This window comes from Deinococcus radiotolerans, from assembly GCF_014647435.1.
GTDB lineage: Bacteria > Deinococcota > Deinococci > Deinococcales > Deinococcaceae > Deinococcus > Deinococcus radiotolerans.
The window spans coordinates 337,669-393,329 of the sequence record NZ_BMPE01000001.1; the positions used below are offsets into that span (position 1 = coordinate 337,669).

At 68.9% G+C, this 55,661-nt stretch carries 57 protein-coding genes (2 of these 57 only partly in view); 24 read left to right on the forward strand and 33 right to left on the reverse strand.

All coding sequences use genetic code 11. The annotated features are described in order from the left end of the window. The 3 genes from IEY63_RS01635 to IEY63_RS01645 all read right to left on the reverse strand — a co-directional run. Positions 1–217, reverse strand: partial view of a pyridoxamine 5'-phosphate oxidase family protein gene (locus tag IEY63_RS01635; protein WP_189067219.1) — the beginning only. 275 nt of this gene lie to the left of the window's left edge; only the first 217 of its 492 coding nucleotides appear in the window; it begins with the start codon at positions 215–217; the stop codon falls past the left edge of the window. 280 nt (positions 218–497) lie between these two features. Beyond that, positions 498–1,178, reverse strand: coding sequence for a hypothetical protein (locus IEY63_RS01640; protein ID WP_189067220.1), 681 nt, complete (start codon positions 1,176–1,178; stop codon positions 498–500). 13 nt (positions 1,179–1,191) lie between these two features. Beyond that, the gene (locus IEY63_RS01645) at positions 1,192–2,838 is read right to left on the reverse strand and encodes a chloride channel protein (protein ID WP_189067221.1); all 1,647 of its coding nucleotides are present in this window, start codon (positions 2,836–2,838) and stop codon (positions 1,192–1,194) included. 293 nt (positions 2,839–3,131) lie between these two features. Between IEY63_RS01645 and sodA the strand changes: the two genes are divergently transcribed. Continuing rightward, positions 3,132–3,755, forward strand: a complete 624-nt coding sequence (sodA, locus tag IEY63_RS01650) for a superoxide dismutase [Mn] (RefSeq protein ID WP_189067222.1) — start codon at positions 3,132–3,134, stop codon at positions 3,753–3,755. Between the two features lie 53 nt (positions 3,756–3,808). Here sodA and asnS read toward each other — a convergent pair whose 3' ends face one another. Then, complete coding sequence (gene asnS / locus IEY63_RS01655) at positions 3,809–5,152, reverse strand: asparagine--tRNA ligase (protein WP_189067223.1); 1,344 nt, start codon at positions 5,150–5,152, stop codon at positions 3,809–3,811. A gap of 74 nt (positions 5,153–5,226) precedes the next feature. On the opposite strand from asnS, the gene IEY63_RS01660 reads away from it, so the two are divergent. Further along, a complete protein-coding gene (locus IEY63_RS01660) occupies positions 5,227–6,507 on the forward strand; it encodes a hemolysin family protein (RefSeq protein ID WP_189067224.1) in 1,281 nt (426 codons plus the stop codon). 209 nt (positions 6,508–6,716) lie between these two features. Here the strand turns inward: IEY63_RS01660 and tpiA are convergent, their stop codons facing one another. The 5 genes from tpiA to IEY63_RS01685 form a co-directional block, all read right to left on the reverse strand. Next, positions 6,717–7,448: a triose-phosphate isomerase gene (gene tpiA / locus IEY63_RS01665; protein WP_189067225.1), complete on the reverse strand. Its 732-nt coding sequence runs from the start codon at positions 7,446–7,448 to the stop codon at positions 6,717–6,719. Further along, the gene (locus tag IEY63_RS01670; RefSeq protein ID WP_189067226.1) at positions 7,445–8,482 is read right to left on the reverse strand and encodes a GNAT family N-acetyltransferase; all 1,038 of its coding nucleotides are present in this window, start codon (positions 8,480–8,482) and stop codon (positions 7,445–7,447) included. Before IEY63_RS01670 ends, tpiA begins: the two co-directional genes overlap by 4 nt. An 81-nt stretch (positions 8,483–8,563) precedes the next feature. After that, positions 8,564–9,736 (reverse strand): phosphoglycerate kinase, encoded by a 1,173-nt coding sequence (locus IEY63_RS01675; RefSeq protein ID WP_189067227.1) that lies wholly within the window; start codon positions 9,734–9,736, stop codon positions 8,564–8,566. A 79-nt stretch (positions 9,737–9,815) separates the two neighbouring features. Continuing rightward, complete coding sequence (gap, locus tag IEY63_RS01680; RefSeq protein WP_110829930.1) at positions 9,816–10,808, reverse strand: type I glyceraldehyde-3-phosphate dehydrogenase; 993 nt, start codon at positions 10,806–10,808, stop codon at positions 9,816–9,818. 179 nt (positions 10,809–10,987) lie between these two features. Beyond that, the gene (locus tag IEY63_RS01685) at positions 10,988–11,530 is read right to left on the reverse strand and encodes a YceI family protein (protein ID WP_189067228.1); all 543 of its coding nucleotides are present in this window, start codon (positions 11,528–11,530) and stop codon (positions 10,988–10,990) included. A gap of 172 nt (positions 11,531–11,702) precedes the next feature. Between IEY63_RS01685 and IEY63_RS01690 the strand changes: the two genes are divergently transcribed. Next, positions 11,703–12,011, forward strand: a complete 309-nt coding sequence (locus IEY63_RS01690) for a hypothetical protein (protein ID WP_189067229.1) — start codon at positions 11,703–11,705, stop codon at positions 12,009–12,011. A gap of 89 nt (positions 12,012–12,100) precedes the next feature. Next, a complete protein-coding gene (locus IEY63_RS01695; protein ID WP_189067230.1) occupies positions 12,101–13,507 on the forward strand; it encodes an aspartate kinase in 1,407 nt (468 codons plus the stop codon). Between the two features lie 10 nt (positions 13,508–13,517). Here the strand turns inward: IEY63_RS01695 and IEY63_RS01700 are convergent, their stop codons facing one another. Continuing rightward, the gene (locus IEY63_RS01700; RefSeq protein WP_189067231.1) at positions 13,518–14,225 is read right to left on the reverse strand and encodes a phosphatase PAP2 family protein; all 708 of its coding nucleotides are present in this window, start codon (positions 14,223–14,225) and stop codon (positions 13,518–13,520) included. 203 nt (positions 14,226–14,428) lie between these two features. Here IEY63_RS01700 and IEY63_RS01705 point away from each other — a divergent pair, with 203 nt between their 5' ends. Beyond that, entirely contained in the window at positions 14,429–14,578 is a 150-nt protein-coding gene (locus IEY63_RS01705) for a hypothetical protein (protein ID WP_189067232.1), read from the forward strand. 59 nt (positions 14,579–14,637) lie between these two features. Here IEY63_RS01705 and uvrC read toward each other — a convergent pair whose 3' ends face one another. Beyond that, positions 14,638–16,491 carry an excinuclease ABC subunit UvrC gene (uvrC, locus tag IEY63_RS01710; RefSeq protein ID WP_189068012.1) on the reverse strand — a complete coding sequence of 618 codons (1,854 nt, stop codon included), beginning with the start codon at positions 16,489–16,491 and terminating at the stop codon, positions 14,638–14,640. 268 nt (positions 16,492–16,759) lie between these two features. On the opposite strand from uvrC, the gene IEY63_RS01715 reads away from it, so the two are divergent. Then, complete coding sequence (locus tag IEY63_RS01715) at positions 16,760–17,503, forward strand: alpha/beta fold hydrolase (RefSeq protein WP_229784416.1); 744 nt, start codon at positions 16,760–16,762, stop codon at positions 17,501–17,503. A gap of 23 nt (positions 17,504–17,526) precedes the next feature. After that, positions 17,527–18,246 carry an alpha/beta fold hydrolase gene (locus tag IEY63_RS01720; RefSeq protein ID WP_189067234.1) on the forward strand — a complete coding sequence of 240 codons (720 nt, stop codon included), beginning with the start codon at positions 17,527–17,529 and terminating at the stop codon, positions 18,244–18,246. Between the two features lie 114 nt (positions 18,247–18,360). Here the strand turns inward: IEY63_RS01720 and aspS are convergent, their stop codons facing one another. The 3 genes from aspS to IEY63_RS01735 all read right to left on the reverse strand — a co-directional run bounded on the left by aspS (position 18,361) and on the right by IEY63_RS01735 (position 21,897). Then, on the reverse strand, positions 18,361–20,097 hold the full coding sequence (aspS, locus tag IEY63_RS01725; protein ID WP_189067235.1) for an aspartate--tRNA ligase: 1,737 nt from the start codon (positions 20,095–20,097) through the stop codon (positions 18,361–18,363). Next, positions 20,094–21,389: a histidine--tRNA ligase gene (hisS, locus tag IEY63_RS01730; RefSeq protein WP_189067236.1), complete on the reverse strand. Its 1,296-nt coding sequence runs from the start codon at positions 21,387–21,389 to the stop codon at positions 20,094–20,096. Before hisS ends, aspS begins: the two co-directional genes overlap by 4 nt. Positions 21,390–21,525: 136 nt before the next feature. Beyond that, positions 21,526–21,897: an IPT/TIG domain-containing protein gene (locus tag IEY63_RS01735; protein WP_189067237.1), complete on the reverse strand. Its 372-nt coding sequence runs from the start codon at positions 21,895–21,897 to the stop codon at positions 21,526–21,528. Positions 21,898–21,932: 35 nt separating this feature from the next. Between IEY63_RS01735 and IEY63_RS01740 the strand changes: the two genes are divergently transcribed. Then, positions 21,933–22,883 (forward strand): diacylglycerol/lipid kinase family protein, encoded by a 951-nt coding sequence (locus IEY63_RS01740; RefSeq protein WP_189067238.1) that lies wholly within the window; start codon positions 21,933–21,935, stop codon positions 22,881–22,883. A 142-nt stretch (positions 22,884–23,025) separates the two neighbouring features. Here the strand turns inward: IEY63_RS01740 and IEY63_RS01745 are convergent, their stop codons facing one another. Both IEY63_RS01745 and lnt read right to left on the reverse strand, forming a co-directional pair. Next, a complete protein-coding gene (locus IEY63_RS01745; protein WP_189067239.1) occupies positions 23,026–23,988 on the reverse strand; it encodes a tyrosine-type recombinase/integrase in 963 nt (320 codons plus the stop codon). Positions 23,989–24,059: 71 nt separating this feature from the next. Further along, on the reverse strand, positions 24,060–25,577 hold the full coding sequence (gene lnt / locus IEY63_RS01750; RefSeq protein ID WP_189067240.1) for an apolipoprotein N-acyltransferase: 1,518 nt from the start codon (positions 25,575–25,577) through the stop codon (positions 24,060–24,062). 76 nt (positions 25,578–25,653) lie between these two features. Here lnt and IEY63_RS01755 point away from each other — a divergent pair, with 76 nt between their 5' ends. Continuing rightward, a complete protein-coding gene (locus tag IEY63_RS01755) occupies positions 25,654–26,358 on the forward strand; it encodes a metallophosphoesterase family protein (protein WP_189067241.1) in 705 nt (234 codons plus the stop codon). Positions 26,359–26,437: 79 nt separating this feature from the next. Here the strand turns inward: IEY63_RS01755 and IEY63_RS01760 are convergent, their stop codons facing one another. Further along, positions 26,438–27,598, reverse strand: coding sequence for an alanine--glyoxylate aminotransferase family protein (locus IEY63_RS01760; RefSeq protein WP_189067242.1), 1,161 nt, complete (start codon positions 27,596–27,598; stop codon positions 26,438–26,440). A gap of 206 nt (positions 27,599–27,804) precedes the next feature. Between IEY63_RS01760 and IEY63_RS01765 the strand changes: the two genes are divergently transcribed. Both IEY63_RS01765 and IEY63_RS01770 read left to right on the forward strand, forming a co-directional pair. Further along, complete coding sequence (locus IEY63_RS01765) at positions 27,805–28,494, forward strand: HAD family hydrolase (protein ID WP_189067243.1); 690 nt, start codon at positions 27,805–27,807, stop codon at positions 28,492–28,494. Next, positions 28,488–29,474 (forward strand): dipeptidase, encoded by a 987-nt coding sequence (locus tag IEY63_RS01770; protein ID WP_189067244.1) that lies wholly within the window; start codon positions 28,488–28,490, stop codon positions 29,472–29,474. Before IEY63_RS01765 ends, IEY63_RS01770 begins: the two co-directional genes overlap by 7 nt. A gap of 3 nt (positions 29,475–29,477) precedes the next feature. On the opposite strand, the gene IEY63_RS01775 is transcribed toward IEY63_RS01770, so the two are convergent. Next, positions 29,478–30,659, reverse strand: coding sequence for a sugar ABC transporter substrate-binding protein (locus tag IEY63_RS01775; protein ID WP_189067245.1), 1,182 nt, complete (start codon positions 30,657–30,659; stop codon positions 29,478–29,480). Positions 30,660–30,880: 221 nt separating this feature from the next. Here IEY63_RS01775 and IEY63_RS01780 point away from each other — a divergent pair, with 221 nt between their 5' ends. From IEY63_RS01780 to IEY63_RS01790, 3 genes are read left to right on the forward strand one after another with little or no spacing between them, the layout of a single operon-like run. Continuing rightward, entirely contained in the window at positions 30,881–31,747 is an 867-nt protein-coding gene (locus tag IEY63_RS01780) for a C40 family peptidase (protein WP_189067246.1), read from the forward strand. Beyond that, positions 31,744–32,784, forward strand: coding sequence for a dipeptide epimerase (locus IEY63_RS01785; protein ID WP_189067247.1), 1,041 nt, complete (start codon positions 31,744–31,746; stop codon positions 32,782–32,784). The genes IEY63_RS01780 and IEY63_RS01785 overlap by 4 nt, the downstream gene beginning before the upstream one ends. Further along, on the forward strand, positions 32,781–33,986 hold the full coding sequence (locus IEY63_RS01790) for a Gfo/Idh/MocA family protein (protein WP_189067248.1): 1,206 nt from the start codon (positions 32,781–32,783) through the stop codon (positions 33,984–33,986). Before IEY63_RS01785 ends, IEY63_RS01790 begins: the two co-directional genes overlap by 4 nt. A 105-nt stretch (positions 33,987–34,091) precedes the next feature. Here IEY63_RS01790 and IEY63_RS01795 read toward each other — a convergent pair whose 3' ends face one another. The 6 genes from IEY63_RS01795 to sucC form a co-directional block, all read right to left on the reverse strand. Further along, positions 34,092–34,664 carry a histidine phosphatase family protein gene (locus tag IEY63_RS01795; protein ID WP_189067249.1) on the reverse strand — a complete coding sequence of 191 codons (573 nt, stop codon included), beginning with the start codon at positions 34,662–34,664 and terminating at the stop codon, positions 34,092–34,094. Positions 34,665–34,708: 44 nt separating this feature from the next. Continuing rightward, the gene (locus IEY63_RS01800; protein ID WP_189067250.1) at positions 34,709–35,572 is read right to left on the reverse strand and encodes an SDR family oxidoreductase; all 864 of its coding nucleotides are present in this window, start codon (positions 35,570–35,572) and stop codon (positions 34,709–34,711) included. Positions 35,573–35,642: 70 nt separating this feature from the next. Further along, positions 35,643–36,056 (reverse strand): Rrf2 family transcriptional regulator, encoded by a 414-nt coding sequence (locus tag IEY63_RS01805; RefSeq protein ID WP_189067251.1) that lies wholly within the window; start codon positions 36,054–36,056, stop codon positions 35,643–35,645. A gap of 83 nt (positions 36,057–36,139) precedes the next feature. Then, positions 36,140–36,712 (reverse strand): hypothetical protein, encoded by a 573-nt coding sequence (locus IEY63_RS01810; protein WP_189067252.1) that lies wholly within the window; start codon positions 36,710–36,712, stop codon positions 36,140–36,142. A gap of 178 nt (positions 36,713–36,890) precedes the next feature. Continuing rightward, on the reverse strand, positions 36,891–37,796 hold the full coding sequence (gene sucD / locus IEY63_RS01815) for a succinate--CoA ligase subunit alpha (RefSeq protein ID WP_189067253.1): 906 nt from the start codon (positions 37,794–37,796) through the stop codon (positions 36,891–36,893). Next, the gene (sucC, locus tag IEY63_RS01820) at positions 37,796–38,941 is read right to left on the reverse strand and encodes an ADP-forming succinate--CoA ligase subunit beta (protein ID WP_189067254.1); all 1,146 of its coding nucleotides are present in this window, start codon (positions 38,939–38,941) and stop codon (positions 37,796–37,798) included. The genes sucD and sucC overlap by 1 nt, the downstream gene beginning before the upstream one ends. A 194-nt stretch (positions 38,942–39,135) precedes the next feature. On the opposite strand from sucC, the gene IEY63_RS01825 reads away from it, so the two are divergent. From IEY63_RS01825 to IEY63_RS01835, 3 genes are all read left to right on the forward strand, one after another. Continuing rightward, the gene (locus IEY63_RS01825; RefSeq protein WP_189067255.1) at positions 39,136–40,185 is read left to right on the forward strand and encodes a M24 family metallopeptidase; all 1,050 of its coding nucleotides are present in this window, start codon (positions 39,136–39,138) and stop codon (positions 40,183–40,185) included. Then, positions 40,182–40,700: a septal ring lytic transglycosylase RlpA family protein gene (locus tag IEY63_RS01830; protein ID WP_189067256.1), complete on the forward strand. Its 519-nt coding sequence runs from the start codon at positions 40,182–40,184 to the stop codon at positions 40,698–40,700. The genes IEY63_RS01825 and IEY63_RS01830 overlap by 4 nt, the downstream gene beginning before the upstream one ends. A gap of 94 nt (positions 40,701–40,794) precedes the next feature. Beyond that, a complete protein-coding gene (locus IEY63_RS01835; RefSeq protein WP_189067257.1) occupies positions 40,795–41,256 on the forward strand; it encodes a type III secretion system chaperone family protein in 462 nt (153 codons plus the stop codon). Positions 41,257–41,423: 167 nt separating this feature from the next. On the opposite strand, the gene pepF is transcribed toward IEY63_RS01835, so the two are convergent. After that, complete coding sequence (gene pepF / locus IEY63_RS01840) at positions 41,424–43,235, reverse strand: oligoendopeptidase F (RefSeq protein ID WP_189067258.1); 1,812 nt, start codon at positions 43,233–43,235, stop codon at positions 41,424–41,426. 64 nt (positions 43,236–43,299) lie between these two features. Between pepF and IEY63_RS01845 the strand changes: the two genes are divergently transcribed. Then, positions 43,300–44,520 (forward strand): sugar efflux transporter, encoded by a 1,221-nt coding sequence (locus IEY63_RS01845; protein WP_189067259.1) that lies wholly within the window; start codon positions 43,300–43,302, stop codon positions 44,518–44,520. Between the two features lie 57 nt (positions 44,521–44,577). Here the strand turns inward: IEY63_RS01845 and trpA are convergent, their stop codons facing one another. The 6 genes from trpA to IEY63_RS01875 all read right to left on the reverse strand — a co-directional run bounded on the left by trpA (position 44,578) and on the right by IEY63_RS01875 (position 48,976). Then, positions 44,578–45,390 (reverse strand): tryptophan synthase subunit alpha, encoded by an 813-nt coding sequence (gene trpA, locus IEY63_RS01850; protein WP_189067260.1) that lies wholly within the window; start codon positions 45,388–45,390, stop codon positions 44,578–44,580. Continuing rightward, a complete protein-coding gene (trpB, locus tag IEY63_RS01855) occupies positions 45,387–46,655 on the reverse strand; it encodes a tryptophan synthase subunit beta (RefSeq protein ID WP_189067261.1) in 1,269 nt (422 codons plus the stop codon). The genes trpA and trpB overlap by 4 nt, the downstream gene beginning before the upstream one ends. A 71-nt stretch (positions 46,656–46,726) precedes the next feature. After that, positions 46,727–47,623, reverse strand: a complete 897-nt coding sequence (gene gluQRS, locus IEY63_RS01860; protein WP_268239628.1) for a tRNA glutamyl-Q(34) synthetase GluQRS — start codon at positions 47,621–47,623, stop codon at positions 46,727–46,729. Then, complete coding sequence (locus IEY63_RS01865) at positions 47,620–48,126, reverse strand: hypothetical protein (RefSeq protein WP_189067262.1); 507 nt, start codon at positions 48,124–48,126, stop codon at positions 47,620–47,622. The genes gluQRS and IEY63_RS01865 overlap by 4 nt, the downstream gene beginning before the upstream one ends. Further along, positions 48,123–48,365 carry a hypothetical protein gene (locus IEY63_RS01870; protein WP_189067263.1) on the reverse strand — a complete coding sequence of 81 codons (243 nt, stop codon included), beginning with the start codon at positions 48,363–48,365 and terminating at the stop codon, positions 48,123–48,125. Before IEY63_RS01870 ends, IEY63_RS01865 begins: the two co-directional genes overlap by 4 nt. Positions 48,366–48,367: 2 nt before the next feature. After that, positions 48,368–48,976, reverse strand: a complete 609-nt coding sequence (locus IEY63_RS01875) for a nucleotide-binding protein (protein ID WP_189067264.1) — start codon at positions 48,974–48,976, stop codon at positions 48,368–48,370. 91 nt (positions 48,977–49,067) lie between these two features. On the opposite strand from IEY63_RS01875, the gene IEY63_RS01880 reads away from it, so the two are divergent. Together IEY63_RS01880 and IEY63_RS01885 are read left to right on the forward strand one after the other, a co-directional pair. Then, positions 49,068–49,289 carry a hypothetical protein gene (locus IEY63_RS01880; protein WP_189067265.1) on the forward strand — a complete coding sequence of 74 codons (222 nt, stop codon included), beginning with the start codon at positions 49,068–49,070 and terminating at the stop codon, positions 49,287–49,289. 267 nt (positions 49,290–49,556) lie between these two features. Further along, positions 49,557–50,375, forward strand: coding sequence for a PIG-L deacetylase family protein (locus tag IEY63_RS01885; RefSeq protein ID WP_189067266.1), 819 nt, complete (start codon positions 49,557–49,559; stop codon positions 50,373–50,375). Between the two features lie 125 nt (positions 50,376–50,500). Here the strand turns inward: IEY63_RS01885 and IEY63_RS01890 are convergent, their stop codons facing one another. Beyond that, complete coding sequence (locus IEY63_RS01890) at positions 50,501–50,905, reverse strand: S1 RNA-binding domain-containing protein (protein ID WP_046842406.1); 405 nt, start codon at positions 50,903–50,905, stop codon at positions 50,501–50,503. A 101-nt stretch (positions 50,906–51,006) separates the two neighbouring features. Here IEY63_RS01890 and IEY63_RS01895 point away from each other — a divergent pair, with 101 nt between their 5' ends. After that, positions 51,007–51,624: a septum site-determining protein MinC gene (locus IEY63_RS01895; RefSeq protein ID WP_189067267.1), complete on the forward strand. Its 618-nt coding sequence runs from the start codon at positions 51,007–51,009 to the stop codon at positions 51,622–51,624. A 37-nt stretch (positions 51,625–51,661) separates the two neighbouring features. Here the strand turns inward: IEY63_RS01895 and IEY63_RS01900 are convergent, their stop codons facing one another. After that, complete coding sequence (locus IEY63_RS01900; RefSeq protein WP_189067268.1) at positions 51,662–53,074, reverse strand: amidase family protein; 1,413 nt, start codon at positions 53,072–53,074, stop codon at positions 51,662–51,664. Positions 53,075–53,143: 69 nt separating this feature from the next. Here IEY63_RS01900 and IEY63_RS01905 point away from each other — a divergent pair, with 69 nt between their 5' ends. From IEY63_RS01905 to IEY63_RS01915, 3 genes are all read left to right on the forward strand, one after another. After that, positions 53,144–54,013: a prephenate dehydratase gene (locus tag IEY63_RS01905; RefSeq protein ID WP_189067269.1), complete on the forward strand. Its 870-nt coding sequence runs from the start codon at positions 53,144–53,146 to the stop codon at positions 54,011–54,013. Between the two features lie 87 nt (positions 54,014–54,100). Further along, entirely contained in the window at positions 54,101–54,946 is an 846-nt protein-coding gene (locus tag IEY63_RS01910; RefSeq protein WP_189067270.1) for an SDR family NAD(P)-dependent oxidoreductase, read from the forward strand. Next, positions 54,943–55,661: the 5' portion of a class I adenylate-forming enzyme family protein gene (locus IEY63_RS01915; RefSeq protein WP_189067271.1), read on the forward strand. The gene runs 649 nt beyond the window's last position; 719 of the gene's 1,368 nt are visible here — the first part of the coding sequence; it begins with the start codon at positions 54,943–54,945; the stop codon falls past the right edge of the window. Before IEY63_RS01910 ends, IEY63_RS01915 begins: the two co-directional genes overlap by 4 nt.

Here is a 55,661-nt window from a genome sequence, read left to right on the forward strand (position 1 = left end):
AACTGACGTTCACCTGCGGGTGGCTGTGCATGGCCTTCACCTGTGCGGTGTCCTTGCCACCAATGAACCAGATGTCCCCGTCGAATTCGACGTCCTGCGTGGTCATCGGGTGCGAGTGAAGGTGGCCTTCCGCAGTCTGGACGGTCAGCATGGCGAATTTCACGCCGTGGATCAGTTTCGCCAGTTCCTTGATGCCTTCGCTGCTGTTCTGCGTCATGCCCGGAGGGTTGCACAGCCCTGGTAAAGGGAATTGAGTCGGTCCGCACTGAATGAAGGCTCCAACAACTCAGCCTAAACAGACCGAACTGTCCGCTTTGATGTGATTTCCCCTCACGCCCAGCCTTGAAGGAGCGGTTGTAGGATGCCGTCACCTGATGTGGTCGTTTCAATATGGTGATAGCAGTCCATGCCATGAGTTCCCGCACGCACCTGCCCGTGCGGCGAGCGATGGTCTGACAGTCCACCTGCGCCGATGACCCATCTGGACGAATGGGAGGTCAGGGGGCAGGAACGGGAGGGTCCATCAGGCGGTGCATGAGCCGGTCGGAGGCGCCCGCGAACAGGAACGTGTTGGTCGGCACGCTCAGGGTGCCGGACGGCAGGTACGCGCCCCACCGTGCGTCGAGCGGGACGGCGTCCGGCAGACCCACGGCGCGCTGCAGGGCATTCTGGTAGGTGCCGCAGTCGAACGCGTTCAGTGTGCCGTTCAGCAGGTACGGCGCGGCCCAGAGCCGCTGCACTTCGCGGCGCAGGGCCGGGATCTGCTCCGGGCGGACGCCGGTCGTCACGACCAGCGCCAGATCACGCCGGAGCAGGCTGGTCAGGGGACGTTCCGTTGCGCCGCGCCCGAACCAGCCGGGCTCCTCGGCCACGGTGTCTTCGCTGATCTTGCGGGTCAGGTGGCGGCAGGGGCCCCAGAGGGCCGCGGCAAACTCGCACGCGACCAACACACTGCCGACGGGTGCCTGCCGCAGCGCCTCGGCAAGAGGTCGCACGCGGCTGGCAGGGAGTTCGGAGCGGTCCAGCAGATCCTGCGTGGACCAGCCCTGTTCGGGTACTAAGCGCAGAGAGGTGAGGGACGGCCCTGACGGGGCGGGCAGGCAGGAGCTGAGCAGTGTGATGAGGACCGCGCCCAGCAGCGGCCCCTTCAGTCGCGCGGTCAGCTGCGTGGCAGACACGAGGCGCTTCACGTCAGGCGCCGGGGAGGCGGAGCACGCCTTCGAGCGCCTGGTACGCTTCGGGGCGGGCCAGAAAGACCAGTTCGTCGGAGCTGGTGAGCCGGAATTCCGGGCGGGGCAGTCGGACGGACCCGTCCCGCACGACGCCCACCACCTCAACCCCGGGCGGCAGGGTGACCACGCCCAGGCGGGCGCCGCGCCAGCTCGCCGGGACGACCCGGCGGTACAGTTCCCGGTCGCTGGATGGTGGGGGCAGCAGCTCCGCCTCCTGCGGGGCGACGGGGCCGGTCGCGTCGTACGGCACGGCGGGCACCTCGGGCGCGCGGCGCGGAATGTACCGCACCGTGTCCGGCAGCCACGCGGGGGTGCTGGAATGCACGCCACTTTCACGCCGGGCGTTCACCTGACTGTCCATCAGGCCGCGCGCGCCGCTCAGCAGGTGCGCGAGCCCACTGGCGGCGAGGGTCACGGGCAGCAGCGCCTCGCCGCCCCACGTGACGGTCAGCAGGGTCGCGGCCAGCGGAACGTTCATCGTGACGGTCAGGAAGGACGCCGCGCCCACCATGGCGGCCACGGCCGGGTCGACGCCCAGCAGGTTCGCGAGGCCCACCCCCAGCAGTCCACCCACCCCGACGGAGGGCAGTACGCCGCCGCCCAGCGCCACGTGAAGACCCAGGGCGATCAGCACCCAGCGCCACGCGGCCTGCGCGCCGCCCTCCGCACTCAGGAAGCTCCCAGCCCCGAGCTGTAACCAGCCGGCGCCGTCGCCCAGCACGGCGGGTGTCAGCAGGGCCGCGACGCCCGCCGTGATCAGGCCGACAAGGGCGGCGTACGCGGGTCGGCGCCAGCCGCGCAGCGCCTCTGTGGGCAACGCGGAGCAGCTGAGCAGGGCCAGCCAGCCCATCAGGGTCGCGCCCAGCGCCACCAGCAGGAACGCCGGCAGCTGCCCCGCGGCCGGCACCTGCACATCCGGAAAGTTCAGCAGGGGCGTGAAGCCGAACGCCAGGCCGTACACGGCGGTGCCGGCCACGGCAGCCAGGAGGCAGGGCATGACGACCTCGAATTCGAATTCGAAGCGGCGGTACAGCACCTCCGCGATCAGGACCGCTGCGGCCAGGGGTGCGTGCAGCACGGTTCCGAGGCCCGCCGCTGCGCCGGCCAGCGTGAGGGTGCGGAATTCCACGGCGTCGAGGCGGGTGACGCGCTGCATCAATCGGGCGCCGAGCATGCCGGTCATCGTGAAGGGCGCGTCCCGGCCCACCAGGAGGCCCGAGGCGTGACCCGCGAGCGTGGCGGCCAGGGTCCGCAGTTGCAGGGGCAGCGGCGCCCACTGTCCGCGCTGGTGGTAGCCGCGCACCAGTTGCGTCAGGGGGTCTCCCAGGCCCGCCGGAATGAGCGTGGCGTACGCCGCGGCCACGATGGGCAGCGTGATCAGGCCCCAGTGCGTGACGGTCCCGAAGGCCATCATCAGGCCGCCCTCGCCGGTGGTGCCGGGCGGCGCGTAATCGGTCAGGTGAACGGCGAGGTTGATCAGGACGTCGAGGGTCAGGCGCAGCACGATGCACAGCCCGCCGACCAGGGCGCCCAGCAGCACGCTCAGGACCACCAGCCTTCCGGTTTCCAGGCGGTGCAGGACGGCGCGGGGCAACGGGGAACGCATTGCCGCCCATGCTAGAGCAGTTCCGCCCTGAGTGCCATACGCGCCAGTGGCCCACAGCGCAGGATTTTTGGTCCTGCTCGCCCGTGCAGGCGGCTCGTTGCGCGTCCCGCGTGGATCCGGCGCTTGCCCCGGCCGCGCGCTGCTGTGAACCCTGACCACACATGAAGGGCATTTAAAGTTCCGGGCGCTCTTCACAATCTGCGTGTGGCGCGTAAGATACGGGGCGGTTACCCGGAGTGGGGTCGCGGCGTGGTGCCGCGCGCACCCACTTCCATCCAGAAAGGAGCTTCACCATGGCCTACGAACTGCCCCAGCTGCCCTACGCCTACGACGCCCTCGAGCCTCACATTGACGCCCGCACCATGGAAATTCACCACACCAAGCACCACCAGACCTACGTGGACAACGCCAACAAGGCCCTGGAAGGCACCGAGTTCGCGGATATGCCCGTCGAGGACCTGATCCAGAAACTCGATCAGGTGCCCGCGGACAAGAAGAACGCGCTGCGCAACAACGCGGGCGGGCACGCCAACCACAGCCTGTTCTGGCAGGTCATGGGTCCCCAGGGCAGCGGGCAGCCCAGCGGTGAACTGGCCGACGCGATCAACGCGGCGTTCGGGTCCTTCGACGCGTTCAAGGAGAAGTTCGAGGACGCCGCCAAGACCCGCTTCGGCAGCGGCTGGGCGTGGCTGGTCGTGAAGGACGGTCAGCTGGCCGTCGTGAGCACCGCCAACCAGGACAACCCCCTGATGGGCGAGGGCGTGGCGGGCGTGAGCGGCACGCCGATCCTGGGCGTGGACGTGTGGGAGCACGCGTACTACCTGAACTACCAGAACAAGCGTCCCGATTACCTCAAGGCGTTCTGGAACGTCGTGAACTGGGGCGAGGTCGCGCGCCGCTACGCCGCCGCGAAGTAAACGTCTCAAACGAAGCGCGCCCCATCACCGGGGCGCGCTTCACTGTCGGTCGCTCAGGGGCGCATGCGCGTCAGCATGCGCGGGAACGGAATCGCCTCGCGGATGTGATCAATCCCCGTGATCCACGCCACGACTCGTTCCAGGCCCATCCCGAAGCCCGCGTGCGGCATGCTGCCCGTCTTGCGCAGGTCCAGGTACCACTCGAAGGCCTCCAGCGGCAGACCCTCATGCTCGATGCGGGACTTCAGCAGGTCGTAGTCGTGGATGCGTTCGCTGCCGCCGATGATCTCGCCGTACCCTTCGGGCGCGATCATGTCATCACACAGCGCCACGCGGGGGTCCTGCGGATCAGGCTGCATGTAGAACGCCTTGATGGCCGCCGGGTACCGCTCAATGATCACCGGGCGGTCAAAGTGATGCCCGAGGATCGTCTCGTGCGGGGCGCCCAGGTCGTCGCCCCACTCGACGGGTTGCACGTCCTCCTGCACGTTGGCGGGTAGGTCGCGGTCCTCGATGTGCTGGCGGATGATGTCCAGCGCGTCGGTGTACGTCACACGCGGGTAGTTGCCTTCGGCCGCGCCCACCAGTTTGCTCTGGTCGCGGCCCAGGATCTTCAGTTCCTCCTGGCATTCCTCTAGCACGCGGTGCACGAGGAAGCTCACGAAACGCTCCTGCAGCGCCATGTTCTCCACGTGGTTGCTGGGCACCACTTCAGGTTCGATCATCCAGAATTCCAGCAGGTGCCGGCGGGTCTTGCTCTTCTCCGCGCGGAAGGTCGGCCCGAAGGTGTACACCTTGCCGAACGCGAACGCGCCCGCCTCGGCGTGCAGCTGCCCCGTCTGGGACAGGTACGCCTTGTCCTCGCCGAACAGGTCGATCTCGAACAGTTCGGTGGTGCCCTCGGCGGCGTTCGGGGTGAAGAACGGCGCGTCGAAGCGGATGAATCCCTCGCCGTGGAAGAAGTCCACGACGGCGCGCTGCACGCTGTCCCGCACGCGCATAATCGCCCAGGGGCGGCGGTGGCGCAGCCACACGTGCCGGTGATCCATCAGGAACTCGATGCCGTGCTCCTTGGGCGTGATGGGGTACTCACCGTGGTTCTCGCTGATCACGGTCAGGTCCCGCAGGCTGAGTTCCACGCCGCCCGGGGCGCGCTCATCGGCGCGGACCTCGCCGGTCACGGTGACGGCCTGCTCCTGCGTGAGGCGCTTGGCTCCGTCGAACACCTCCTCGGACACGTCGGCCTTGAAGACGGTGGCCTGCACGAAGCCGCTCCCATCGCGGAGTTTCAGGAACTGAATCTTGCCCTTGCCGCTCTTGTCCTGCAGCCAGGCGTGGACGGTGACGGTCTGACCCACATGGTTCGGCAGGTCGTGAATGCTGGAGTGAACGCTCATCGCGGCTCAGTATAGGCAGCGCGGGCGCCGGAGGTCAGGACGGACGCAGCCCGGCGGTCCCGTACACTGGCCCGGTGGGTCAACCGCTTCTGGAATTCGGCATCCTTGTGGCACTGCTGATCGTCAATGGATTTTTCTCCGGCTCTGAACTGGGGGTGGTGTCGGCCCGCCGCTCCCGGCTTCAGGCGCAGGCGAATGCCGGGAACCGCGGCGCGCGGCGCGCCGTGGAACTCTCCGAGAACCCGGGCGCCTTCCTGGCCACCGTGCAGATCGGCATCACCTTGATCGGTACCGTCAGCGCCGTGTTCGCCGGCGGCAGCCTCACCCGGTACCTGGAAGCGGCCCTGCGGCCACTGCTGGGCGAGCTGGCGGGCAGCGCCGCCTCGGTGGGCGTGGTACTAATGGTGACGTTCCTGTCCCTGGTGCTGGGTGAACTGGCGCCGAAGAACATCGCGCTGCGCAATCCGGAAGCGCTGGCTATGCGGGTCGCGCCGTTCTTCGCGGGCCTGGCCCGCGTGGCCAAACCCATCGTGTGGCTGCTGGAAGTCACCACGCGCGGTCTGCTGCGCCTGCTGGGCATGCGGGGCGAGGTGCAGGAGCAGATCACCGAGGAGGACGTCAAGGCGCTGGTCCTTCAGGCCTCGGAGAGCGGCAGCCTGGAAGCTGGGGAACGTGAGCGAATTGATCATGTGCTGCGCTTCAATGACCGCCGCGCACGCGACCTGATGACGCCCCGCGCGGACGCGGTGACGCTGCGCGCCGACCTGCCGCTCCCGGACCTGATCGAGTGCGTGCTCGCCAACCCCCACGACCGGTACCCGGTGACGGACGCGACCGGCGAGGTGATCGGGCAGCTGGGCGTCGTGGATGTCCTGCGCGCCTCACATGAACAGGGGAGCCTGCGGGATGAGGTGCAGCCGGTCGTGTTTGTGCCGGAAACCGCGTGGGCGGAGGACGTCTTGGCCCGACTGGCCGGAGAGGCCGGACAGCGGCTGGCGATCGTCGTGGATGAGTACGGGGTGTTCACCGGCCTGCTCACGACGTCGGATCTGCTGACGGAACTGGCCGGTATGAACACCGCGCCTGATGAGGAGCAGCTGGTGGTCCGGGCTGACGGGAGTTTCCTCGCGGACGGTGGGATGCCCATGCATGACCTGCGCGTGCACCTGCCGCTGCCCCTGCTGCCGCGTGAGGATTTCAGCACGCTGGCCGGGTACGTCCTTGAGGCGATGGGTGAGTTCCCGGCCGTGGGTTCGCGCCTGACAGTGCAGGGCTGGGAGATTGAGGTGCTGGATCTGGACGGCCCGCGCATCGACCGCGTGTTGATCGTTCCCCCGAATGCTTCTGGTGAATAGCGACAGAGTCCACACCACCTGCTGATCGGGAAGTGTGCAGACCGTGGCCCGATCAGCAGGTGGGGAGGAACGCCGCCCGGGCCGAGCCCAAGCCGAATAAGAGCAAATTGAGTAGAGAGGACAATAAAATCACGAACTGCTAAAATCGTGAAACTATTCACTTGTATATGTGGAAGGATGGCCCTCCGTCATGAAGGGCCAGGGGCTACTTACTTCAGAGCGTCATTCATGCCCAGCACGTCCGCGACCTTCAGGCTCGCGCCGCCCACCAGAGCACCGTTCACATTCGGTTTTGCGCAGATGCTGGCAATGTTGTCCGGCTTCACGCTGCCGCCGTACAGCACGCGGATGTCCGCCGCAGCGCTCCCGTACCGTTCCTCCAGCGCACCGCGGATCGCGGCGGCCAGCTCCTCAGCGTCCTCGGCTGTGGCGGTCTTGCCCGTGCCGATCGCCCAGACCGGCTCGTAGGCGATAACCACGTCCGTGCCCACGCCTTCTAGGCTGCCCGCCAGCTGCGCCAGCGTGAACGGCACGTGCTCATCGGCCTCGCGCACGTCGAGCTTCTCGCCCACGCACACGATGGGGGTCAGGCCGTTCGCCTGCGCCTGGCGGGCCTTGGCGGCCACGACCGCGTCCGTCTCGGCGTGGTAGTCGCGGCGTTCGCTGTGGCCCACGACGGCGTACGTCGCGCCGACGTCCTTGAGCATCGCGGCGCTGATCTCGCCGGTGTACGCGCCGGATTCGTGCGCGGACACGTCCTGCCCGCCGAAGCCCACGCCGGCCGGGAGGTTCGCGGCCAGCGCGCTGAGCGTCACAGCGGGGGCCATGACGGCCAGTTCCGCCTCGCCTGCCGTGAGTTTCTCCCCGAGTTCCTGCGCCCAGGCGCGGGCCTCGGTGGGGGTCTTGTTCATCTTCCAGTTCAGTGCCAGCAGGTTCTTCATGTCAGTTCCTTTTGCAGTTGCTTCAGCACCTCGGTCGTGTCGCCCTGCCAGATGGTGGACGCCATGAACGGGCGGAAGCCGAGTTCCGTGTTGATTTTCAGCATGGGGCCGTTGCTGTCCGCGTTCTGCGTGCGGATCTCGCGGGCGTGGGGATTCAGGCGCTGCGTGGCCTGCACGTTCGCGGCCTTTAGCCAGCGGCCCAGGCTGTGGCCCCGGTGTTCCGGCCGCACGCCCGTATTGCCCTGCGCGACGATGCGCGGCTGCGCGGGCCGCCACGACACGTCCGTCAGGCCGACCAGCGTGCCGTCCGGGGCGCGCACCACCGCGACCACTGACGTGCGGCCCCCGGCGCGGGCCAGGGTCTCCATGGAGCGCACCTCTTCCGGCGTGGTGCGGTGGTCCTCGACGTCCAGGTCGTCACGCGGGGCGCTGTTCATGACGTTCAGCAGCTCCGCGTAGGCGTCCAGGTCGGCGTCCGGCACGCCGTCCGTCCAGACCTCCAGGGTGTACCCGTCGTCCGGGCGGGTCGTCCAGGCGTCCAGCAGGCCCTCGGGCACGTCGGACAGCAGCAGGCGGTTCACGTGGTTGCTCAGGCCCGGCTGAAACCCGGCGCGGCGTGCAAATACGTCCCCGGCGGGGACGCGGTCGTTCGTCTGTGCCATCAGCAGCGTCCGCCCGCGCACCTGCATGGCCTGCGCCGCGTGCCCCAGCAGCGTCCGGCCAAGCCCGCGCCCACGCGCGGCAGGGGAGACCATGAGCTCCAGCTCGGCCAGATGCTGGTTGTCCCCGACCGTGAACAGCTGCGTGCGGGCGTGCGCCACGATCTGCCCGTCCTCCTCCACCGTCCAGAAGTCCAGTTCCAGGATGGGCGGGAGGTGCTGCATCTGCCCCCAGATGTTCGCCGGGTCGGCGGGCGGATCGTCCGGGTGAGACTCGGCTCGCAGGCGGTTCAGGTGCGCCACCAGGGCGTGCGCGAACTCCTCGGTCAGGGCGGTGTGGTCCCGGTGCTGGACGGCGACGGAAGTTGTGGTCATGGTGCCTCCCAGCATGTCACGGGCGGGTGCGGCGGCGCGGCGAAGGTGAGCAGGGGGGCGTGGGGCCTCCCCGGTGCGGGTTTACTTCATCGCCTCGACGCCGGGCAGCGCCTTGCCTTCGAGCAGTTCCAGGCTGGCGCCGCCGCCGGTGCTGATGTGGTCGATCTGGTCGGCCTTGCCGCTCTTGTTGATCGCGCTGACGGAATCCCCGCCGCCCACGACGGTGTACGCCTGGTTCTTCAGGCTGCCCACGGCGGCCGCGACGGCGTTCGTGCCGCCCGCGAACTTCTCGAACTCGAACACACCCAGCGGGCCGTTCCAGAACACGGTCTTCGCGTCTTTCAGGGCCTCGCTGTACAGCTTGACCGTCTCGGGGCCCGCGTCGAGGCCCTGCCAGCCGTCGGGGATGGCATTGCTGGCGACCACCTGGGTGTTCGCGTCCGCGCTGAAGGCGTCCGCGGCGATCACGTCGACGGGCAGCATGATCTTGTCGCCGTACTCGCGCAGCAGCCGCGCGGCGAGGTCGAGCTGGTCGTCCTCGTGGATGCTCTCGCCGATCTTCCCGCCCTGCGACTTGATGAACGTGTACGCCATGCCGCCGCCGATCAGTAGTTTGTCCACGCGGGGCAGCAGGTTCTCGATGACCTTGATCTTGTCGCTGACCTTCGCGCCGCCGATGATCACCACGTAGGGCCGTTCGGCGCCGCTGAGCAGCTTGCCCAGCGCGTCCACCTCAGTCTGGAGCAGCGTGCCCGCCGCGTGGGGCAGCTGCGCCGCCACGCCGCTCACGCTGCTGTGCGCGCGGTGGGCACTGCCGAAGGCGTCCAGCACGAACGCGTCGCCCAGGCGGGCCAGCCTGCCGTTCAGGCCACTGTCGTTCTTCTCCTCACCGGCGCTGAAGCGTACGTTCTCCAGCAGCGCCACCGCACCCTCGGGCAGTGCCTGCACGGCGGTCAGGGTCTCGTCGCTGTCGGCGGTCCCGGCGATGAACGTCACGGGGCGGCCCAGCACCTTCTCCAGCACGGGCGCCACCGGCTTCAGCGAGTACTTCTCCTCGGGGCCATTTTTCGGGCGGCCGAAGTGGCTCATCAGGATCACGTTGCGCGCGCCCGCGTCCAGCAGCGCGTTCACGGTGGGGAGGCTGGCGGTGACGCGCGTGTCGTCCTGCACCACGCCGTCCTTGACGGGAACGTTGTAATCCACGCGCACCAGCACGCGCTTACCCTGCACATCCAGCTGACTGAGGTTCTGCATGTCGTCTCTCCGGGGAAAAAGGTGATGGTTGACAGAGGATGGACGGGCCACCGCTCTATCAACCATCAGGATGGAACGGTCAGCCTTTCTGCTGAACCAGCTGCACGAGGTCGGCGATGCGGTTGCTGTAGCCCCACTCGTTGTCGTACCAGCTGAAGAACTTCACGAGGCTGCCCATCGCCATGGTCAGGCCGCCGTCGATGATGGCGCTGTGGGGATCGCCCACGATGTCCGAGAGCACGATGGGATCTTCGGTGTACGCGATGATGCCCTTGTGGCTGCCCTCGGCGGCCTTGCGGAACACATCGTTGACTTCCTCGACGGTCACGTCACGCTTGAGGATCACGACGACGTCGCTGATGCTGCCCGTGGGGGTGGGCACGCGCAGGCTGGTGCCGTCGAACTTGCCCTTCAGCGCGGGGTACACCTGCGACACGGCCTTGGCGGCGCCGGTGCTGGTGGGGATGATGTTCACGGCGGCGGCGCGGGCGCGGCGCAGGTCGCTGTGCGGCAGGTCCAGCACGCGCTGGTCGTTCGTGTAGGAGTGAACGGTGGTCATGATGGCCTTCTCGATGCCGAAGGCCTCATCGATGAGCTTCATGGGCGCGCCGAGGCTGTTGGTGGTGCAGCTGGCGTTGCTGATGATGTTGTGCTGCGCGGGGTCGTAGTCCTGCTCGTTGACGCCCAGCACGACGCTGATGTCCTCGCCCTTGGCGGGCGCGGTGATGATGACCTTTTTCGCGCCGCCCTGGATGTGCTTGCCCGCGCCGTCACGGCTGGTGAAGATGCCGGTGGATTCGATGACGATGTCCACGCCCATCTCGCCCCACTTGATGTTGGCGGGGTCGCGTTCGGCCAGCGCGTGGATCTTCTTGCCGTTCACGGTGAGGCTGGTGTCGTCGTACTCGACGGTGCCGTCGAACTTGCCGGCGGTGCTGTCGTACTTCAGGAGGGTGGCGAGCGTCTTGTTGTCGGTCAGGTCATTGATGGCGACCACTTCAACGCCGCGAGCTTCCAGAACACGGAACACCAGACGGCCGATGCGGCCGAAGCCGTTAATCCCTACTTTCATGCTGTGCCTCCAGTCGTGAGGGCCGCCCCCTGTGCTGGGGCGGGTGACCTCGCATGTCGCAGTGTAACCCGGGTCTCAGGTGTGGCGGTTCGTGTCACCTGTACACCAAGCGCTTGATGGACCGGGTTCAAGAAATCCGGGTGATGGGAGGAGCGCTCCAGAAGGGCCTCCCCAGCCGATCAGGACCCGGCCAGCACGAACGCCACGTCCACCGTCACGGAATCGCTACTGCCCGGGTAACGCACGTCGAAATCAAACGGATTGAACTTGAACTGCGCGCTCACGTTCACCTTCCCGCCCTGCAACGTCGCCTTGACGGGCACGCTGATGCTCTTCGCGGTGCCCTTCACGGTCAGGGTCCCGGACGCCGTGGTGGACAGCGTCTGACCCTCGACCAGCTTCCCGCCCGTCAGTTTCTCCAGCTTGAAGGTCGCATTCGGGAATTTCGCGGTGTTTAGCGCCTCCGCGCCCTTGGCATGCGTGTCGCGCAGACCGATCCCGGTCTTCAGGTTCACCACCGGAACGGTGACGCTGCCCGTCGTGGCCGCCAGGTTCGCCGGATCCAAATCCACGCTGGCGGTTACGCCCGAGATGCTGCCTCGCACCGGGATGAAGCGCACCGTGTGCGTGAAGGTCGCCGAGCCGTCCGTGGACCGGTACGGCGCGGCCCCGGCCAGCCCAGCCAAGCTCAGAAGTCCCGCTGCGAACGCTGCTCGTGTCATACCCAGATGGTGACCTGCCCAGGTGAAGCGCACGTGAACCTGCCCGCGCCGCCACACCCGGCGTCCAGCACAGCCTCTTCACGTGACCCTCCTGCAAGAAAAACGTGCCTCGCCCGGTCCTACCCTGACCGGATAGTCCCCGCACCGCCGGGAGCGCCACCGGAGGCCCACCATGCGCCGTATCCTCTGCCTGCTCGCCCTGTCCGCACCCTGCTCGGGCCTCGCCACGCCTGTCACCATGCAGTTCCGCCTTACGGTCCGGCCCGCCTGCGAACGTTGGACCGCCACCGCCGACACCCTCACCCTGCGCTGCACCCGGGACTACCATCCCGCGGACCCGCGCGCCCTGCCGGAACTTCAGGGTCAGCTGCCGCCGGGCGAGTGGACCCTGCGGGACTCCAGCGCGGCCCCCACCGGCGGCACGCTGAACACCTATGTCCTTACCCCGGGCAGTGGCGCGGCCCCCACCGACTTCTACTGAACGCCGGACACCCGGTTCCGTTGCGCGGCCCTCACCGCTGATCAGACGCCCCGGGAAGCGCGCCGGGTATCCGCGTCATACTGCTCGGCATGAATGACGACCTTCTCGTGATGAAGTTCGGCGGGACGAACATGCAGGACTCGCGCGCCATCCGCCACAGCGCCTCCCTGGCCGCCCGGTCCATCCGCGAGGGCGTGAAGGTGGTCGTCGTGGTGTCCGCCATGGCCGGCATCACGAACCAGCTGCTGAAACTCGCGGACGCCGCCCAGTCCGGCGATATCGCCGCTGCCAACGACGAGATCGCGCTGATGCGCACGCGGCACTTCACGGCCGCGCAGGAACTCGGCGCGGCGCCCGACAGCGGCACCGTCCGCGAGATCCGCGAGATGCACGAGACGCTCCGGCAGGCGGTGTACGGCGTGTACCTGCTGCGCGAACTCACGCCCCGCAGCCGCGACCTGATCGTGGCGTTTGGTGAACGCCTCAGCGCGCCCCTTATGAGCCTGGCGCTCGAACAGGACGGTCTGCGCGCCCACCACCTCTCGGGCGGCGAGGCCGGCATCCTCACCGACAGTCACTTCGGGAACGCCAAGCCCATGCCGAACACCTACGAGCGCGTCAAGGACCGCCTCAGCGGTCTGCTGTCTGCCGGGGTCACGCCAGTCGTGGCGGGCTTCATGGGCGAGACGGAGAAGGGCGCCATCACGACCCTGGGACGCGGCGGCACGGACTTCAGCGCGACGATCATCGGCAAGGCCCTCGGCGCAGACGAGGTGTGGGCGTGGAAGGACGTGGACGGCGTCATGAGTGCCGACCCGCGGGTCGTGAAGGACGCCCGCAACATCGAGGTCCTGTCGTACGGGGAGGTGATGGAACTCGCGTACTTCGGCGCGAAGGTCCTCCACCCCCTGGCCGTCACGCCCTTACAGGAGAGCGGCATTCCCCTGCGCGTGAAGAGCGCGGCCGATCCGGACTTCCCCGGGACACTCGTGCAGGCCCAGCCGCGCGATGAGGCCGGGCACCCCGTGAAGGCCGTGACCGCCATCCGCAACGTCAGCATCATCAATGTGAGCGGCGCGGGCGTGCTGGGTATCCCCGAAGTGATCGCCAGCGTGTTCGACGCAATCGCCCGCGAGAACGTCACGCTGCTGATGGTCTCGCAGTCGTCCAGCATGAGCAACGTGTCACTGGCCGTGCAGACGGTGGACGCGGAACGTACCGTGAACGCCCTGCGCGCCGGCGTGAGCTTGGAACTGCGGGTCGAGGAACAGCCGGGCGTGGCGGTCCTGGCCATCGTGGGCAGCGGCATGCGCGGCCAGCGGGGCGTGTCCGCGCGGATGTTCACCGCGCTGGCTGATCAGGACGTGAACGTGCTGATGATCTCCCAGGGCAGCAGCGAACTGAACGTCTCCGTGGCCGTTGAGGGCACGCACGTGGACGCCGCCACGCTGGCCGTGCACCGCGCCTTCGACCTGGGCACCCCCACGCCGGCCTGACCCGGGCGCCTCAGGTGGCGGTGGGGCGCGTGTCCCGCTCGCCACCTGGACTTTTTTTCAGCTGCGGCCAGCGCCGGGTCATGATCAGGTGCGCGCCGCCCACCCACGCCACACTGGCCATGAAGCCCGCCAGGACGTCCGACGGGTAGTGCACGCCCAGGTAGTTGCGGCTCGCGCCGATCGCCACGGCCCACAGCACCCCGAATACCGCGACCGGCCACGCTGCCCGGGACCGCCAGAAGATCAGCGCCAGCGCGAACCCGAACGCGGCGTTCGCCATGGCGTGCCCACTGGGAAAACTGAAGCCCGGTTCGGTCAGGACGGCCATCAGTTGGTCCGGGCGGGGCCGCTGGAAGATGATCTTCGCCACGAGGTTCAGCAGGGTCGCGCCCGCCACGGCGGTCACCAGGAACCAGCCGTGCGCTTTGCCCTGCGCCTGCCCCAGCAGCCACGCGATGGCCAGCACCACGAACGGCAGCACGACCGCGCCGCCCAGCTGCGCCAGAATCTCGCACAGCTGCGTGAGACCGGGCGTGCGGCGCGCCGCGTACCAGTTCAGGACTGCCTGATCCCAAGCGAAGCCGCCCTCGCGGAACACTTCGTGCGTCAGGTGCGCGAACAGCCCCAGCGGGACCATCACGCTGAGCAGGAGGGTCAGCAGGGCCCGCCAGTGCTGCTGGATGAACGGAATGAACTCGTGGCGGGAGCGGGGGAACATCCTCACATTACAGCCGTCCGGTTCTGCGGGCGTGCCCGTGCCCGCTTGCGCCTTGCTTAACGCTTCTGCGCCCTTTGGCGTAGCGCGCCCTGCGCCACCCGGTGCATGCGCCCGTACCCCCCTGCGGCGCACCATGTGATCAGAAGGAACGCGCCCAGCACGGGCCGCCAGCGGGGCGGCGGCGCACCCTCAGGAGTTCACAGATGCAACACGACTTCGGTCAGCTTCACGCGCAGGATCTCCTGCAAGAAGCCCAGCACGCCCGCTTGGTCCGCCAGGCTCAGGCCGCCCAGCGCGGCAAACGCAAGCCCGGCGCCCTGCGCGCCCTCCTGCATCGGCTGCGGCTCGCGTGACCCGTCCCACCCAGGCGCCGCTCCCTTCCCCGTGAAGAGGCGCGGCGCTCTTTTTGGCCTCAGCTGCTGATCGGTGCGGCCCGGGTGTCGCGCTCGGCGAGGAACGCCTTGACGCTCTGCGCGGCGCGCGTCGTCATGCCGGGCACAGCGGCGATCTGCTCGATGGGAGCGCTCGCCAGGTCCTCCAGGCTGGTGAAGTGCTCCAGCAGCGCGTCACGCCGTTTCTGCCCGATGCCCGGCAGGTCGTCAAACACGCTGCGCAGCATCGCCTCGCCGCGCAACTTGCGGTGGTACGTGACGGCGTAGTTGTGCACCTCGTCCCGCACGCCGATCAGCATCCGCAGCGCCGGGTGCGTGTGCGGCAGCAGCAACTCGCGCTCCACACCCACCTCCGTGCCAGTCTCCAGCCACCACTGCGCGCCGTACCGGCCGGGCAGGATCAGGCGCTCCTCGCGCTTGGCGAGGCCCACGACGGGAATGTGCAGGTTCGCTTCCTTCAAGGCGTCCAGCGCGGCGTTCACCTGCCCGCGCCCCCCGTCGATCAGCAGCAGGTCCGGCAGGGGCAACTTATCCGAGAGGCTGCCCGTGAAGCGCCGCGTGATGGTCTGACGCATGCTGGTGTAATCGTCCGGGTGATCCAGGCCCTTCACCTTGAAACGCCGGTGCTCGCCGCGCCGCGAACGGCCACCCTCGAACACGACCATACCGGACACGATGTTCGTGCCGAAGAGGTTGCTGTTGTCATACCCCTCAATGCGCCAGGGCCGGTCGGGCAGGGCCAGCACCTCGCGCAGCGCGTCCAGGCCAGGGTGATCCCCGCGCCGCTCCAGCAGCGCCATCTCGCTGTCCAGGCCGTTCTGCGCGTTGCGCTGCGCCATGTCGATCAGATCCACCTTGTCGCCGCGCTTGGGCGTGCGCATCTCGACCTTCCGCCCGGCCTTCTCGGACAGGAAGTCACTCCAGGTGGGCGCATCCTCGAAATCTGCGGGCAGCAGGATCAGTGGCGGCACGTGTGTCGCCTGCGTGTAGTAATCCTGCACGAACGCCTCGACGATCTCACCCAGCGGGGCGTCCTCCGTACCGGTCAGGAAGCGTTTATCACGGCCCACGACCCGCCCGCCCCGCATGCGGAACAGCTGCACCATCGCGTACTCCCCGGCCTGCGCCGCGCCCAGAAAGTCCAGGTCCGTCTCCTCACTCACGAAGGCGTGCTGCTCGGTGCCGAACAGCTTCTCGACGGCCTGCACGCGGTCGCGGACGCGCGCCGCCTGCTCGAAATCCTGCCCTTTCGCGGCGACCTTCATGTCCTCCCGGAGCCGGGCAATCACGGGCGCAGCGCGGCCCTCCAGCAGCGAGGTCACGTCCTCCACGACCCGCGCGTACTCGCCCGGCTCGGCGCGGTCCACGCAGGGGCCCAGGCAGCGGCCCATGTGGAAATTCAGGCAGGGGCGCGGCTTGTGCTGCATGGGCAGCCCGCTGTTTTTCCGCAGGGGGAACATCGTGTCAATCAGGTTCTTCACGCGCCGCACCGCCGATGAATCCGGGTACGGCCCGTAGTACCGGCCGCCGTCCTTCAGGACACGCCGCGTGACGATCAGCATGGGGAAGGGCTCGTTGGTCAGTTTCAGGAACGGGTAGTGTTTGTCGTCCTTCAGCGTGACGTTGTAATGCGGGCGGTGCTGCTTGATGAGGTTCGCTTCGAGAACGAGCGCCTCGACTTCATTCCGGGCCGTGATGAACTCCAGCGTGTCGGCAAGTGCGGTGAATTTCCCGCTCTTCCCGCCCGCCTTGAAGTGCTGGTTGACGCGGGAGCGGAGATTCTTGGCCTTGCCGATGTAGATGGGAGTTCCGCCCTTACGGAAGATGTACACGCCGGGCGTGATGGGCAGCACGGGCAGGTCGTCGAGATGCACAAGTCTCAGCATAGTGGAGAGGGTGGCAGCATTCCGTGACCAGAAGCGCGAAAATAAAAAATTAGGACTCACATATCACCGAACAATACTTTCACGACTTGAATTAATCGTGAAAGTAGTCACTAGTTGATGATACTTGTTATGGACCATAAAACTTCTATTCATTGTCAGGTGTCAGACCGCATCCTGCTCACTCGTCTGACAGCCCGGGCAGGTCATAAGTTTCTCTACAGATACCCGTCACGGCTCAGCCTCTATGCTGCGTGGCGTGTCCACCGAGTCCTTCACGCACGACGGCGCGCACCTGAGCGTTCGGCGCACCGGGGTGGGCCCACCCGTCGTCCTCGTGCACGGCCTGAGCGGCTCCACCCGCTGGTGGCGCTTCAACGTTCCCGCCCTGAAACAGGAGCACACGGTGTACAGCCTGGACCTCAGCGGGTACGGCCTGTCCCGCGGCCGTCCCTCACGCACCGTGCGTGAAGCCGCCGACCTGATCTGCGCCTGGCTGGACACCCATGACCTGCGGGCCGTGACGCTGGTCGGACATTCCATGGGCGGACAGATCAGCCTGCACGTGGCTGCCCAGCGGCCTGAACGGGTGCAGAATCTCGTGCTGGTGTGTGCCAGCGGGCTGCTCAGAGCGAACGCGGCCCGCACGGCGCTCCACCTGCCGCGCGCCGCGTGGCTGGGTGAACGGCGGTTCATCGGGCGCATCGTGCTGGACGGCCTGCGCGCCGGCCCAGTGAACCTGTGGCGGAACGCGACGGACCTCCTGCGGGACACCGTGCAGGACGCGCTGCCCTTCATTCACGCGCGGACGCTGATCGTCTGGGGTGAGCGGGACATCCTGGTGCCCATTGCGCTGGGTCAGCTGCTCCACGAGGCTCTGCCCGGCTCCCGCTTCGAGGTCATTCCCCGCGCGGGTCACGTGGCGATGGTGGACCGACCTGCGGCCTTCAATGCAATCTTGCTCGATTTCCTCGGCAGGGGAGAGGCCGGGACTTCCGCTTGAAGGCGCAGTCGGTTTTCCTCACCGTGAACGGTCTGCGCACCCACGCCTGGAAGGTCGGTCGGGGCGCGCCAGTCGTGATCGTGCCTGGATTGGGGTGTGCGTCCTGGATGTACCTCCGCCTCGCCCGTCAGCTCGCCCGCGAGCGGACGGTGTTCGTGTACGATCCACCCGGCCACGGCGACAGCGAGGGGCGCAGGGACTTCCCGGTGTGCATCGAGCACCTCACGGATCATCTGGCGGCGTGGCTGCGTGAGGCTGGGCTGGAAGGCACACCCGTCTTCGGGCATTCGCTGGGGGGTGAGGTGATGTTTGACCTGGCGGCCCGCTACCCGCACTGTGCGCCGGCCCTGATCGCCTGTGCGCCCACGGGTATTCCGGAGAACCCCAGTGTGAGGTTGCAGCTCCTGCGCCTGCTGCGGGATCTGCCGAGGGAGCGGCTGGGTCTCCTGATTCCTGGCCTGCGGGCGTACCGGAGGTGTGGGGCGCGGCGCATGCTGCTGCTGGCCCGGGATCAGGAGGCGCACATGACGGGGCCGCTCCTGCCGCGCGTGCAGGTCCCGACCCTCCTGATTGACGGCCAGAGTGATCCGGTGATTCAGACCTGGACGGTGGACTGCATCTGCGCGGATATCCCGGAAGCGATCGTGTGTCAGATCCCGCGCGCGCCGCACGGCTTGACGGATACGCACCCGCGGGCAGTGGCGCAGTTAACTCTGGAGTTTCTGCGAGGAGAAGGTCTATAGAAGGCGGTGATCAGGCGTAGAGAACTAAAATTTCACGACAGGTTTAATCGTGAATATTTTCACTTACTACCTGTAATTTGTGGGGAGGCAACACTCCCCACTTCTTCCTACTTATTAACTGTTATCCAGCGCCACGCTGAGGCCGACGTCGGCCAGCTGGCCGGGCTCGACGGGGGAGGGCGCCAGGGCCATCAGGTCCACGCCGCGGTTGTTCTTGGGGAAGGCGATGACTTCTCGGATGCTGGTTGCTCCGCTCATGACCATGATCAGGCGGTCGAAGCCCCAGGCGATGCCGCCGTGGGGGGGTGTGCCGTATTCGAGGGCGTCCATGAAGAACCCGAATTTGTCGCGGGCCTGTTCGGCGCTGAAGCCGATGGCCTGGAACATCTTGGCCTGCACGGCGGGGTCGTGGATGCGGATGCTGCCCCCGCCGACCTCGAAGCCGTTCAGGACGAGATCGTACGCCTGCGCGCGGATTTCACCCTGGCGGTCGGTGCCGAAGAGGTCCAGGTCGTCGGGGTGAGGGGCGGTGAAGGGGTGATGCATGTACGTCCAGGTGCCGCTCTCGTCGTCGAATTCCAGCTGGGGGAACTCGGTGACCCAGGAGACGTGGAACTGCGGCCCGCCAGCGGCGAGGTCGAACAGGTCCCGCAGGGCGAGGCGCACCGCGCCCAGCGCGCCGACAGCTTTCTTCCATTCGCCAGCGGTGAACAGGAGGGTGCCGCCCTGCGCGACGCCGGTGCGGGCGATCAGTTCGGCGGCCTGCGCGGTGACGAACTTGCTGATGCCGCCGGTGAAGCCATCGCCGTCACGTTTGAGCCAGGCGAGGCCGCCCGCGCCGTTCTGCTTGGCGATGCGTTCGAGTTCGTCGATCTGCTTGCGGGTCAATTCGGGCGCGGCGATCACCTTGACAGCCTGAGCACTGGCGAAGGCCTTGAACTCGCCGCCCTGGAACAGGTCGGTGACCTCCGTGAACTTCAGGTCGAAGCGCAGGTCGGGCTTGTCGGACCCGTAGAGGTTCATGGCGTCCATGTACGCCATGCGCGGGAAGGGAAGGGGCAGGTCGACGCCCATCGTCTCGCGGAACACGTGGGCCATCAGGCCCTCCTGGGTGCTCAGCACGTCGTCGAGTTCGACGAAGCTCATCTCCATGTCGAGCTGCGTGAAGTCCGGCTGGCGGTCGGCGCGGAGGTCCTCGTCGCGGAAGCAGCGGGCCAGCTGGTAGTAGCGGTCGTACCCGGCGATCATCAGCATCTGCTTGAACAGCTGCGGGCTCTGCGGCAGCGCGTAGAACTCCCCGGGGTTCTGGCGGCTGGGCACCAGGAAGTCACGGGCCCCCTCGGGCGTGGACTTCGTGAGCATGGGCGTCTCGACCTGCACGAAGCCCTCGCGGTCGAGGTACTCGGTGACGGCGGCGACAGCCTTGCTGCGCAGCACGAGGTTGCGCTGCATCTCCGGGCGGCGCAGGTCGAGGTACCGGAACTTCAGGCGGATGTCCTCGGCCACGCTGTCGCCCTTCTCCAGTTCGAAGGGCGTGGTCTTCGCGGTGTTCAGCACCTTAACGCGGGTGGCGATCACCTCGAAGTCCGCCAAGCCCCCCTTGCGCTGGCTCTCAGGGCGGGCCTGGTACGTGCCCTCGATCTCCGCAACGTATTCGGCGCGCAGGCGGTCCGCGTCCGCGAAGGCGGCGGAGTCCGGTTCGACCTGCACCTGTACCAGCCCGCTGCGATCACGCAGTTCCAGGAAGATCAGGCCGCCCAGGTCGCGGCGGCGGTTCACCCAGCCCTGCAGGGTGACGGTCTGCCCGGCGTGCGCGGGCGTGAGGTGGCCGATCATGGCGGTGCGTTTCATGCGTGCTCCTGAAGGAAGGCGGCGAGGTCGGCGGCGGCGAGGCTGCGCTGCTCACCGGTCTTGATGTTCTTGAGGCTGAGGGTGCCCTGCGTGACCTCGTCGGTCCCGAGGAGGGCCACCCAGTGCGCGCCGCGCCGTTCGGCGTCGCGGAAGGCGGCGGCGGGCTTCATCGCGCGGTAGGCGAATTCTGCGCGGGCGTGCGCGCGGGCGCTCATGGCGGTGCGTGCGGCATGCGGGACGTTCACCTCGTCCAGCGCGGCGACGTACAGCAGCGGCCCGGCGATCTCCGGGAGGGCCAGGCCCTCGGCCTCCAGCGCCAGCAGGAGCCGTTCCACGCCGAACGCCCAGCCGATGCCGGGAATGGTTTCCTTGCTGCCGAGTTCCTGCGCCAGTCCGTCGTAGCGGCCCCCGCCGCCCAGCGCGGACTTCGCGCCGACGCCCTCGTGGTGCAGTTCCCAGGCGGTGCGGCGGTAGTAGTCCAGGCCCCGCACGATGCTGGGGTCGATGTCGAACTCCACGCCCCACTCGGTCAGGTAGGCCTGCACGGCGCGGAAGTGCGCGCCCGCCTCCTCACCCAGGAAGTCCAGCATGGGCCGCACGCCGAGTTCCGCCAGGAGCTCCTGATCGCCGGCGCTCTTGCTGTCCAGGATGCGCATGGGGTTGCGGGTCAGGCGGTCCTTCGAGTCGTCCGACAGGCGCTCCAGCTGCGGCGTGAACAGGTCCCGCAGGTACGTGTTGTAGCGCTCGCGGTCCTCCGGGTCGCCGATGCTGCCCAGCTTCACGCGCACGCCCGTCAGGCCCAGTTCACGCACCACGCCCACCATCAGCGCAATGGCCTCGGCGTCCACCAGCGCGTCCGTGCTGCCCAGCACCTCGTAATCCACCTGATGGAACTGCCGCAGGCGCCCCCGCTGCTGCCGCTCGGCGCGGAACATCGGGCCGTGCGTCCACAGCTTCAGCGGTGCGGGCAGCTGCTTCAGCCCGTTCTGCAGGTACGCGCGTACGATAGCCGCCGTACCCTCGGGCCGCAGGATGTACCCGCCGTGATCCCCAAAGTAGTACACGGTGAACATCTCCTTGCGGACGATGTCGGTACTGCCGCCCACGCCACGCTTGACGAGGTCCGCTTCCTCGAACAGGGGCGTGTCGATGCGCTGCGCGCCCGCGCGTTCCAGAACGCGCCTTGCCTTCTCCACCAGCCAGCTGTGCGCCTGCGCCGAAACGTCAAGCGTGAGTTTCGGACTCAGTGCCGGAAGGTGATCCTCAGTGCCCTTGGGGCGGTTGATCGCCATAACCCGAGCAGCATAGCGCCTGCACGGGAAAAGCCCCATCCGCCGGAATGCCCACGGGAGAGGACGGCGCCGGCGGGAAGACAGGGGAGAGGGCGGCCCCCAGACCCCCGGATGGCCGCCCCCTCTGAACCGCGCCTTACTGCTTGACGCTGAAGGGCAGGCCCGTGGACTTCATGCCGCCAACCTCGACGAACAGCCAGCTGCCGCCGACGGGCGCGTCTGCCGGGACGGTCAGTACGATCTGCGTGTCCGTCCAGGACTGCACTGCGGATGCCGGGAACACGTACCCGCCGTCACCGGTTTCGCTGGCGCCCAGGCGCACCTTGCCCGTGCTGGGTCCGCCCAGGTAGCGTCCCTGCACGGTGAGCGTCCCGCCGCGCGGGGCCGATTCGGACGTCTTGATGAGCATTGGGGTGACCGTCACCATCTGAGAGGCGCTCTGCTGGGCAGGCGCGCACGCCACCAGCCCGCCAGCCATCAGTAAAGAAGCAACAAAGAAACGCAGCATGTCCTTTCCTCCGTGAAGGCAGTCTAATGCATGGGATGACAGGCGACGCGTCCAATTTCACACGGAACCCCGGCGGGCAACGAATTCTCGTGGTGTTCAATCCCAAGAGTGGCAGCGGCGACAGTGAACTCCCAGAATTCATCCGCCTGCTGCGCGCCGCTGGAGCGGACGTCACCGAGCGTGAACTGCACCCCGACACACCCATGGCCGACTACGTGAAGGACCTCGATCAGTTCACGCATCTCGTCGCGGCCGGCGGGGACGGCACGGTGAGCAGCCTCGCGTACGCCGCCCGGTACAAGAATGTCCCGATGCTGGCCTTCCCGGCCGGTACGGCGAACCTCATCGCGCAGAACCTGGACCTGCCGCAGAACGCGAGCGCCCTGGCCGAGATCGTGCAGCAGGGCCATTCCCTCCGGGTGGACATGGGCGAACTGGAAGTCCACGGCGAGAAGAGCGGCTTCTGCATGCTGGCCGGCGCGGGCGCGGACGCCAGCATGATCCGCGACAGTGAGGAACTCAAGGGTCGTTTCGGTGCCATGGCGTACGTGATGAGCGCCATGAAGCAGCTCAACCCGCAGAAGACGACCTTCCACCTGAAGATCGACGGGGAAGCGAGGGATTTCGAGGGAATAGGCGTGATGGTCGCCAACTTCGGCATGGCCAACTACCGCCTGCCCATCACGAGTGACATCAGCCCCAGTGACGGCCGCTTTACCGTGATCCTCCTGAAGGCCGGGAACATCATGCGGCTCATCCCGAACCTGATTGACTCGGTCCGCGTGAAGCTCAACCTGGGGGACCCGATCTTCAGCGGCAACCTGGAGACCATCGAGGCCCGCCACGTGGAGATCGACGCGGACGACCCGTTCCCCCTCCAGTACGACGGGGAGCTTCACGTGGAGACCACACCGTTCACCACGCAGATCCTCCCCGGCGCCATACGGTTCCTGACCGCCGCGAAGAGCGACGACCTGAAAACCTGAGTGGCCTGCTGCACTCACGCAGCGTGATGCCCGGCGGGTCATTTAATGCCGGTCCGAAAATATCGTTCTGGACGACGAAAATTGAACGAGCTCCTGAGAGGGCCAGGAAGGCCCCGGCAACACGCGCCGAGGGGTAAAGGACCTACCGGAACGCCTCAACCGCGTCGGCCAGATCATCCTCCGGGAGCTCTACGTACCGGCGGGTCGTATCCACCTGCTCGTGCCCCAGGAAACCCGCGACACGCGTGAAATCCTTGACCGCCGCGTACAGCTGAGTGCCCGCGTACTTCCGGCCCGCATGAAACCCCCGGAACTCATGCTCCCGACCGCACTTCAGGGCCACCCGCTGGAGGCGCTCGTACGCTGTGGAGTACGCCCGCCACGGCAGCACGAACCCCTGCACCGCCCCGACTGCGCGAAGCTCCTCCAGTGCCTCCCGGAGCCGCGCGCTCAGGGGCACCAGCCGCGCCTTGTCACCCTTGCCGTGCGCCACCAGCAGGCGCCGTCCCGATAGGTTCACGTGCGCCCATTCCACCGCCAGCGCCTCCGCGATCCGCAGGCCCGCGTGCGTGAGCAGCAGCAGCAGCGCCGCCTCGTGCGCGTCCGCCTCAGCCAGCATCGCCTGTACGAAATCCGCGCGGTACGGTGGGTTCTTCACCACACCCTTCGTGCGGTCCTTGGGGCGCTTCACGTCCGCGAACGGGTCGGCATCCGTCGCCCCGGCCCACCGCAGCGCGCGGTACAGCGCGCCTGCTGCCGCCACGCGCGCCTGGACCGTGGCGGGCTTCAGGCCCGACGTCGTGAGCCCGGCGACGTACAGGCCGGGCTCACGGCGCCCTGGGTGCAGCAGGTTCCAGGCGTTCGCAGACGCGTGCTCCAGCAGCACGCTCACGCCCTTGCGGTAGGCGCGCAGCGTGTGCGGACTGAGCTTCACGCCGGCGCTGGTGTCGCTGCTGAGGTACGCCAGGGTTAGGGCCCATAGATCGTCAGGGCTTTTGTCGCGGGCGGCGGTGATGGCCCGGACTCGCAGGGCCTCGTCGGTGAGTCCAGCCAGTGCCCGGGCCTGGGCCAGGCGGTCGCCAAGGTACGGGGTGAGGTCAGCCATGTGCGCCGATGATAACATGCCTTATCAACGGACCTCTAGATTGGGTCACCGTCGGACGCCGCAGCCGGAGCTCAGAACATCCGCTCCCGACGCGTGACTCCAAATCCGATCATGCCCAGCGCGAGGATCAGCGCCGGCCAGTTACCCACCCGGACATACAGTGTGGTTCCGCTCAGCAACATGGGCCGGACATCCAGCACCTGAAGCTGCTCGCCGCTCTGCACAAGCTGAACGGGTTGCCCCAGGTCATTCACCGCGCCCGCCACGCCGTTGTTCACGCTGCGCACCAGCCACCGCCGCGTCTCGATGGCGCGCACGCGGCCCATGTTGAAGTGCTGCTGCACGCCCCACCCCTTGTACCAGCCGTCGTTGCTGGGGTTCACGAGCACCTGCGCGCCCTGCGCGGCTAGCGCCCGGGCCACTCGGGGGAACACGCTGTCGTAGCAGATGTACGCGCCGTACAGAACGCCGTTCAGGCTCAGGGGTGTGGGGTTGAGGTTGCGGGGCATGGCGCCTAGACGGAAGCCTAGGGTGCGTTCCAGCAGGTTATAGATGGGCGTAAGAACGGGACGGAATGGGAACAGCTCGCCGAACGGGACAGGTTGAGCTTTGGCATTCACACTCTGGATTGCCCCTGCACTGCCCAGACTGGCGACCGTGTTGAACTCGCGGTACGTGCCGGGCTGCTTGATGGGGTCGGGGCCGGGTGAGGTGACCAGCTCGACACCCCCGATGCCACTGATGCCGGGACCGGGGAAATTGGGAACCAGCTGGCCGGGCTGGGGGCGGGTGTAGGGGAAGCTGACGGCCCCCTCGCTCCAGACGACGACGCTCCCATTGGGGCGGTTCAGGCTCGCGGCGCGCTGCTGCCGAAACTGCTGCTCGCCGCTGAGGTCACCGGTGGCCCGCGCGAAGGGGTCGAAGGTGACGCGCATGACGCGCATGGGCTGCTCGGGTCCGGTGCCGGGCGTGCGCGTCAGGCCGTACCCGAGGGCGAGTGCCCAGGCCGCGGCGGCGAGGAGGGCATGCGTGTATGGGCGTCTCCCCTGCTGCCGGCTTTCCATCCAGGTGTGGGCGAGGCTGGCGGCGGTGAACGTCACCAGGACGCTTCCAAGCAGGACGCCGCCCAGGTCCGCGACCTGAATGGCGGGGGTGGGCAGGAGCGTGTACCCCAGGGTGGGCCACGGGAACGCGAGTGGGCCGAGTTGACGCAGCCATTCCAGGATGACCCAGCTGCCGGCGAGCGTCCACATGCGCCCGGCGGGGGTTCGGGTGACGCTGGCTGCCAGGAACGCCATGATCGCCAGGAACGCGGCTTCCAGGGCGAACAGCAGCAGGGAGGCAGCGGCCAGGGGTGGGAAGCCTGGAATGAGGTTCAGGAGGAACGCGCCCAGCCACCAGAGGTGCAGGCCGAAGTACCCGAAGCCCACCCAGAAGGCCCGTCCGGCTGCCTGTCGGGGCGTGGACGCCGCGGCGATGAAGGGCAGAATGAGAGTGAGGGGCACGAACGCGGCGGCACTCCAGGGAAGTGGGAGGCCGCAGGCGGCGAGGAGCAGGCCGAGCAGGAGGCCGGTGGCGGGGGTGGGCATCGCCTTGCCACTATAGGGGCCCGTCGGGTGGGTTGCTTGGGTGTGCGGCGCCGTTTTGGTCTAGGATGAACGCACCTTGAGACTGGCGTTTATCAGTGACATTCACGGGAACATTCACGCGTTGACGGCGGTGAAGCGATTCCTGTCCGAAAACATCGTGAATCAGGTGATCGTGGTGGGTGACCTGGTCGGGTACGGCGCGAGCCCGGGCCCGGTGATTGACTTCGTGCGGCGTGAGGGCTGGACGGTGGGGCTGGGGTCCAGTGACATGCGCGTGTCGATGGACATGGGAGAACGGGCGGACCGAAAGGGCGTGGCGGATCAGGTGCTGAACTGGACGAAGAAGATGCTCACGCCGGATCAGGTGGATTTCCTGCGGCGCCTGCCGCCGGGTGGGCGGATCGTGACGCCGGTGGGTCGCGTGCGGTTTTTCCACGGGAGTCCGCATGATCCGGAGCAGCGCATGGACCTGATGGCGCCTGAGCGGGAGCTGGAGGCGCTGGCGGATTTGCTGGGGTCGCGCGTGGTGGTGGTCGGTGGGACGCACGTGCCGTTCATGCGGGTGATCGGGGACACGACGTTCGTGGATCCGGGCAGTGTGGGGTTGACGCTGAATCACGAGCCGGGAGCGGACGTGGTGATCGTGGACTGCGTGGGCCGCAAGCCGAAGGTGTCGCTGCACAAGGTGACGTACGATTTCGCGTCGAGTGCGTTTGACATCATGGCGTGGAATCTGCCGCCGGTGATTGCGGACGTGATCCGCACGGGCCGCATGGGCTGAGAAACAGTTCAGAGGGGAGGGCCCACCAGTGACTGGTGGGCCCTCCCCTGCCCCTGTTGGCACGGTTCCTGGGGTGAGGTCAGGCGGGAACGGCAATCTCCTGAGGCTCGTTCAGGGCGCTGAGGAACCGGTCGGCCAGGCCGCGTTCACCGAGGATGCGTTCCAGGGCGCGCATGAGGATCAGGTACGGGGCGGGGCGGGCCGTTTCGCCCATCAGGCCCAGGCGCCAGATGAGGCCGGCGGTAGGGCCGAGGCCGCCGGTGACGCTGATGTGCTGTTCGCGCAGGGCGGCGCGGACACCCGCGTCGTCGAAGCCCTCGGGAAGGCGCAGGGCCAGCACGGTGGGCAGGCGGTCCTCGGGACGGTGAACGTAGGGCGTGAAGCCCAGCGGGGCGAGGGTGGCCTGAATGGCCACGCCGACCTCCTGAACGCGTTGCTGGCGGGCTTCGAGGCCCTCGTCGAGCGCGGCGCGCAGGGCGGCGTGCAGGGCGTAGTGCAGGTTGACGGGCACGGTGTGGTGGTAGGAGTGATCCTCCCAGTAGTCGCGCAGGCCCTGGAAGTCGCAGTACCACAGGGGCGTGGGCGTGCGGCGGTCGGCGAATCGGGCCAGGGCGCGTTCGCTAATGGCGACAGGGGCGAGGCCGGGAGGGGCACTGAGGCACTTCTGCGCGCCGGTGTACGCGTAGTCCACACCCCACTGCGCCATGTGGAAGGGTTCCATGCCGGCGGTGGTGACCGCGTCCACCGTGAGGAGCGCGCCACTCTGGCGGACGAGCCGGGCGATCTCGGGGACGGGGTTCAGGACGCCGGTGCTGGTCTCACCGTGCACGACGGCGACCATCTTCGCGCCGTCGAGCTGCGCGGCCACGTCGTCCGGGTTGATGGCCTGCCCGAGGGGCGCGGTGACAAGGCGGACGTGGGCGCCGTAGCGGGCAGCCATCTCGGCCATGCGGCGGCCGAAGGAGCCGTTCGCGCAGACGAGGACGTCGTCGCCCGGCTCGACGAGGTTCGCGAAGCCGGCTTCCATGCCGAGGCTGCCAGTGCCGGCGAGCAGGGCGGTGAAGGTGTGGGCCTCGGTGCCGTACATGGCGCGCAGGTCCGCCTGGATCTCGCGGTTCAGGGCGAACACTTCGGGGTCCATGTGGCCGAGCATGGGGCGCGTGAGGGCCTGCATGGCCCGCGGATGGATGGGGGTGGGGCCGGGGGTCAGCAGGGTGTGCTCGGGGGTCGCGTCCAGCATGCCGGTCAGCGTACCGAATGGAGTGAGGAATAGCAATATAGTTGCGGCTGGCCGCTCTTCATCCTGTTTAGATTTTATTTTATTGCTATTTACTGGTAAGGAAGTTTAAAAAATTGTTCTTTCTGTCCCTGGGCGTGAAGCGTTATGGCGTTGCTTCTGGGGGAGTCCACAATTGTGTCAGCGCGCCGGGTCGTAGAGTGTCCGGCATGCCCAGCCACCCTCCCCTGCGCGCCGTCCTGTTCGACCGGGATGACACCATCGCCTTCACTGACCCCGGCGTGTACCGTGAGGCGGCCCTGTGGGGGCACGCGACCTTCGGCATTGACGCGCGTTCTTTCGGCGAGGCCCTCCGGGAGCAGTGGAACCGCCGCGCACTGGACTGGTGGGACCTGCGCACGCAGGAGCAGGAGGACACCTTCTGGCAGGCGTACGGGGATGAACTGGCGGGCACGCTCGGCCTGAACGGCGAGCAGACGGCGCAGCTCATGGCGACGTGGCCCTACGAGGCGTACATGAAGCCGGTGCCGAACGCACGGGCGGTGCTCACGGCGCTGCGTGCGCGCGGCCTGAAGGTGGGCGTGCTGAGCAACACCCTGCCCAGCATTGACCGGACCCTCCAAGCCGTGGGCCTGCACGACCTCGTGGATGTGGCTGTGGCCACCTGCGCGGTGGGCGTGCACAAGCCGGACGCGGGTGCGTACCTGCATGCGGCAGGCGCACTGGGCGTGCAGCCGGGCGAGGTGCTGTTCGTGGATGACAAGCAGGAGAACGTGGAGGCCGCGGTGGCGGTGGGCATGCACGCGCGCCTGATTGACCTGAGCGGTCAGGCACCAGGCGCCCTGCATGACCTGACGCAGGTGCTGGGCCTCGTGGATGAGCTGGTGGCCGCGTGCTGATCGACGGGCACCTCGATCTGGCGTTCAACGCCCTGAATGGACGGGACCTGACCCTCCCGCTGGAGGGCCTGCGGGCAGGTGATCCTGTCAGGGATGAAACGGCGACCGTCAGTCTGCCCGAACTGCGCCGCGCGGACCTGCGCGTGTGTTTCGGCACGCTGTTCGCTCTGCCGCATGGTGCAGGCAGCCCCGGGGGGTACAGTGACCACGCGGGGGCACGGGCGCAGGCGCTGGCGCAACTGGACGTGTACCTCCGCTGGGAAGACCAGGGCCTGATCCGTCTGCTTCACTCGCGTGAGGCTGTGGCCGTGCACCTGGATGGTCCCGGGGACGCGCCGCTGGGCGTGGTGCTGCTGATGGAGGGCGCCGATCCCATCCGCGACGCGGGCGACCTGCCCTTCTGGGTGGAGCGGGGCGTGCGGGTGGTCGGCCCGGCGTGGGGCCGCACGCGGTTTGCGGGTGGGACGGGCGCGCCGGGGCCGCTCACGCCGGAGGGCCGGGAGCTGGTGCAGGCGATGCGGGACCTGGGCGTCACGCTGGACGCCTCGCATCTGGATGACGCGTCGTTCTGGGAGGCCATGGAGGTCGGCCCGCAGGTGATCGCCACGCACGCCAACAGCCGCGCGCTGGTGCCCGGCAACCGCCACCTGACGGACGACATGGTCCGCGCGGTGGCGCAGGCGGGCGGGATGATCGGGCTGGTGTTCCTGAACCGCTTCATCCGCCCCCTGCCGGAGGGGAGCCTGGACGCCGTGCCGCTGGGCGAGCTGGCCGCGCACGCCCGGCACTACGCGGCGCTGGTCGGCTGGGAGCACGTCGCGCTGGGCACGGACCTGGACGGCGGGTTCGGCGCGGAGAAAACGCCGCAGGGCGTGGGCCGCTACACGGACGTCCACGCCCTGTTCAGTGAGCTTCCCCCTGAGGCGCGGGAGGGCGTGGCGTGGGGCAACTGGGCCCGCTGGCTCACGCGCCGGCTGTAGGGGTTACTTGATGGTCTTCTGCATGGCCTTGACGGCCGTGTCGAGCAGCGCCGCGTAGTTCTGCGCGGGTTTCTGGACGCTGGCGTCCACGGCGGAACTCCAGGGACCCCACACCTGCCCCATCTCGGGCACGTTGGGCATGGGGGTGCCGCCGCTGATGACGCGGCCGAAGCCCGCCACGACCGGGTTGCTGGCCAGCCGGGTGCGGACGCTGAGGTTGACGGGGATGCGTCCGCCCGCCTGGTTGAAGGACAGCTGCGCGACGCTGGTCACGAGCCCCTCGGCGAAGGCAGTGGCCAGAGGTTTTTGCTTGCCGTAGGCGTTCAGCACGACGCCCTGCACGCCCACGAAGGGGCTCCACTTGCCGGTCGCGCCGGGAGGGGTGGGGAAGGCGGTGATGCCGTAGTTGATGCCGGCCTTCTTGATGTCGCCCATGTCCCAGGGGCCGGTGACGATCATGGCCGCCTGGCCCTTCAGGAACGCAGCCTTGACCTTGTCGCCCGTCGTGCCGGCGGGGACGAGCTTGTCCTTGAAACGCAGGTCGTTCATGAAGGCCAGGGCCTTGCGGGCGCCGGCGTTGTTCAGGCCGATATCGTGCACGTCTAGCGTGCCGGTGCCGCCGAACACGTACGCGCCGTACGCGCTGAAGAAGCCGTAGTTCATGTAGGCGTTGCTCAGGTCGGTCAGGAAGCCGTAGCGGCCTGCGCTGGCGTCGGTGTTCTTCTTCGCGGCGCGCAGGAAGTCCGCGTAGGTGGCGGGGGCGGTCGGGACCAGTTTCTTGTTGTACACGAGGGCGACGCTCTCGGCGAACATGGGCAGGCCGTACAGCTGGCCGCCGACGGTCAGGGCGCGCAGCGTGGTGGGGTCGAACTCGATGCGGCGGCTGCTGGTGATGGGTTCGATCACGTGCGCCTGGGCGAGCTGCCCGATGCGGTCCTGTGGGAGGGTGACGATGACGTCGGGGCCTTTCCCCTGCTTGGCGGTTTTCAGGAGCTGATCGACGATCTTGTCCATGGGGACGGTCACGAGGTTGACCGTGTTGCCGCTCAGGCGGCTGTAGATGTTGACCTGGCTCTTGAGCCAGGCGACCTCGGCGGCGTCGTTGAAGTGCGTCCAGACGGTCAGGGTGGCGGCGTTGGCGCTGCCAGCCAGCGCGAGGGCCAGAAGGGTGAGGCGTCGTTTCATGTGGTCTCCGTGGGCGGCACAGTTGCGCCCCGGACGGCCCACACCGATTTGGAAACGTTTCCAATTCCGGCTGGGAGCCGCCCTGATCTGAAAGTGGAACTGCCCCGCAGTATTCCGCCCAGAACCCGCAACGGACGTGAAAAAAGCCGCACCGCACGCCCCCCGGCGGATGGAACCACCACCACCCCCGCCGGGGGAACACCTGGCGTAGGCTAGGGCCCATGACGTTACCCGACCCCCGCACCCACGCGCGCGACCCACACATGAACGTCGCCGAGGACGCCCTGCGCGGCCACCTGCCCGAACCCGGGTGGCGCTTCGTGGCCCCCACCCCCGCCCACACCGGCCCCGCCCGCCTGAGCCTGCGCGCCCAACCCGACGCCGACGCGCCCCAGGTGACCGAAGCCCTCCCCGGTGAGGACCTGGAACTGTTGTGGGAGAACGCCGACGGCTGGGCGTACGTCCGCACCACCCAGGACCGTTACCTGGGCTGGGCCCGCGCAGCCGGCCTGCAGGCGCGCCCCTGGCAGCCGGACCTGACCGTCACCGCCCGCCGCGCCCACGCCTACGCCGGGCCGAAGATCAGCCAGCCCATCCGCGCCGAACTCGCCCACGGCGCGAAGCTCGCCCGGGGCGCCGGCGAGGTCGTCACCGAGCATCATCGCCGCTGGGTGCCGGTCATGCTGCCGGGCGGAACGGACGCCTGGGTGCAGGAGGTGACCCTCGCCCCCCTGGACACCGACCTGCTGACGTTCGCCCTGGGCTTCCTGGACACGCCCTACGTGTGGGGTGGGCGCAGCGCCTGGGGCCTGGACTGCTCCGGCCTGACCCAGGTTGTGTACGGCGCGTTCGGCCGCCACCTGCCGCGTGACGCGGACCAGCAGCAGGCGTTCCTCACCCCGGTCAGCGAACCGCAGCCCGGCGACCTGGCCTTCTTCCCTGGCCACGTCGGCCTGATGCTGGACGGACAGCGTCTGCTGCACGCGAACGCCACGCACATGCGCGTCACGGTCGAGACGCTCGGCGAGGGCGAATACGGCACCCGCCTCCAGTCGGACCTCAGCGGCTTCGGACGGTGGACGCAGTGACCGCCCCCTCCCCCACGGTCACCTGGGAGACACTGGACCTGCACACCGCGCAGCCCTTCGGCATTGCCCGCTGGACGCACAGCGTCTACCCCCGCACCATCGTCACCCTAACCCATGAGGGCCACACTGGGCGGGGTGAGGCTGCCCCGAACGCCTTCTACGGCGAGACGCGCGGCACCGTCGAGGCCATCCTGCCCCTCCTGGCCCAGGCGGTCGAGGAGCCCTGGGACTGGGACGGGCTGGACGCCCGCCTGTCCGCCCGCATGCCGTACGACCACCCCAGCGTGAAGTGCGCCCTGGAGATGGCCGCCGTCGAGTGGTGCGCCGCGCGCGCCGGCGTGCCCGTGTGGCAGCTGCTGGGCCTGAGCCCCGCGCCCCTCCCCGAGAGCAGTTACACCGTCAGCATTGCCGAGCTGGACGACATGCGCCGGCAGGCGCGTGAGGCCGCCGCCCGCGGGCACGGCGTCCTGAAGGTCAAGCTGGGCACCGACCGAGATGAGGCCATCATCGCCGCGCTGCGCGAGGAAGCCCCACACGTCCGCCTGCGCGTGGACGCCAACGCCGCCTGGACCCGCACCCAGGCCCGCCGGATGCTCGGCGTGCTGGAAGCCGCCAGGGTGGAATTCGTCGAGCAGCCCCTCGCTGCCGGGGACCTGGACGGACACGCCGCGCTGCGCGCGGTGGCCGGAGTCCCCATCGTCGCGGACGAGAGCCTGCACCACGTCACCGACGTCATCGCGCTGGCCCGCGCATTCGACGGCGTGAACCTCAAGCTCGCCAAGCTGGGCGGGCCCCTTCAGGCGCTGCGCGCCCTGCGGCTGGCCCGCGCGCACGGGATGTCCGTCATGATGGGCTGCATGATCGAGAGCAGCCTCGGGATCGCCGCCGCCGCGCACCTCGCGGGCGCGTGCGACTGGGCCGACCTGGACGGCGCGCTGCTCCTCGCAGACGATCCGTTCAGCGGTCTGGACTGGCAGGCCGGGCACCTCGCGCGCCCCACGGGCCCCGGCTGGGGCGTGGAGCGGCGCGCCCCATGACCATCCGCGTGGCGATCGTCGGGGCGGGCAACCGCGGCGGAGACGCGTACGCCCGCCTGCTCGCGCAGCACGGTGCGCAGGTCACGCACGTCGTGGACGCCCGCCCCGCCCGCCTCCGCGAGGTCGCCGCGCGGCACGACATTCCCACTGGAAGGCAGTTCACCGACCCGGACGCCTTCTTCGCCCTGGGTCGCGTGGCCGACGCGGTCGTGCTCGCCACCCCCGACGACCAGCACGTCCGGCCCTGCGTCCAGGCACTTGCCCTCGGCTACGACGTCCTCCTGGAAAAACCCATCTGCCTGAACGAAGCCGAACTCGACCTGCTCCAGGCGGCCGAGGCCACCAGCACCGGGCGGGTCACGGTCTGCCACGTCCTGCGCGCCGCCCCCTTCTTCCAGGAGGTGCGGCGCGTACTGGACAGCGGCGCGCTGGGCACCCTGATCGGCATTCAACACGCCGAGAACGTCGCCCACTGGCACTACGCGCACTCCTACGTGCGTGGCAACTGGCGCGCGGCCCCACCCGCCGCGCCATTTATTCTCGCCAAGAGCTGTCACGACCTCGACCTTCTCCGCGCGTTCGCCGGTAGCTCCCCGGCACGGGTCAGCAGCGAGGGCGACCTGCATCACTTCCGCCCAGAGCACGCTCCACCCGGCGCGAGCCCACGCTGCGTCACCTGCCCTGTCCCGGACTGCCCGTCCGACGCGCGGCGCATCTACCTCACCCGCGACCCCCACAGCTGGCCGGTCACCGTCCTCACCGCCGGCGGCACCAGCCTGGACGACGCGCTCCGCCACGGACCCTACGGTGAATGCGTGTACCTGGGCCTCAACAACGTCGTGGATCATCAGGCCGTCACCGTCCAGTTCCGGAACGGCGTCACCGCGCAGCTCACCGTCAGTGCCTTCACACACAACAACACCCGCACGCTGAAACTCCTGGGCACCCACGGCGAACTACGCGGCCACATGGACCACCACGAACTCGAACTCCACGACTTCCGCACCGGCCAGAGCCGACGCTGGCGGGTGAACGCCAACGGCAACCACGGCGGCGGGGACGACGGCCTCATCCAGGCTTGGCTGGCCAGCCTGCGTGGCGAGACACTCCCACCGACACCCCTCACGGAGTCCCTGGACTCTCACCGCATGGCGTTCGCCGCAGAGCGAGCCCGGACCAGAAGGACCATTGAGATGCTGTGAGATGGCAAGGAGTAGTGTCTCACTTCACTCTAAATCACCAAGTGAAAGTATTCACGATTAATCCAACTCGTGATCGAATTGTTTGCTTGTATTGACGTTGCCTGATCAAACCAGGTTCCAGGCACCACCCATGCGCTCAATGACGACATACTCGGCATTGGTCAGCATGAACGACCCGTCCTGCCACACGGCGCGGACGTCCCGACCCAGAAGGTGCGCCAGTGCAATTCTGATGATGCCACCGTGCGACACCAGCGCTGCATCCTCAGCGGGCAGTCCATTCACGTCCGCTGCGAATCGGGCGGCGATCTCCCGGAACGTCTCGCCGCCCCGGAAGCCTAGTTCACCCCCGCCGAGCTCCAGACGTTCCGGATGCTGACGCAGCGCCGAGTACGGCTCACCCACCCACTCGCCGCAGTCCACCTCGTGGATGCCGGGCAGGACGGTAACCGGCACGCCCAGGCGCTCGGCCAGGGGGCGTGCCGTCTGCTGCGCGCGGCGGTAGCGGCTGGCGTACACCGCCTGTGGACGCGGCTCTCCCCCGCTCACCTGCTCGGCCATGGCCTGCGCCTGGGCGTGCCCGGTGTCGGTGATCTCGTCGTTCGCGCTGCTTGCACCGCGCAGGATGCCCGCCTGATTGCCTTTCGTCTCGCCGTGCCGGATGATCCACAGTCGCATGCGCCCAACTCTAGCGGGCGCATGCGACTGTGAACTGCGGGGAATCAGGCGGTCAGGGCGTCGCGCACGGCCTGCGTGACAGGCGTGGTGGGCCGGCCAATCAGTCGGCTGAGGTCGCGCCGGTCGGTGGCGAGTTCGCCCCGGGTGATGCCCGTATCACTGTCGGCCAGCACGTGCGCGAAGCCCTCGGGCAAGCCGAACCCGGCGAGGGTGCGGGCGTATTCGTCGGCGCTGAGGTTGTGGTACGCGACGGACTGGCCACTCTGGCGGGCCACCTCGGCGGCGAGGTCACCCAGGGTGACGGCCTCATCCCCGGCGAGTTCGTAGGTCTGGCCCGCGTGCCCGTCGGTGCTCAGGACGGCGGCGGCGGCCTCCGCGTAGTCCTGGCGGGGTGCGGGTTGCAACGCGTGGTCCCCGGCGGCCCCCAGGATCGCGCCGTTCTTGACGGCCCCCTTGAGGTCGTAGTTCTCGGTGTACCAGCCGTTGCGCAGCAGGGTGAACGGCACGCCGGACTCGCGCAGGAGCGTTTCGGTGGCTTGGTGATCGCCGGCGAGGATCATGCCGCTGCGGTCCGCGTTCAGGATGCTGGTGTACGCGATGAGGTCCACGCCAGCTTCGCGGGCGGCCTCGATGACGTTGCGGTGCTGGCCCAAGCGGTCGTCGAAGTCGTTGCTGGAGATCAGCAGCAGGCGGTTCACGCCGGTCAGCGCGGCGCGCAGGCTGTCGGGCTGTTTGTAGTCTGCCTGGCGCACCTGGATGCCCTGGGCGGCGAGGTCGCTGGCCTTGGCCGGGTCGCGGACGAGGGTGACGAGGCTCCCGGCGGGCACGCCGCGCCTAAGCAGGGCCTGGAGGGTGAGGTGGCCGAGGTGGCCGGTCGCTCCGGTGACGGCAATGGTGGGGGTGGGCATGGTGGGGCTCCTTGTGAGGTGAGAGGCGAGGACTCGTAAGCGTTTTACTTACATGTTGGGCAGAGGACTGTCAGCCTGCGCGTGCAGCCAGGTCCCCCAGCACGTCCGCAATGGTCGTGCTGGCCAGTTCGGCTTCCATCGCGGCCTGCGCGCACCCGAAGCGGGCTTCCAGGGTGGCCTGGATGTTCGCCCCGACCGGGCAGGCCGGGTGCGGATGCTCGTGCAGGCGGAACACGCTGGCCTCGCCGTTCACGGCGCGGTACACGTCCAGCAGCGTGATGTCCTGGGGGTCGCGGGTCAGCCGCGCGCCACTGACGCCCTGCTGGGTGACCAGCAGATCCGCGCGACGCAACAGGCCCGTGACGGTGCGGATCACGACCGGATTGGTGCCCACGCTGTCAGCGATCTCGGCCGAACTGGAGTGGTCGGGGAACTGGCTGATGATGCTGAGCACATGCACCGCCACGGCGTACTGACTGTTCATGCACTCACCTCCACCAACATGTCATAAATTTACTTACAGGTGGTGGGAAAGTCAAGGGCGGGGTCTCCCCCACCCCGCCGGACTCAGCGGCCCAGCCGCACCGAGACCACCGTGCTGTCCGCGAACGGCTGAACATTCACCGCGCGCCCCACATCGACCAGGAACGCGTTCCAGCCGCGCTTCAACCCCGCCTGGAAGCCCTTGCTGGCCGTCACGCTCACGTCCGTATTCACCCACACCACGAACAGGTTCGCGCCGCGCACATCCGCCATGACCTCGCGCAGCGGCTCGTTCTCATCGCGGCGGCCATTGTTGTTCTGATCGCGGTACGTGAACAGCTTCAGTTCCGCCACCTGCGCCTGCCCCGTCACCTGCACCGGGTCGATCACGCCAGGCCAGTTCACGTTTTGCGGCGTCAACGCCACCTGCGCCCGCGCGGAGGGCGCGGTCGTCGGCAGTTCCAGGCTGAACTGCCCCTTCTCCACCGGGACGCTGCTGACCTCCTGCACCACCTGCCCGAACGGCGTCACGACCACGCCCGCCACGCGCAGATCGGGCGGCAGGTTCCCCCCGGCGACCGCGCCGCGCACCGTGAGGGCGTCAGCGGCACCGGCAGCCAGCAGAACCAGGGAAGTGGCGAGTGTGAAGGTCTTCATACGTCCAGTCTACGCGCAGGACTGACGCCCATGTGACCATGGGTGACGATCACTGTTCACGCCACTCTCACGCCACCTGTGAGCCGGATGAGGGGAACCCAGCTCTGGGACCGCCTCGACCCACAGACAAGAAAGAGGACTGCCCACCCGGGCAGCCCCCCTTCAAGATGTGCTTCGCTTACTTGTTCAGCGCCTGCTTCACGAGATCAATGATCTCGGGCATGGTGTCGGCCACGGGCACGTTCGCCGCCTTGAAGGCCGCGAGCTTACTCTCGGGGGTACCAACGTCACCCATGATGATCGCGCCGGCGTGACCCATGCGCTTGCCCTTGGGCGCGCTGCGGCCGCTGATGAACGCCACGACGGGCTTCTTCATGTTCTGCGCGATGTACTCGGCGGCAGCTTCCTCGTCCGCGCCGCCGATCTCGCCGATCACGACGACCGCGTCGGTGTCAGGGTCGGCCTCGAACAGGGGCAGCACGTCCGCGAAGGTCGTGCCGATCACGGGGTCACCGCCGATGCCGACGGTGGTGCTCGTACCCATGCCCGCGTCGTTCAGCAGCTTGGCGGCCTCGTAGGTGAGGGTGCCGGAGCGGCTGATCAGGCCGATGCGGCCGGGGTTGGTGTAGATCTTGTTCGGCATGATGCCGACCTTGGCTTCCCCGTTCGTGACCAGGCCGGGGCAGTTCCCGCCGATCAGGCGGATACCCTCGCCACCCTCGGCGCGGTTCTGCGCGTCGAGCGTCTTGACTTCCTGCACGGCGCGCATCATGTCCACGGTGGGCACGCCCTCGGTGATCAGGACGATCAGGGGCATGCCGGCGTGCGCGGCCTCGAGCACGGCGTCCGCGGCGCCCGCGGGGGGCACGAAGATAATGCTGACGTTCGCGCCGGTCGCGGCCTTGGCCTCGGCGACGCTGTTGAAGACGGGCCAGCCTTCGAAGTCAGTGCCGCCCTTGCCGGGGGTGACGCCCGCGACGACCTGCGTGCCGAATTCCTTCATGGCGCGGCTGTGGCTGGCACCTTCACGGCCGGTCATGCCCTGCACGATGACCTTGCTGTCCTTGTTGACGAGGATACCCATTACTTGTTCGCCTCCTTGGCGGCCTCGTCGGCAGCCTCAAACATGGTGGGGTACATCTGGATCAGGGGGCTGTTCACGTCCGCCAGGAGGGCCTTGGCCTCGTCCTCGGCTGTGCCCGCGATGCGCATGCGCACGGGCTTGGTGAGGATGCCCTCGTTCAGCGCCTGGATGACGCCCTTGGCGACCTCGTCGGCGCGGGTGATGCCGCCGAAGATGTTGATGAAGATCGCCTTGACGTCACTGTCCTTGCTGACGAGCTTCACGGCGTTGTACACGACCTCGGCCTTGGCGCCGCCGCCGATGTCGAGGAAGTTCGCGGGCTTGGCGCCGGCGCGGTTCACGACGTCGAGGCTGGTCATCACGATGCCCGCGCCGTTGCCCAGCACGCCCACGTTCCCTTCGAGCTTCACGTACGCGAAGCCGTACTTGCTGGCCTCGATCTCGAGGGGGTGCTCGGCTTCCAGTTCGCGCCAGTCGGCCAGGTCCTTGTGGCGGTACATGGCGTTGTCGTCGATCTCGAACTTGGTGTCCAGGGCCAGCGGGGTGCCGTCAGGGCCCACGAACAGGGGGTTGATCTCGACGAGCACGGCGTCACGCTTCAGCGCGGCCTCGCTCATCTTGACCATCATGTCCGCAATCTTGTTCAGGTTGCCCTTGAAGCCGGCCTTGATGGCCACTTCGCGCGCCTCGTAGGGACGCAGGCCGGTGACGGGGTCCACGCGGTGCTTGATGATCTTCTCGGGGGTGGCGGCCGCCACTTCCTCGATCTCCATGCCGCCCTCGGCGCTGGCCATCAGGGTGTAGCTCTGCACGTTGCGGTCAACGATCATGCCGACGTAGTACTCGGTCCCGGCGTCGATATCCACGGCCTTGGTGACCAGCACCTTGTTCACGGTGAGGCCCTTGATGTCCATGCCCAGGATCTTCTCGCCGTTCTCGAAGGCCTTGTCCTCGGTGGGGCTGAACTTCACGCCGCCCGCCTTGCCGCGGCCGCCGACGTGCACCTGCGCCTTCACGACGACGGGCTGGCCGTACTCGCGGGCGATCTGACGCACTTCGTCGGGGGTGCGGGCGACCTTGCCGTCCTGAACGTTGACGCCGAACTGGCGCAGAATTTCCTTGCCCTGATACTCGTGAAGTTTCACGACTGTTCCCTCCTTGGGGTGAGTGACCTACGCGGCCGAAATCATTTGTCCCGATCAACGAGTATAAGCGCACTTTTGAAAATCCCCGCGCGGCTGTCTCCGGTGGGGGAACAGTCGCGGTGCAACTGGTGATGGCCACTGAAGTGACCGGCGGGTGAGGTTGCGGTGAGGGCCGGCGTGTTACTTTGCCTGTCATGACTCAACTTCAGGAGTTGCGCGACGCGATGAGCCGCGCCGGGCTGGACGCCGCGTGGATCAGCGATCCCGCGAACGTGCGGGCCATCAGTGGATTCAGCAGCGGCAAGGACGCGAAGGTGCTCGTCACCCCGGACGCCGCCACGCTGTACACGGACGCCCGGTACACCGTGCAGGCCGCCGAGGAGTCGCCCCTGAGCGCGTTCATCGCCCGGCCCCCGGAGACGCTGAAACACGCCGCGCCGGGCCTCGCGGGCCTGCGGGTGGGTTTCGAGGCCGAGCACCTGACCGTCGCCGCGCACGACGACCTGCGGGAGCACTGGCCGCAGGCGACGCTGGTGCCCGTGAAGGGCCTCGTGCAGGGCCTGCGCGTGCTCAAGAGCGCCGAGGAGATTGAGGCCATCCGGGACGCGCAGGTGCTCGCGGATGAGGTGTTCATGGCGGTGCGGCCCCTGATCGTGGCGGGTGCGCGCGAACTGGACATCGCCACCGAGATCGAGCTGCGACTGCGGCAGCGGGGCGCCGAGAGTGCCTTCGACGTGATCGTGGCCAGCGGGCCCCGCGGCGCGATGCCGCACGGTGTGGCGTCCCCGCGCGTCATCGAGGACGGTGACCTTGTCACGGTGGATATGGGCGCCCGACTGCGCGGGTACCACAGCGACATGACCCGCACGGTAGCCGTGGGGACCCCCAGCGCCGAGATGACCCGCGTGTACCGCGCGGTGCTGGAAGCCGAGGAGGCCGCCGTGCGGGCCGTGAAACCCGGCGTCCGCACCGCCGACCTGGACAAACTGGCGCGTGACATCCTGACTGGGCACGGCCTGGGCGAGGCGTTCGCGCACTCCCTGGGGCACGGCGTGGGCCTGGAAGTGCACGAGGCGCCCAGCCTGCGGGGTACCAGCGACGACGTACTCAGCGCGGGCATGGTCATCACCATTGAGCCCGGCGCGTACCTGCCCGGCGTGGGCGGCGTACGCATTGAGGACCTCGTGCTCGTCACCGAGGACGGCTTCGAGGTTCTGAGCCACTCGCCCAAGGAGACCCTGTGAGGCTGCGCGGCGCCCTGCTGGCCGCCCTGCTGCTGGGCAGCGCGCACGCCGCCACGTACCGCGTGAAGACCGGCGACACCCTGTGGGGCATTGCCCGCAGCTACGGCGTCAGCGTGAGCGCCCTGCTGCAACTCAACGCCCGCAACAGTGAATCCCTGCGCGTGGGCGAGGTGCTGCGCGTCCCGGACCGGGGCGGCGCGACGGTCCGCGCAGCGTCCCTCGCGCCGCAGGCTCAGGCGCCCGCGGCATTCCAGCAGGGGCAGGCCGTGTACTACGGTGGGCGCTTCACGCCGCAGACCACCATGACGGCCGCGCACCTGAACCTCCCGTTCGGAACGTGGGTGCGCGTCACGCACGCCCGCACGGGCCGCAGCGTGGACGTCCTCATCAATGACCGCGGGCCGTTCGGGGTGCAGTCGCGGATTATTGACCTGTCCACCGACGCTGCGCGGGCCCTGGGCATCCTCTCCGAGGGCATCGCGCCGGTCAGCCTGAGCATCCTGAGTCAGCCCTGAAGCGCGCAGCGTCCCCCGCGCGGTGTAGACTTGTTCGGGTTTCAACCACACACGACAAGTTGATGTGCTTCACCCACCGAGGAGGATGGTTTCAATGACGATGGAAACGGCACTGCTGACCCTGGACACCCTGGCGAAGTACCTGAAGGAAAAGGAAGTCCAGCTGGACATGGAAGAGAACAACGGCCAGCGGTTCATCCGCATGGGCTGGCGCTTCGAGATGGGCGACGCGGCCGTGCTGGTCAGCGTGAACGACGGCCCGAACAACACCAGCCGCCTGGAAATCACCTGCGTGACCCAGAAGCAGTACGGTGACCGCCGCGTGGAGATCGTGAACATGCTGAACGACCGCAACCGCGAGCGCGCCTTTGCCCGCAGCATCGACGCGGACGGCAACGTGTGGCTGGAGTACGTGGGCTTCTACCCCACCCTGGCCGAAATGCCCCAGGAAACCTTCGACACGCTGTTCGGTGGCGTGCTGATGCACTTCCAGGATGACTACGCTGCGCTGGAAGGCTTCGTGCCCCAGATGCAGGTTCAGCAGCCCCAGGCGTAAACCAACGGGTAAGAGGTGGGAGTCATATCCCACCTCTCTTTGCAGCTAATAAGTGAATAGTTTCACGATTTTACTGGAAAGTGAAAGATTTGCCTGCTTGTTCAAGGCCTAGAAAGAGCATGTGATCTGGGCGTATATCGTCCCAGATCACATACTCCCTGACTGCCTCAGCGACGCTGGGCCAGCAGCTCCTCCAGGCGGACCACGTACCCTTCCAGGGTCCGGAAGGTCGCCTCAACTGGCGCGGGACTCAGCATGTCCACGCCCACCTCACGCAGGGCGTCGATGGGATCCAGGCTCCCGCCGGAGCGCAGGAAGCGCAGGTACGACTCGCGCGCGGCGTCCGGGTCGGCACTGAACTGCTCGAGGATCTGATGCGCGGCGCTGATCCCGGTCGAGTACTGGTACGCGTAGAAGTTCGCGTACAGGTGCGTGCTGAACTGCGCCCACAGGATGCCGCTGCGCTCGCGGTCCATGGTCACGCCGTCCCCGTAGCCCTCGGACAGCAGGTCGGCGGTCAGGGTGATCAGGTCCGGCGCGCTCAGGGTGCCGCCCGCCTCGATGCGGCGGTAGGCCTCCAGTTCGAAGGCCGCCAGGGTCGGCATGATGAAGAAGTACCGGTGGAAGTTCGACAGGGCTTCCTCGATGATCTGCACCTCGAATTCGGTGTCCCCGGCCGCGCGGGCCTGGGCCAGGAGGTGCTGGCGGACCATCGCCTGGTTGAAGTTGCTGGCAACCTCGGCGTGGAAGAGGGTGTAGCGCGGCACGCCGTACCCGTGTTCACGCTGGGAGAGCAGGGAGTGCATGGAGTGCCCGATCTCGTGCGCGAGGGTGGAGTACGAGTTCATGGTGCCGTTCCAGGTCATGAAGATGTACGGCTTCACGCGGCCGCCGCCGTTGCTGTAGGCACCCTGGCGTTTGCCGTCGTTCTCGGCGTAGTCCACCCAGCGTTCGGTGGTCAGGCCGGGCACCATGTCCCGCACGTAGTCCGCACCCAGGGGGGCCATACCGCCTTCGAGCCACTGCACCGCCTGCTCGTAGGACACGGCGCGGGGGGGGACCAGGGCGGCCTTCACGTCGTACTCGCGCAGCGAGGGCAGGTTCAGCCACTCGCGGCGCACGCGCCAGTAGCGGTGCCAGACCGGCGTGTTCGCACGGTACGTGTCGAGCAGGGTCGTCACGACGGCGGTGGGGATGTTGTCCGGGGACAGAGAGGCGCTGATGGTGTCCGGGTAGTTCCGGGCGCGGGCCAGGAACACGTTCTGGCGGACGTTCGTGGCGTACATCGCCGCCTGCGAGTGCCGCGCGGCGAGGTGCGCGTCCGCGTAACCCTCCCAGGCCTCGCGGCGCACCTCGCGGTCCGGGTGGGCGGTCAGGCGGTCCACGTTGCCCTGCGTGACGGTCTCGCCGCCCGCCGTGCCAAAGCGCAGGTCCATGTTCGCCAGCGCAGGATGAATGCCGCGCTCAGAGGCAAAGGGGGCCTGCACGGCACCCAGGAGTTCCTCGACCTCGGCGCTGCGGACGTGGGGTTTGCCACGCAGGATGCGTTTCAGGCGCACGCGGTGCTCGGCGAAGTCGGGCGTGTCCAGCCAGCCGCGCACCTGCGCGTCGTCCAGCGCGAGGAGTTCCGGGCGGAAGAACGCAGTGGTGCTGCCGAACTGCGCGCCCAGGGTGGAAGCGCGGTCGCGGCGGGCCGCGGCCACGGCGTCGCGGCCGTCCACGCTGGCGGTCATGCTGGCGTAGGACATGAAGCGGCCCAGGCGCAGTTCAAGGTCGTTCGCGGCGCTCAGGTACGCCAGCAGGTCCTCCGGCGTGCCCAGCTGTCCCGCGTGGGCAGACAGCGCGGGGAGGTCGCGGGCCAGCGCGTCCCCTTCCGCCGACCAGGCGTCAGGCGTGTCGTAGAGGGCCTCGATGTCCCAGGTCTGGTCACGCGGCACGTCGCTGCGGGGCGGCAGCGCCTTGATCGTTTCAGTTGGCATGCCGGAGGCTAACATTTCCGCGCAGCAGCGGGTTTACAGTGACCCCCATGAACGGACGGCCCTCATGACCATCACCGCCCCCCCCGCCCACGGCAGCGGCCTGGGCGCCATGCTCCGCCTCCCCCACGCACTCCCCCTGGCCCTCAGCTGCTTCCTGCTGGGATTCGGCCTGTCCCTGGCCGTGCCGTACATGGCCCTGTACGCCGTGAAGAAGGCCGGCATGAGCCCCCTGCAACTGGGACTCTTCCTGACGGTGAACGCCATCAGCGCCGTCGTGGTCGCCACCCTCCTGGCCCGCTGGTCCGACCGGCTGCCCAACCGCAAACCGATCCTGCTGGCCACCATGGCCGCCGGCATGGCCGCGTACGCCCTGATCGGCGTCACGCCGCACTTCGCGGGACTCCTGCTGATCGGCGCGGCCCTGCTGTCCCTGGGGGCCGCCGCGTTCCCGCAGATGTTCTCCTTTGCCCGCGCCAGCCTTCAGGACGTGCCCAGCGACCTGGCCGACCGGGCCATGACGCTGCTGCGCGCCGTATTCAGCCTGTCCTGGGTGGTCGGGCCCGGACTGGGCGCCGTGATCCTGGGCGGCGGGAACTATACGGCGGTATTCCTCAGCGCCGCCGCGTGCTTCGCGCTGGCCGCCCTGCCCCTCACGCGCGTGCCGGGCCGCCGCCCGCAGCCCACGCCGGGCATCACGCCCGACCTGCCGGACACGCCGCGTCTCGCCGCGCGGCGCGCCATCGCGCTGGGCGCCCTGGCGTTCGTGCTGTACGGCATGAGCATGCAGATGGGCATGGCCATGTTCCCACTGTTCATCACCGAGACGCTGCGCGGCACCAGCGGCGAGGTCGGCTTCCTGGTGGGCCTGTGTGCCCTGCTGGAGATCCCGGTGATGGTCGCGCTGGTCACGTGGCGCCGCCTGCCGGGCGTGCCCACCCTGGTCGCGGCGGGCATGGCCCTGTTCGTGGCGCACTTCGCGCTGGTGTACGTCTCGGACAGCCTGCCGCTGCTGATCGCCGCGCAGGTAATCCGAGCGGTGGTCCTGGCGATCCTGGCGGGCCTGGGCATGACTTACTTCCAGACGCTCATGCCGGGCCGCTTCAGCGCCGCCACGACCCTGTTCGCGAACACCGGCAGCATCGGCGGGATGCTCAGCGGGATCACGTCCGGCGCGGTGGCGCAGACCCTCGGGTACCGCAGCGTGTTCCTGGTGTGCGGCGCGTTGACCCTGCTCGCTTTCCTGGTGATGGCCTGGACGCACCGCCGCCCCGCCCAGAACACCTGACCGAACAGCAGGCGGCCCGCTCCCTCATCCGGGGCGGGCCGCCTGTCGTGGTGAGGCTCAGTGCTGCGTGCAGCCCTCGCGGATGCTCGCGGCAAGGGCGCCCACGTCCTGCCCGGCCTTCACAGCGTTGATGAACGCGCTGCCCACGACCACGCCGTCGGCGACCTGCGCGACCTGCGCGGCGGTTTCAGCGTCCTTCACGCCGAAGCCCACGGCGACGGGCACGCGGGCGTACTGGCGGGCCAGGGCCAGCATGGCGGGCACCTCGTTCAGGGCGCTGCCCTCGCGGGTGCCGGTCACGCCGGTCACGCTGACGGCGTACAGGAAGCCGGTGCAGGCCTCCGCGACGAGTTTCACGCGCGCCGGGGTGCTGGTGGGCGCGATCAGGAACGTGACGGCCATGCCGTGCTCGGCGGCCAGATCCGCGATTTCCAGGTCTTGGTCGGGCGGCAGGTCGGGGAGGATCAGGCCGTCCACTCCGGCCTCCTGGGCGAGTCGCATGAATTCACGCGGGCCGACGGCGTAGATGGGGTTCACGTACGTCATGATCACGATGGGCGTGTCGTGCCGCGAGCGGAGTTCCTTGACCAGCGCGATGGTGTGGCGGGTGCTCGTGCCGCCCGCGAGGGCCTGCTCGCTGGCGCGCTGGATGGTGGGGCCGTCACCCAGGGGGTCGCTGTAGGGGATGCCGACCTCGAGGATGTCCGCCTGCCCGAGCAGGGCGTCCGCGACGGCGGGGAACGCCTGCGCGGTGGGGTAGCCGGCGGTCATGAACGGGATAAACGCGGCGCGGCCCTCCTGCTTGGCGCGGGCGAAGGCGGCGTGCAGGCGTGCGGCGCCCGGGGTGGTGGGGATCAGGGTGGCGGTCATGCGAGCACCTCCGGGGTGCGGGGCGTGGGCGCGGCGTCCTGCTCGCGGCCCAGGTCGAGGAGGCGCATCACCTCGGCCACGTCCTTGTCGCCGCGGCCGGAGAGGTTCACGACGACCGTCTGGTCGGGGCGCATGGTGCGGGCGAGGTTCACGGCGGCGTGGATGGCGTGCGCGGTCTCCAGCGCGGGGATGATGCCCTCCAGGCGGGTCAGAAGTTGCAGGGCGTCCAGTGCCTGCGCGTCGGTGACGGGCACGTACTGCGCCACGCCGGTCTCGGAGTACAGGCAGTGCTCGGGACCGATGCCGGGGTAGTCGAGGCCCGCGCTGATGGAGTGCGGGGGGACGATCTGGCCCTCGTCGTCGTTCAGGAGATACATCATCGCGCCGTGCAGCACGCCGATGCGGCCCCCGGCGACGCTTGCGGCGTGCTTGCCGGACTCGACGCCCTCACCGGCAGCCTCGGTGCCGATCAGCAGGGGCCGCTCGTGTTCGGGCAGGTAGGCGAAGGGCGCGAAGATGCCGATGGCGTTGCTGCCGCCACCCACGCACGCGACGATCGCGTCGGGCACGGGGCGGCCCTCCAGGGCCTGGTGCTGCACCTTGACCTCCTCGCCGATGATGGACTGGAAGTCGCGGACCATCGCAGGGTACGGGTGCGGCCCGACGACGCTGCCGAGGATGTAGAAGGTGTCGCGGACGTTCGTGACCCAGTCGCGGATGGCCTCGTTCGTGGCGTCCTTGAGGGTGCTCGTGCCGGAGGTGACCTCGCGGACCTCGGCGCCCAGGAGTTTCATGCGGAACACGTTCAGCGCCTGACGGCGGATGTCCTCGGCGCCCATGTACACGATGCACTCGAGGCCCAGCAGGGCGGCGGCGGTGGCGCTGGCCACGCCGTGCTGCCCGGCGCCGGTCTCGGCGATGACGCGCTGCTTGCCCATGCGCTTGGCGAGCAGCGCCTGCGCGAGGCAGTTGTTGATCTTGTGCGCGCCGGTGTAGTTCTGGTCCTCGCGCTTGAGGTAGATCTTCGCGCCGCCCGCGTGCTCGGTCAGGCGCTGGGCGAGGTACAGCCCGCTGGGGCGACCCACGAAGTCCTTCAGGAGGCGCTCGAGTTCATTCAGGAAGGCGGGGTCGTTCCGGGCCTCGGTGTAGGCGGCCTGGAGTTCGTCCAGAGCAGGGATGAGCGTTTCGGGCACGTACCGTCCGCCGAAGCGGCCGAAGCGGCCCCGTTCGTCCGGCTGGGGGTAGGTGGGGAGTTGGATGGACATGCTGACAGGGTAGGACTGCCGTGTCGAACGGGCGTTAGGCAAACTTAGACAAGTCATCTAAGTTTGTGGGGTCAGGCACCAAGTTCAGCCCGCCCGAGCTCAGTCCGCCACAGGGGCAGGAGGTCGGCCGCGCTCACCTCGTCCGGCACCGACCAGCCCAGGCTGCGGGCCAGTTCCGACAGCACCCGGCCCGGCGCGTCCCCGGCCTCACGGAGCGCCTGCACGGGCGGCGCGCCGCCGCGTTTCGCCAGCCGCTCCCCCCGGAAATCCAGCATCAGCGGCACGTGCCAGTAGCGGGGCGTGGGCAGCCCCAGCGCCCGCTGGAGCGCCACCTGCCGGGGCGTGGCGGTCCAGAGGTCCTCGCCCCGCAGGACGTCGGTGACGCCCGACGCCGCGTCGTCCACCACCACCGCGAGGTGATACGCGAACACCCCGTCGTTGCGCCGCAGCACCACGTCCCCCACCTCGGTCGGGAGGTGCTGACACAGTGTCTCGCCGCGCCACCCGTCCCGGGCGCACACCACCTCGTCGGGCACGCGCCAGCGCACGGCAGCCGTGCGCTCTGGATGCAGGCTGCCCGCGCGGCAGGTGCCGGGATAGACCGGCTCCGCGCCGTGCGGCGCGCCCGCGCTGTCCTGAATGGCCGCCTGCACCTCCCTGCGGGTACAGGTGCAGGGATAGGTGTCCAGCCGCGCGGCGGCCGCGCGGTACAGGTCCAGCCGCTGCGACTGGATGACCTCCTCGTCCCAGTCGAGGCCCAGCCAAGCTAGGTCGGCGCGGGTCACGTCGTACGCCCAGGCGCGCACCCGCCCGGTGTCCAGATCCTCGAAGCGCAGCAGGTGCCGCCCGCCCTGCGCGCGGGAGTGAAGCCACGCCAGCAGCGCCGTGCGGGCGTTGCCCAGGTGCATTGCACCGGTGGGACTGGGCGCGAAGCGACCCACCACCACTCCTCCCTTCAGCGCCGTCACTCCTTCTCCCGCAGGTCGTCCCACAGGGCCACGAACACGCCCACGACCACGGCGCCCAGCGCCAGAGCGTGCAGGAATCGCCCCAGGCCCGGCGCCCACCCCAGCGCGTTCCAGATGGTCAGCAGCTGCCACCAGTCGTGCGTGTCCGGATCACCCGTGATCAGCGGCAGATTCCGCAGCGGCGCGTCCGCGACGTACGCCGACACCCCCGCCAGGGAATGCGCCAGCCACAGCGTCACCAGTCCCGCCGCGAAGCGCTCGCCGCGCGCCAGGAACACCCCGATGCACACGGCGGGCACGAGCAGCTGGAACAGGCTCCCGCCGAGCAGCATCACGACCTCCCCCGCCCACATGAGCAGGACGTGCCCGGCCTCGTGGAAGATCAGGTTCACGTTCCCCAGGAAGCCCGGCTCGGTGGGGCGCACCACGCCCGGCAGCGTCACCCACAGGCTCAGCAGCAGGCCCAGCACGCGCGGCCACCACGCCGGCAGGGTGAGCGTCAAGGGCGCTGCCGCTCCCGCAGCCACGCCAGCAGCAGGTCCTCGACCAGTTCGCTGACGCTCTCGCCGCCGTCCGCGCGCACCTGGCGCCACACGGCCCGCACGGTCTCCTTGCGGAGGTACACCGCCTCCAGCCGCTCCGTGCCGCCCGCGCGGGACTCGTCCGGGGCGGGGGCACTCTTGCGCGCCCCGCCCTTCTTCCCACCCTTGCCGTTCTTGTCCAGGTAATCGAAGCGGCCCACAGTCACCACAACTCGCGCGACAGGGTCTCGATGTCCGCCCAGGCAGCCAGGGCGCGCGGGTCGCGCACATCCCGCGCCAGAACGCCCAGTTCCGCCGCGCGCTGGTACGCCAGGTACGACCGCACCAGCGTGTTGCACACCGTCACGCCGCCCTCACGCAGGTCCTCCCGCAGCAGTTCGGCCGCGTGACCGACCGGGGGCACGCGCGTCAGGATCACCCGGGACTGCCGCGCGGCGCCCTCCTCCGTCAGGAAGTCCAGCAGTTCGCGCGTGGCGTCCACCTCCAGGGGGCTCACGCCGCTGGGCACCAGGATCAGGTCGGCCCGCTCGGCCAGCTGGCGCAGGTCCTTGCGGCGCGGGCGGCCCTCCGTGTCGATCAGCACCAGGTCGAACGCCGCGAGCTTCTTCGGTTTCACCTCGTCCGCCGCAACGACCGGGAACGGCAGCGCCCCGGCCCGCTGCGCCCAGCGCAGGCTGCTGCCCACCCGGCCGTCCTCGTCCACCAGCAGGACATTCTGGCCCTGCGCGTGCGCCGCGCCTGCCAGATGCACCGCCAGGGTGCTCTTGCCCACGCCGCCCTTTTCGGAAGTGATCGCCGCCACGCGTGCCATATGCCCGGAAGCGTAGCAGACGCCGGGTCGCGCCCACGTCAGCTGGCGAGAACGGAACGGCGCCGTCCCCATCCGCTTACCATGAGCGCCGATGATCACGCCCGAGCAGACGCAGGAGCTCCACGCCAGCGAGGTGTACTGGACGGCGCGCGCCATGCAGGAGCAGGGCAGCCGCTTCTATCGCGCGCTGGGTGACGCGCTGCACGCCGCCGACGCCGTCAACCGCCGCCTGATCCTGACCACCTGGCCCGATGCCTGCTGGGATTTCTACCGGCGCGGCCTGCGCCTGCGGGACGCGGAGGGCGAAGGCTGACCCAGCAGCGCCAGCGTGATCTCGCGCAGCGCCGCGACGAGCAGCGACCACAGCGTGGCCGGGCGCGCCCGGGCCAGCCGCTCCCGACGCCGGGCCACCCGCTCCTGCGCCGCCGGTTCCGCGCCAGGAAGGGGCTGGCCGAGTAGGAGGTGAAGGGCCACGCGCCAGAAGGTCATGCACCGGGTACGCGTTCCGGGGGTCAGAGGTTGCCGCTTCGCGACGACCGCCACGCTCCTGCGGCTGGGCCGGGGCGTAGAGTGGGCGACCATGAGCACCCCGACCCTCCTGGCCGCCTTTGCCCACCCTGACGATGAAGCCTTCAGTGTGGGCGGCACCCTCACCCACTACGCGCGCCGGGGCGTGCGCGTCGTGCTGGCCTGCGCCACGCGCGGCGAGGCCGGGAAGATCACGGTGCCCGGCATGACCGTGGACGACCTGGGCGCGCAGCGCGAGCAGGAACTGCGCGCCGCCTGCGAGGCGCTGGAGATTGAGCCCCCGGTGTTCCTGGACTACCACGACTCCGGCCGCTACGAGCGCACCCGCCACGATGACCCGATGGCCCTGATGAACGTGAACCCGCTGGACGTGGAAGTGAAACTCCGCGCCCTGATCGAGGAGGTGCAGCCGCAGGTGATCGTCACCTTTGACCCGCACGGCGGGTACGGGCACGTCGATCACCTCCAGATGCACCGCGCGACCGTCGCGGCATTCTTCAGCACCGGGCACCTGCCCGGCGGCGGCCCGCAGCGGCTGTACTACACCGCGCTGACCACAGAGGCCGCGCAGGGACTGGCGCGCATGGGGCAGGACCTTGACGCACTCGTATACGGCGTGTCCCAGGACACGCTGGCCGTGCAGATGGACGTCAGCGCGTACGCCGCGAACAAGAAGGCGGCCCTGATGGCCCACGGGACGCAGACGGGCGAGCAGAGTCTGCTGGGCCGCATGACGCCCGAGGAACGCGAGACCATGGAGCGCCGCATGCTGGGCACCGAGGGCTTCAGCATCGGCGGCACCCGCACCGCCCTGACGACCTACCCGCTACGTGGCCTGTTCGACGGGCTGGGCTTCGACGGCCTGAACTGAGACAACACTGAGTCCGAGGCTCCTGGACTGGACGAGCAGTCCGGGAGCTTTCTGTGAGCCCTGATGCCGGGCAGCAGAAAGGCACCCGGACGTGAAATCCGGGTGCCTTCTGGTCTGGGTGCAGGTCAGCGTTTGCGCTTGCCGCCGGCGGGCTTTTTCGCCGCGCCGCCACCACCGCCGCCCCCACCACCGTGGGTGCGTTCCTTGGCGTCGCGCATGAACGAGCGGAGCTTGGCCTCGAACTGCGGGCTCTGCCGGCCGATCGCGCGGGGACGGGGAACTTCCTCAGGTTCTTCGAGGAGTTCCTTGATGGAGAGGTCGAGTCGACCGCGTTCATCCCGGCCCAGAACTTTCACTTCCACGTTCTCGCCCTCGCGAACGTGGTCATGAATGTTCCGCACGAAGGAGTGCGCGATCTGCGAGATGTGCACAAGGCCCGTCTCACCGTTCTCGAACTGGATGAACGCGCCGAAGTCGGTCACGCGCGTTACGCGGCCCTCCACGACCGCGCCGGAATCAAGCTGCACCAAAGGAGGTCTCCTTGCAAAGCATGAGGGTCATGGTACACCATCCCCGCTCCCCATGGGAGGCACCCGCGTGCCTGCATGAGCGTCACGCTAGAGTGCGACTCATGAAGTTGCGCGGCACCCTGGGCGGCCTGAATCTCCTGATTGAACCCGGCGACACCGGCAGCAGCGTCCAGGACGCCCTGAGCGTCCGCACGGACCTGCTGGCGAGCGCCGTCACGATTGAACTCCAGGGCGACGCCGACCCGGACGCCATTGAGGCGGCCCTCGCCGCCATCCGCGCAGCCGGGGGCACCCCGGGACGGATTCGTGCGCCTCGCGTGAGCGTCCCAACGCCCGCACCCGCAGCGTCCGCCATGCCCGAGCCGGCCCCGGCCCGCACGGAGATCATCACGCACACCCTACGCGCCGGATACCACCGGGAGTTCCCGGGCAGTGTGATCGTGCTGGGCGACGTGAACCCCGGCGCGGAGATCCTGGCGGGTGGGGACGTAATCGTGGTGGGCGCGCTGCGCGGCGTGGCGCACGCGGGCCTGGGCGGTCACGCGGACGCGATCGTGTGGGCGCGGCCCATTGCCAGCACGCAGATTCGCATTGGGGATGCCGTGGCCCGCGCGCCCGAGGGCAGCAGCCTGAGCAACATGCGCCACCGTGAGGACCAGCCGCTGGCGGAGATCGCGCGGCTACAGGACGGCGTGATTCACATCGACGTGCAGAAATAGGGGGCCGGGGTGCCCCGGCTCCCACCCCGGTCTGGACTTAGAGTTCTGGGAAGCGGACACCGCCCAGTAGCCGGTTCACTTCGGCCGCCAGGGACAGCAGACGGCCTTCACTGCCTGCGGGCGCGACGAGCAGCGCGCCGTTCGGGGTGGTGGCGCCCGCCGGGGTGACGGGCAGGGCGAGGCTGGGGTATCCGGCCTTCGCCGCCAGGCCGTAGCCGTGGATGCCGGGGAAGATGATCAGGTCCAGGCCCTGCGCGAACAGCGGATCGAAGCCGCGCGTGCGGGTCAGGGTCAGGTCGCGTTCGCGAGCGCGGATGTACGCGGACTCGGTCGCGTCGCCCCGGGTGCCCTGCGCGGCGTGCAGCAGGGTCTGCCCGTAGCGCAACAGGCGTTCCGGGTCGGCGTCGTTCGCGTCAATCACAGCCTGGAGGCTGCGCGGGCCGGTCGTGACCATGCGCAGGTAGGCGTTCAGGTCGCCCTTGAACTCGTGCTCCAGGACCTCGAGGCTCCAGCCGTGGGCGTTCAGGTCGGCGCGGCTGGGGAAGGCGACGTCGTGCAGGGTCGCGCCCGCGTCGAGCAGCGCGGCGGTCAGGTGGTCGAGGGCGGCGGCCTCGGCGGGCGTGACGCCGGTCTCGTCGCGGATGACGCCCAGGTGCGCGCCGCGCAGCACGTCCGGCAGCACGGTCAGGTCAGGCACCGGAAGGCGGCGGGTGGCCTCGTCCCGGTCGTCCGGGCCGGAGATGACGGCCAGGATCATCGCGGCGTCACGGACGCTGCGGGTGATGGGCCCGGCGGTGTCCTGGCTGTGGCTGATGGGCACGATGCCGGTGCGGGGCACGAGGCCCAGTGTGGGTTTCATCCCGATCACGCCGTTCTGATGGGCGGGACTGACGATGCTGCCGCTCGTCTCGGTACCGATCGCGGCGGCGCACAGGCGCGCGGCGACCGCCACGCCACTGCCGCTGCTGCTGCCGCCGGTGTCCAGGCCGTCGCCCCAGGGGTTCACGGTCTGCCCGCCTGCGCTGGAGTACCCGTTCGGCATGGCGAGCGTCATGAAGTTCGCCCACTCGGTCATGTTCGCCTTGCCCAGGATCACGGCCCCGACGTTGCGCAGTCGGGTCACCAGCGGGGCGTCGGTGTCCGGGACGTGCCCGGCGAGCAGGGCGCTCCCGGCGGTGGTGGGCAGGCCCGCCACGTCGATGTTGTCCTTGATGAGCATGGGCACGCCGTGCAGCGGGCCGCGCCGATCGGCGCTGACGGCGTCCAGGCGGTCCGCGTCGGCCTGCGCGGCCGGGTTCACGGTGATCACGGCGTGCAGGCGCTCGTTCAGGGCGCCCAAGCGACTGAGGTACGTGCGGGTCACCTCGCTGCACGTCAGGTCGCCGCGCCGGGTGGCGGCGGCCAGGGCGGCGGCATCCAGGTCAAGGATCGGATCGGGTTGCAGGGTCACGCCCTCCACTGTACGCACGTCTAAGTCCGGCGGCCTTGGGCTGGGACGCGGTACGGTAGCGTGGCGCCCATGAGTGATCCAGCACCCGCGACCGCTGCCGTGCCCGTTCTCACCTCCGGGGTGGTGGCGTTTCAGGGGAATCCCGGTTCGTACGGGGAGATCGCCGCGCTGAACGCCGTGGCCGGCATGGCCGAGACGCGCGGGTACCCGACCTTCCACGAGGTCGCCCGCGCCGTCGAGACCGGCGAGGCCGAGTACGGCGTGCTGCCGGTCGAGAACAGCCTGATGGGCGCCATTCACCAGAGCATCGACCTCCTGAGCGAGACCGACCTGCATGTCGTGGGCGAGGTCGTCGTGCGGGTGTCGCACTGCCTGATGGCGCTGCCTGGCGTGGAGATCAGCGACATCCGCCGCGTGGCCAGCCAGCAACCCGCGCTGGACCAGTGCACGGACCTGATCCGCAAGCACGGCTGGCAGCCGGTCGCCGCGCACGACACGGCGGGCAGCGCGAAGAACCTCGCGCAGAGCGGCGAACGCGACCTTGCCGCCATCGCCAGCGAACGCGCCGCGCAGCTGTACGGCCTGACGATCCTCCAGCGGAACATCGAGGACGAACCGTTCAACTACACGCGCTTCATGATCCTCGCGCGGCGCGAACCCGCCCCGTCCGACGCGCCGCACAAGACCAGCCTCGTGTTCGCCGTGCGCCACACCCCGGGGTTCCTGGTGGAAACGCTGAACGAACTGCGTGGCCTGAACCTCTCCCGTATCGAGAGCCGCCCCCGCCGTGACCGCGCCTGGAGTTACCTGATGTACGTGGACATCGAGGGCGACGCGCGCGACCCGAAGGTCGCCCAGGCGCTCGCCGGGGTGCTGCGCAAGGCCAGCTACGCGAAGATCATCGGCTCGTACCCCAGCGCGCAGGGCACCGTGAACTGAGGATCGGGGGCTGGGCCTCGGGAGGGGACTTGGTGGGCATCGTTTGCCCTTCCCACTCCCCACTGCCCCTCATGCGACCATGTCTGCGTGCGCCGCGCCCTGCTGTCCCCTCCTGCCTGCCGTGACCTGAGTGCCCTCAGCCGGGCAGTGGGGGGCCGGGCGGTCCTGGTGACCGGTGCGTCGTCCGGGGTGGGCAAGGCGACGGCGCTGCGGCTGGGCGAGGCCGGAGCGACGGTGCTGCTGCTGGCGCGGCGCGAGGAGCGACTGCGGGAGGTGGCCGCTCGGGTCGGGGCGGCCGGGGGCCGGGCGGTGGTGATCCCGTCGGACCTGAGCGACCCGGCGTCGGTGGACGCGGCGGCCCGCGAGGTGCTGAAGGCAGCGCCGGTCCTGGCGGGCGTGGTGAGCAACGCGGGGCGGTCGGTGCGGCGGCGGGCACTGGATGGCGCGCCGAGAGCAGACCTCGATCGGTTGCTGGCCGTGAACGTGACGGGTCCGGCGCGGCTGCTGCTGGCGCTGCGCCCGGCGTTGGGCCAGTCGTTGGGTGCGGGGAGCGTGGTGGTGAACGTGTCGAGCGTGTCGGCGCGGCATGTGGGCGCGCCTCGCTGGGGGGCGTACCAGGGCAGCAAGGCGGCGTTTGACCTGTGGGTGCAGGCGGCGGTGGCCGAGTGGCCGGGGGTGCGGGGCGCGTCGGTGTACCTGCCGCTGATCCGCACGCCGATGATCGCCCCGACCCGCGCGTACCGGTTCCTGCCCACGCTGAGTGCGGCCGAGGCCGCTGAGGTGGTCACGCTGCCGTTCGTGCGGCGGGTGGTGCGGGTCGCGCCGTGGTGGCTGCTGGGCGTGGAGGTCGCGGGCATCGTGTGTCCGGGCTTCCTGGCGCGGGGACTGGCGTGGGCCGAGCGACTCGAGGCCCGGCTAGAGCGGCGACGGTGAGGCGGACGTGGGCGGCGGTACGGGCAACGGGCGCGCTGGGCGAGCAACCCGTACGGGCGGTCCTGTCCCTGCTGCGCTGCCTGGGATGCGAGGGCCGGACACTAGAGGGCGTGGTGGCGTGGCAGGCGCGGTGCGCCCCGGATCGGCTGGCCCTGTCGGACGAGGCTGAGCGCGTGACCTACGCCGAGTTACACGCGCGGGTGCAGGAACGGGTGCGGGCGTGGCGGGGTGCGCACCCGCCGGGCACCCTCGTTGGCCTGGAGGGTGGCGGCGGGCAGGTGGCGTTCGTGGTAGATCTCCTGGCCGGACTGCGGTTGGGCTGGCGGGTCGTGCCGCTCGCGCCGGGTCAGGAGGGAACGGGGCTGGCGTCTCTCCCACCACCCTCTTCCCCACCAGTGGCCGGTCAGGGAGGCTGGTTGCTGCCGCGTGCGGGATGCCCGGTGCTCATGACATCGGGGAGTTCCGGGGCGCTGCGGCTGGTCCGGTCGGCCGTGCGGCCAATGGCGGCGCTGCGGTTCGCGGGGGCGCTGCTGGCCGCGCTGCGGCCACACCGGGACGCGGCGGTCGTGCTGCCCCTGCCGCTGTGGCACGGGCATGGACTGGCGACCCTGGCCCTGGCCATGGGGGTGGGGGCGCCGCTGCACCTGCGCGCCGGAGCCACGCCTCAGGAGATCTGGGCCACACTGGAAGTCGAGGGCGCGGAGGTGCTGGCGGT

Bases quoted from the DNA above. Each gene is read 5' to 3' on its own strand.
- IEY63_RS01760 (WP_189067242.1), bottom strand. From the start codon at position 27,598: ATGCTGGACGCGACCCCCGAGCACACCCTGCTGACCCCCGGCCCCACC.
- aspS (WP_189067235.1), bottom strand. From the start codon at position 20,097: ATGAAACGCACCGCCATGATCGGCCACCTCACGCCCGCGCACGCCGGG.
- IEY63_RS01775 (WP_189067245.1), bottom strand. From the start codon at position 30,659: ATGAAACGACGCCTCACCCTTCTGGCCCTCGCGCTGGCTGGCAGCGCC.
- IEY63_RS01695 (WP_189067230.1), top strand. From the start codon at position 12,101: ATGAATGACGACCTTCTCGTGATGAAGTTCGGCGGGACGAACATGCAG.
- IEY63_RS01685 (WP_189067228.1), bottom strand. From the start codon at position 11,530: ATGACACGAGCAGCGTTCGCAGCGGGACTTCTGAGCTTGGCTGGGCTG.
- IEY63_RS01790 (WP_189067248.1), top strand. From the start codon at position 32,781: ATGACCATCCGCGTGGCGATCGTCGGGGCGGGCAACCGCGGCGGAGAC.
- IEY63_RS01675 (WP_189067227.1), bottom strand. From the start codon at position 9,736: ATGCAGAACCTCAGTCAGCTGGATGTGCAGGGTAAGCGCGTGCTGGTG.
- trpA (WP_189067260.1), bottom strand. From the start codon at position 45,390: ATGACCGCCACCCTGATCCCCACCACCCCGGGCGCCGCACGCCTGCAC.
- IEY63_RS01810 (WP_189067252.1), bottom strand. From the start codon at position 36,712: ATGAAGACCTTCACACTCGCCACTTCCCTGGTTCTGCTGGCTGCCGGT.
- IEY63_RS01700 (WP_189067231.1), bottom strand. From the start codon at position 14,225: ATGTTCCCCCGCTCCCGCCACGAGTTCATTCCGTTCATCCAGCAGCAC.
- lnt (WP_189067240.1), bottom strand. From the start codon at position 25,577: ATGCCCACCCCCGCCACCGGCCTCCTGCTCGGCCTGCTCCTCGCCGCC.
- pepF (WP_189067258.1), bottom strand. From the start codon at position 43,235: ATGCCAACTGAAACGATCAAGGCGCTGCCGCCCCGCAGCGACGTGCCG.
- IEY63_RS01745 (WP_189067239.1), bottom strand. From the start codon at position 23,988: ATGGCTGACCTCACCCCGTACCTTGGCGACCGCCTGGCCCAGGCCCGG.
- sodA (WP_189067222.1), top strand. From the start codon at position 3,132: ATGGCCTACGAACTGCCCCAGCTGCCCTACGCCTACGACGCCCTCGAG.
- IEY63_RS01735 (WP_189067237.1), bottom strand. From the start codon at position 21,897: ATGCTGCGTTTCTTTGTTGCTTCTTTACTGATGGCTGGCGGGCTGGTG.
- IEY63_RS01845 (WP_189067259.1), top strand. From the start codon at position 43,300: ATGACCATCACCGCCCCCCCCGCCCACGGCAGCGGCCTGGGCGCCATG.
- IEY63_RS01835 (WP_189067257.1), top strand. From the start codon at position 40,795: ATGACGATGGAAACGGCACTGCTGACCCTGGACACCCTGGCGAAGTAC.
- IEY63_RS01800 (WP_189067250.1), bottom strand. From the start codon at position 35,572: ATGCCCACCCCCACCATTGCCGTCACCGGAGCGACCGGCCACCTCGGC.
- IEY63_RS01885 (WP_189067266.1), top strand. From the start codon at position 49,557: ATGAGCACCCCGACCCTCCTGGCCGCCTTTGCCCACCCTGACGATGAA.
- IEY63_RS01780 (WP_189067246.1), top strand. From the start codon at position 30,881: ATGACGTTACCCGACCCCCGCACCCACGCGCGCGACCCACACATGAAC.
- IEY63_RS01705 (WP_189067232.1), top strand. From the start codon at position 14,429: ATGCAACACGACTTCGGTCAGCTTCACGCGCAGGATCTCCTGCAAGAA.
- IEY63_RS01690 (WP_189067229.1), top strand. From the start codon at position 11,703: ATGCGCCGTATCCTCTGCCTGCTCGCCCTGTCCGCACCCTGCTCGGGC.
- IEY63_RS01795 (WP_189067249.1), bottom strand. From the start codon at position 34,664: ATGCGACTGTGGATCATCCGGCACGGCGAGACGAAAGGCAATCAGGCG.
- asnS (WP_189067223.1), bottom strand. From the start codon at position 5,152: ATGAGCGTTCACTCCAGCATTCACGACCTGCCGAACCATGTGGGTCAG.
- IEY63_RS01805 (WP_189067251.1), bottom strand. From the start codon at position 36,056: ATGAACAGTCAGTACGCCGTGGCGGTGCATGTGCTCAGCATCATCAGC.
- IEY63_RS01880 (WP_189067265.1), top strand. From the start codon at position 49,068: ATGATCACGCCCGAGCAGACGCAGGAGCTCCACGCCAGCGAGGTGTAC.
- IEY63_RS01875 (WP_189067264.1), bottom strand. From the start codon at position 48,976: ATGGCACGCGTGGCGGCGATCACTTCCGAAAAGGGCGGCGTGGGCAAG.
- gap (WP_110829930.1), bottom strand. From the start codon at position 10,808: ATGAAAGTAGGGATTAACGGCTTCGGCCGCATCGGCCGTCTGGTGTTC.
- tpiA (WP_189067225.1), bottom strand. From the start codon at position 7,448: ATGAAGAACCTGCTGGCACTGAACTGGAAGATGAACAAGACCCCCACC.
- IEY63_RS01905 (WP_189067269.1), top strand. From the start codon at position 53,144: ATGAGTGATCCAGCACCCGCGACCGCTGCCGTGCCCGTTCTCACCTCC.
- hisS (WP_189067236.1), bottom strand. From the start codon at position 21,389: ATGGCGATCAACCGCCCCAAGGGCACTGAGGATCACCTTCCGGCACTG.
- IEY63_RS01740 (WP_189067238.1), top strand. From the start codon at position 21,933: ATGACAGGCGACGCGTCCAATTTCACACGGAACCCCGGCGGGCAACGA.
- IEY63_RS01825 (WP_189067255.1), top strand. From the start codon at position 39,136: ATGACTCAACTTCAGGAGTTGCGCGACGCGATGAGCCGCGCCGGGCTG.
- trpB (WP_189067261.1), bottom strand. From the start codon at position 46,655: ATGTCCATCCAACTCCCCACCTACCCCCAGCCGGACGAACGGGGCCGC.
- IEY63_RS01895 (WP_189067267.1), top strand. From the start codon at position 51,007: ATGAAGTTGCGCGGCACCCTGGGCGGCCTGAATCTCCTGATTGAACCC.
- IEY63_RS01645 (WP_189067221.1), bottom strand. From the start codon at position 2,838: ATGCGTTCCCCGTTGCCCCGCGCCGTCCTGCACCGCCTGGAAACCGGA.
- IEY63_RS01670 (WP_189067226.1), bottom strand. From the start codon at position 8,482: ATGACCACAACTTCCGTCGCCGTCCAGCACCGGGACCACACCGCCCTG.
- IEY63_RS01765 (WP_189067243.1), top strand. From the start codon at position 27,805: ATGCCCAGCCACCCTCCCCTGCGCGCCGTCCTGTTCGACCGGGATGAC.
- sucD (WP_189067253.1), bottom strand. From the start codon at position 37,796: ATGGGTATCCTCGTCAACAAGGACAGCAAGGTCATCGTGCAGGGCATG.